The 44276-nt window shown below is 68.4% G+C and carries 43 protein-coding genes; 24 read left to right on the forward strand and 19 right to left on the reverse strand.

What is annotated here, in order from left to right; all coding sequences use genetic code 11:
• Positions 1 to 64 precede the first annotated feature (64 nt).
• Positions 65 to 1012: a LysR family transcriptional regulator gene (locus QMO14_RS21740; RefSeq protein WP_301509691.1), complete on the reverse strand. Its 948-nt coding sequence runs from the start codon at positions 1010 to 1012 to the stop codon at positions 65 to 67.
• 122 nt (positions 1013 to 1134) lie between these two features.
• Between QMO14_RS21740 and QMO14_RS21745 the strand changes: the two genes are divergently transcribed.
• On the forward strand, positions 1135 to 1926 hold the full coding sequence (locus QMO14_RS21745) for an SDR family oxidoreductase (RefSeq protein WP_301509693.1): 792 nt from the start codon (positions 1135 to 1137) through the stop codon (positions 1924 to 1926).
• A gap of 126 nt (positions 1927 to 2052) precedes the next feature.
• On the opposite strand, the gene QMO14_RS21750 is transcribed toward QMO14_RS21745, so the two are convergent.
• Genes QMO14_RS21750 through QMO14_RS21760 form a run of 3 tightly spaced genes read right to left on the reverse strand, consistent with a single transcriptional unit; the run spans position 2053 to position 4468 of the window.
• Complete coding sequence (locus tag QMO14_RS21750; RefSeq protein ID WP_301509694.1) at positions 2053 to 2478, reverse strand: MarR family winged helix-turn-helix transcriptional regulator; 426 nt, start codon at positions 2476 to 2478, stop codon at positions 2053 to 2055.
• A 14-nt stretch (positions 2479 to 2492) separates the two neighbouring features.
• A complete protein-coding gene (locus tag QMO14_RS21755) occupies positions 2493 to 3461 on the reverse strand; it encodes an alpha-ketoacid dehydrogenase subunit beta (protein ID WP_301509696.1) in 969 nt (322 codons plus the stop codon).
• Positions 3452 to 4468, reverse strand: coding sequence for a thiamine pyrophosphate-dependent dehydrogenase E1 component subunit alpha (locus tag QMO14_RS21760; protein WP_301509698.1), 1017 nt, complete (start codon positions 4466 to 4468; stop codon positions 3452 to 3454). The genes QMO14_RS21755 and QMO14_RS21760 overlap by 10 nt, the downstream gene beginning before the upstream one ends.
• Positions 4469 to 4617: 149 nt before the next feature.
• Here QMO14_RS21760 and QMO14_RS21765 point away from each other — a divergent pair, with 149 nt between their 5' ends.
• The 15 genes from QMO14_RS21765 to QMO14_RS21835 all read left to right on the forward strand — a co-directional run bounded on the left by QMO14_RS21765 (position 4618) and on the right by QMO14_RS21835 (position 19895).
• On the forward strand, positions 4618 to 4905 hold the full coding sequence (locus QMO14_RS21765) for a ParD-like family protein (RefSeq protein ID WP_301509699.1): 288 nt from the start codon (positions 4618 to 4620) through the stop codon (positions 4903 to 4905).
• On the forward strand, positions 4902 to 5699 hold the full coding sequence (map, locus tag QMO14_RS21770) for a type I methionyl aminopeptidase (protein ID WP_301509700.1): 798 nt from the start codon (positions 4902 to 4904) through the stop codon (positions 5697 to 5699). The genes QMO14_RS21765 and map overlap by 4 nt, the downstream gene beginning before the upstream one ends.
• A gap of 134 nt (positions 5700 to 5833) precedes the next feature.
• A complete protein-coding gene (locus QMO14_RS21775; RefSeq protein ID WP_301509701.1) occupies positions 5834 to 6727 on the forward strand; it encodes a helix-turn-helix domain-containing protein in 894 nt (297 codons plus the stop codon).
• A gap of 170 nt (positions 6728 to 6897) precedes the next feature.
• Positions 6898 to 8520, forward strand: a complete 1623-nt coding sequence (locus tag QMO14_RS21780; RefSeq protein WP_367618166.1) for an amidohydrolase family protein — start codon at positions 6898 to 6900, stop codon at positions 8518 to 8520.
• Positions 8517 to 9581 (forward strand): GTP-binding protein, encoded by a 1065-nt coding sequence (locus tag QMO14_RS21785; RefSeq protein ID WP_301509702.1) that lies wholly within the window; start codon positions 8517 to 8519, stop codon positions 9579 to 9581. Before QMO14_RS21780 ends, QMO14_RS21785 begins: the two co-directional genes overlap by 4 nt.
• On the forward strand, positions 9578 to 10381 hold the full coding sequence (locus QMO14_RS21790; protein WP_301509703.1) for an ABC transporter permease: 804 nt from the start codon (positions 9578 to 9580) through the stop codon (positions 10379 to 10381). The genes QMO14_RS21785 and QMO14_RS21790 overlap by 4 nt, the downstream gene beginning before the upstream one ends.
• The gene (locus QMO14_RS21795) at positions 10378 to 11457 is read left to right on the forward strand and encodes an ABC transporter ATP-binding protein (RefSeq protein WP_301509704.1); all 1080 of its coding nucleotides are present in this window, start codon (positions 10378 to 10380) and stop codon (positions 11455 to 11457) included. Before QMO14_RS21790 ends, QMO14_RS21795 begins: the two co-directional genes overlap by 4 nt.
• A gap of 43 nt (positions 11458 to 11500) precedes the next feature.
• Positions 11501 to 12538 carry an extracellular solute-binding protein gene (locus QMO14_RS21800; protein ID WP_301509706.1) on the forward strand — a complete coding sequence of 346 codons (1038 nt, stop codon included), beginning with the start codon at positions 11501 to 11503 and terminating at the stop codon, positions 12536 to 12538.
• Between the two features lie 3 nt (positions 12539 to 12541).
• Positions 12542 to 13384, forward strand: coding sequence for an ABC transporter permease (locus QMO14_RS21805; RefSeq protein WP_301509709.1), 843 nt, complete (start codon positions 12542 to 12544; stop codon positions 13382 to 13384).
• Between the two features lie 187 nt (positions 13385 to 13571).
• Positions 13572 to 14204, forward strand: a complete 633-nt coding sequence (locus tag QMO14_RS21810; protein WP_301509711.1) for a response regulator transcription factor — start codon at positions 13572 to 13574, stop codon at positions 14202 to 14204.
• 631 nt (positions 14205 to 14835) lie between these two features.
• Positions 14836 to 15339, forward strand: coding sequence for a PA2169 family four-helix-bundle protein (locus tag QMO14_RS21815; RefSeq protein WP_301509712.1), 504 nt, complete (start codon positions 14836 to 14838; stop codon positions 15337 to 15339).
• 185 nt (positions 15340 to 15524) lie between these two features.
• Entirely contained in the window at positions 15525 to 16547 is a 1023-nt protein-coding gene (gene xylF, locus QMO14_RS21820) for a D-xylose ABC transporter substrate-binding protein (RefSeq protein WP_301509714.1), read from the forward strand.
• A gap of 172 nt (positions 16548 to 16719) precedes the next feature.
• Positions 16720 to 17916 (forward strand): sugar ABC transporter permease, encoded by a 1197-nt coding sequence (locus tag QMO14_RS21825; protein ID WP_301509715.1) that lies wholly within the window; start codon positions 16720 to 16722, stop codon positions 17914 to 17916.
• A 1-nt stretch (position 17917) separates the two neighbouring features.
• Positions 17918 to 18721: an ATP-binding cassette domain-containing protein gene (locus tag QMO14_RS21830; protein ID WP_301509717.1), complete on the forward strand. Its 804-nt coding sequence runs from the start codon at positions 17918 to 17920 to the stop codon at positions 18719 to 18721.
• Positions 18722 to 18731: 10 nt separating this feature from the next.
• A complete protein-coding gene (locus QMO14_RS21835) occupies positions 18732 to 19895 on the forward strand; it encodes an ROK family transcriptional regulator (RefSeq protein WP_301509718.1) in 1164 nt (387 codons plus the stop codon).
• A gap of 4 nt (positions 19896 to 19899) precedes the next feature.
• On the opposite strand, the gene QMO14_RS21840 is transcribed toward QMO14_RS21835, so the two are convergent.
• Positions 19900 to 21162, reverse strand: a complete 1263-nt coding sequence (locus QMO14_RS21840; protein WP_301509719.1) for a helix-turn-helix domain-containing protein — start codon at positions 21160 to 21162, stop codon at positions 19900 to 19902.
• 131 nt (positions 21163 to 21293) lie between these two features.
• On the opposite strand from QMO14_RS21840, the gene QMO14_RS21845 reads away from it, so the two are divergent.
• A complete protein-coding gene (locus QMO14_RS21845; RefSeq protein WP_301509721.1) occupies positions 21294 to 23408 on the forward strand; it encodes a PQQ-dependent dehydrogenase, methanol/ethanol family in 2115 nt (704 codons plus the stop codon).
• A 170-nt stretch (positions 23409 to 23578) separates the two neighbouring features.
• Here the strand turns inward: QMO14_RS21845 and QMO14_RS21850 are convergent, their stop codons facing one another.
• Both QMO14_RS21850 and QMO14_RS21855 read right to left on the reverse strand, forming a co-directional pair.
• Positions 23579 to 24553: a tripartite tricarboxylate transporter substrate-binding protein gene (locus tag QMO14_RS21850; RefSeq protein WP_301509722.1), complete on the reverse strand. Its 975-nt coding sequence runs from the start codon at positions 24551 to 24553 to the stop codon at positions 23579 to 23581.
• 137 nt (positions 24554 to 24690) lie between these two features.
• Entirely contained in the window at positions 24691 to 25869 is a 1179-nt protein-coding gene (locus tag QMO14_RS21855; protein WP_301509723.1) for a citrate synthase, read from the reverse strand.
• Between the two features lie 82 nt (positions 25870 to 25951).
• Between QMO14_RS21855 and QMO14_RS21860 the strand changes: the two genes are divergently transcribed.
• Both QMO14_RS21860 and QMO14_RS21865 read left to right on the forward strand, forming a co-directional pair.
• Positions 25952 to 27076, forward strand: coding sequence for a citrate synthase/methylcitrate synthase (locus QMO14_RS21860; protein WP_301509725.1), 1125 nt, complete (start codon positions 25952 to 25954; stop codon positions 27074 to 27076).
• Positions 27077 to 27180: 104 nt separating this feature from the next.
• Complete coding sequence (locus tag QMO14_RS21865) at positions 27181 to 28200, forward strand: hypothetical protein (RefSeq protein WP_301509726.1); 1020 nt, start codon at positions 27181 to 27183, stop codon at positions 28198 to 28200.
• On the opposite strand, the gene QMO14_RS21870 is transcribed toward QMO14_RS21865, so the two are convergent.
• The 7 genes from QMO14_RS21870 to QMO14_RS21900 all read right to left on the reverse strand — a co-directional run bounded on the left by QMO14_RS21870 (position 28191) and on the right by QMO14_RS21900 (position 36809).
• On the reverse strand, positions 28191 to 29441 hold the full coding sequence (locus QMO14_RS21870) for a phenylacetate--CoA ligase family protein (protein ID WP_301509728.1): 1251 nt from the start codon (positions 29439 to 29441) through the stop codon (positions 28191 to 28193). The two genes, QMO14_RS21865 and QMO14_RS21870, sit on opposite strands and share 10 nt — an antisense overlap.
• 49 nt (positions 29442 to 29490) lie before the next feature.
• The gene (locus tag QMO14_RS21875) at positions 29491 to 30303 is read right to left on the reverse strand and encodes an ABC transporter ATP-binding protein (protein WP_301509729.1); all 813 of its coding nucleotides are present in this window, start codon (positions 30301 to 30303) and stop codon (positions 29491 to 29493) included.
• Positions 30304 to 30476: 173 nt separating this feature from the next.
• Positions 30477 to 31808, reverse strand: a complete 1332-nt coding sequence (locus QMO14_RS21880) for an ABC transporter substrate-binding protein (RefSeq protein WP_301509731.1) — start codon at positions 31806 to 31808, stop codon at positions 30477 to 30479.
• Positions 31809 to 31873: 65 nt separating this feature from the next.
• The gene (locus tag QMO14_RS21885) at positions 31874 to 32938 is read right to left on the reverse strand and encodes a branched-chain amino acid ABC transporter permease (RefSeq protein WP_301509732.1); all 1065 of its coding nucleotides are present in this window, start codon (positions 32936 to 32938) and stop codon (positions 31874 to 31876) included.
• A gap of 3 nt (positions 32939 to 32941) precedes the next feature.
• Positions 32942 to 33871: a branched-chain amino acid ABC transporter permease gene (locus tag QMO14_RS21890; protein WP_301509733.1), complete on the reverse strand. Its 930-nt coding sequence runs from the start codon at positions 33869 to 33871 to the stop codon at positions 32942 to 32944.
• 152 nt (positions 33872 to 34023) lie between these two features.
• Positions 34024 to 34857 carry an ABC transporter ATP-binding protein gene (locus QMO14_RS21895; RefSeq protein WP_301509735.1) on the reverse strand — a complete coding sequence of 278 codons (834 nt, stop codon included), beginning with the start codon at positions 34855 to 34857 and terminating at the stop codon, positions 34024 to 34026.
• Positions 34854 to 36809, reverse strand: coding sequence for a long-chain fatty acid--CoA ligase (locus QMO14_RS21900; RefSeq protein ID WP_301509737.1), 1956 nt, complete (start codon positions 36807 to 36809; stop codon positions 34854 to 34856). Before QMO14_RS21900 ends, QMO14_RS21895 begins: the two co-directional genes overlap by 4 nt.
• Positions 36810 to 36893: 84 nt before the next feature.
• On the opposite strand from QMO14_RS21900, the gene QMO14_RS21905 reads away from it, so the two are divergent.
• A complete protein-coding gene (locus QMO14_RS21905; protein WP_301509738.1) occupies positions 36894 to 37673 on the forward strand; it encodes a Crp/Fnr family transcriptional regulator in 780 nt (259 codons plus the stop codon).
• The gene (locus QMO14_RS21910) at positions 37670 to 38137 is read left to right on the forward strand and encodes a hypothetical protein (protein ID WP_301509739.1); all 468 of its coding nucleotides are present in this window, start codon (positions 37670 to 37672) and stop codon (positions 38135 to 38137) included. The genes QMO14_RS21905 and QMO14_RS21910 overlap by 4 nt, the downstream gene beginning before the upstream one ends.
• Before the next feature lie 47 nt (positions 38138 to 38184).
• On the opposite strand, the gene QMO14_RS21915 is transcribed toward QMO14_RS21910, so the two are convergent.
• Both QMO14_RS21915 and QMO14_RS21920 read right to left on the reverse strand, forming a co-directional pair.
• Positions 38185 to 39405 carry a type II toxin-antitoxin system HipA family toxin gene (locus QMO14_RS21915; protein WP_301509741.1) on the reverse strand — a complete coding sequence of 407 codons (1221 nt, stop codon included), beginning with the start codon at positions 39403 to 39405 and terminating at the stop codon, positions 38185 to 38187.
• Positions 39395 to 39691, reverse strand: coding sequence for a helix-turn-helix transcriptional regulator (locus QMO14_RS21920; RefSeq protein WP_301509743.1), 297 nt, complete (start codon positions 39689 to 39691; stop codon positions 39395 to 39397). The genes QMO14_RS21915 and QMO14_RS21920 overlap by 11 nt, the downstream gene beginning before the upstream one ends.
• 176 nt (positions 39692 to 39867) lie before the next feature.
• Between QMO14_RS21920 and QMO14_RS21925 the strand changes: the two genes are divergently transcribed.
• Together QMO14_RS21925 and QMO14_RS21930 are read left to right on the forward strand one after the other, a co-directional pair.
• Positions 39868 to 40632, forward strand: a complete 765-nt coding sequence (locus QMO14_RS21925; RefSeq protein WP_301509745.1) for an SDR family NAD(P)-dependent oxidoreductase — start codon at positions 39868 to 39870, stop codon at positions 40630 to 40632.
• Positions 40633 to 40651: 19 nt separating this feature from the next.
• Positions 40652 to 40909 carry a hypothetical protein gene (locus QMO14_RS21930; protein WP_301509747.1) on the forward strand — a complete coding sequence of 86 codons (258 nt, stop codon included), beginning with the start codon at positions 40652 to 40654 and terminating at the stop codon, positions 40907 to 40909.
• A 78-nt stretch (positions 40910 to 40987) separates the two neighbouring features.
• Here the strand turns inward: QMO14_RS21930 and QMO14_RS21935 are convergent, their stop codons facing one another.
• The gene (locus QMO14_RS21935) at positions 40988 to 41998 is read right to left on the reverse strand and encodes an MBL fold metallo-hydrolase (protein ID WP_301509749.1); all 1011 of its coding nucleotides are present in this window, start codon (positions 41996 to 41998) and stop codon (positions 40988 to 40990) included.
• 60 nt (positions 41999 to 42058) lie between these two features.
• Positions 42059 to 43054 carry a tripartite tricarboxylate transporter substrate binding protein gene (locus tag QMO14_RS21940; protein WP_301509751.1) on the reverse strand — a complete coding sequence of 332 codons (996 nt, stop codon included), beginning with the start codon at positions 43052 to 43054 and terminating at the stop codon, positions 42059 to 42061.
• 261 nt (positions 43055 to 43315) lie between these two features.
• On the opposite strand from QMO14_RS21940, the gene QMO14_RS21945 reads away from it, so the two are divergent.
• Complete coding sequence (locus QMO14_RS21945; protein ID WP_301509753.1) at positions 43316 to 43693, forward strand: VOC family protein; 378 nt, start codon at positions 43316 to 43318, stop codon at positions 43691 to 43693.
• 16 nt (positions 43694 to 43709) lie between these two features.
• Here the strand turns inward: QMO14_RS21945 and QMO14_RS21950 are convergent.
• Positions 43710 to 44276 (reverse strand): superoxide dismutase (locus QMO14_RS21950; protein WP_301509755.1); only part of this gene is annotated, 567 nt, incomplete at its 5' end.

Genomic DNA, 44276 nt, shown 5'->3' on the forward strand with positions numbered 1-44276 from the left:
CGGACGTCGCGGGTGAAAACCCCGTGAACCCGTGAGGTTGTCGCGGTCCGGTCGCGAAGGCGTCTCAGGCCACCTGCATCCGCCGCGCGAACCGCTCCTCTCGGAAACGCTCCAGCACGAAGTCGATGAACACCCGCGTCTTCGGCAGCAGCTTCTTGCTGGGGTAGTAGAGCCACACCGCGCCGGCCTCCTGGTACCACTCGGGCAAGAGCCGCAGCAACTCGCCGCTGCGCAGCCCGCGCTCGACGAAAGGCATGGGCAGCATCGCCACGCCCAGCCCCATCAGCGCGGCATGCGCGATCGCCTCGGGGTCGTTGAAGATGGCGCGCGGCCGCGGCAGTTCGACGCTGACCTCGCCTTCGCCTCCCCCTTCGCCGGCTCGCGCCCGCACGCGCCGCAGGGTCCAGCTGCGCACCCGGCCGGTGGGCGAGGAGCGGCGCATCAGCGTGTCGAGCGCCGCCAGATCCGACGGATGCCGCGGCGGCTTGCGCCCCTCCATGTATGCGGGCGAGGCCACCGCCACCACGTGGATGCGCGCCAGCTCCCGCGTCACCAGCCCGGCCGGCAGCTCGATGCCGCCGCCGATGGCCGCGTCGAAGCCTTCGCCCACCAGGTCGACCTGCTGGTTGTCGAAGTGCCAGTCGGGCACGATGGCCGGGTAGCGCGCGAGAAACCCGCCCATCATCGGCAGCACATGCTCGCGCCCGAAGGCCTGCCCCATGCTGACCTTCAGCGTGCCCGAGGGCTGGCCGTCGTCGGTGTCGACGCCCGCCATCGCCTCGCGCAGCGTGGCCAGCGCCCCGCCGATCTGCGCGAGGAAGCGCTCGCCGCCTTCGGTCAATTTCAGGCTGCGCGTGCTGCGCTGGAACAGCCGCAGGCCCAGCCGGGCCTCCAGCCGCGCCACGTTCTTGCTGACGGCGGCCGGCGTCAGACCCAGGCGCCGGGCGGCCTCGGAGAAGCTGCCGCCCTCTGCGCTCTGCACGAAGGATTCGAGGTGATTGAGCGGCTCCATGGCTGCATTGTGGCGCTCATCTTCAACCATCGGTTGAATCTGATTGATCGGATTGACGGCTACCGGAGAAGGAATGAAACGCCCAAACTGAGGCCTTCCTCCACCACTCCACGGAAAAAATCATGGCCTCCAATACTGTTTCCTCCTCCTCCTCCTCCTCTTCTTCTTCTTCTTCCCCCGTGCTCGCCGGCAAGGTCGCTTTCGTCACCGGCGGCTCGCGCGGCATCGGCGCGGCCATCGTGCGCCGCCTGGCGCGCGACGGCGCCGCCGTGGCCTTCAGCTACGCCGCCTCGGCCGCGCCGGCCGAGGAACTGGTGCGCAGCATCCAGTCCGAAGGCGGCCGCGCCCTCGCGCTGAAGATCGACAGCGCTGACGCCGCTGCCCTCACCTCCGGCATCGACGAAGCGGCCCGCACCTTCGGCAGGATCGACATCCTCGTGAACAACGCCGGCGTGTTCCTCGGCGGCACCCTCGACGAGTTCTCGCTCGAAGACTTCGACAAGACGCTGGCCGTCAACGTGCGCGCCGTGTTCGTCGCTGCCAAGGCCGCCTCGCGCCACATGGGCGAGGGCGGCCGCATCATCAACATCGGCAGCACGAACGCCGTGCGCATGCCCTGGCCCGGCGGCAGCGCCTACGCCATGAGCAAGTCGGCGCTGGTCGGCCTGGTGCAGGGCCTGTCGCGCGACCTCGGCCCGCGCGGCATCACGGTCAACAACGTGCAGCCCGGCCCGGTCAACACCGACATGAACCCGGTCGACGGCCCCAACGCCGCCTCGATGCACGGCCTGATGGCGCTGGCCCGCCACGCGCGTCCGGAAGAAATCGCCGGCATGGTCGGCTACTTGGCCAGCCCCGAAGCCGGCTTCGTGACCGGCGCGAGCCTGAACATCGACGGCGGCTTCGCGGCTTGACTTGGTTCGCCCCCAGGCTGCGCGCACTTCGTTTCGCTTCGCCAACCCCCTCCGGGGGCAACACCTGCGGCCCGGCAAAGCCGGTTCCGCGGTGTTTCTGGAATGGGACGTGCCTTGCTCGTGAGGTTAGAGGCCGCCGCGCTGCACGGCCTCGATGAGCTTGTCGAGCGTGGCATCGAGCCGCGCCAGCTCGCCGGCGTCGATGCCGGCGAACAGCATCACCTCGCGTTCGCGGCCGAGCGCGCCCACCGTTTCGTGCAGCGCCTTGCCTGCGGCGGTGAGGTAGAGCCGGCTGCTGCGCCCGTCGGTCGGGTCATCGTGGCGCTGTACGCGCCTGTGGCGCCGCAGGCCGGCCAGCGCGCGGCTCACCGCCATCTTGTCGAGGCCGGTCTGGTCGGCCACCTGCCGCGCGTTGAGCCCCGGCTGGGTGGCGAGCACCGCCATCGCGCGCCACTCGTTGAGCGTGAGCCGGTGCTCGCGGCCCACGCGCTCATGGAAAGGCCGCGCCGTGAGATTCACGACCCGCACCAGCTTGAAGAAGAGCGGGTCCATGGCCGGTCTTCACTTCAGCCGGCGAGCCTTTTCGCCGCGGCCACGATGGCTTCGGTGCCGACGCGCGACTGCGCCTCCAGCACCGGCGCGTAGCCGACCGGAATGCGCGGCGCGCCCAGCCGCGCCACGCGGCAGCCCGTGGCCTCCGCCGCGCTGGCCGCGATCTCCGCGCCGAAGCCCGCCGCCTGCACCGCCTCGTGCACCACCAGCAGCCGGCCGGTGCGCGCGCAGGACGACAGCACCGTCTCGCGGTCCCACGGCCACAGCGTGCGCAGGTCGATGAGGTCGACAGCGATGCCTTCGTCAGCCAGCGCATCGCAGGCCGCCGCGCAGGCCTGCATCTGCCGGCTCCAGCTCACCAGCGTGAGCGCGTTGCCCTCGCGCACCCGCGCGGCCTTGCCCAGCGGCACCGCAACGCTTTCGTCGACCTCGCCGCGCACGCCCCACAGCGTCTTGTGCTCGATGTAGACCACCGGGTCGCCGCACTGCAGCGCGGAGCGCAGCAGGCCGTGGTTGTCCTGCGGCGTCGAGGGGCACACCACCACCACGCCCGGCAGGTGCGCGAACCAGGCTTCGAGCGACTGCGAGTGCTGCGCCGCCGAGGCGTCCCAGATGCCGCCGGGCATGCGCGCCACCAGCGGCACGCGGCCCTGGCCGCCGAACATGAAGCGGTTCTTCGCGGCCTGGTTCACCAGTTCGTCCATGCCGCACAGCGCGAAGTCGACCACGCGCATCTCGACCACCGGCCGCAGCCCCGCCAGCGCCATGCCCACGCCGGCGCCCATGATCGCGGCTTCGCTGATCGGCGTGTCGATCACGCGCCCGGCGCCGAAGTGTTGCTGCAGCCCCTTGTACTGGCCGAAGATGCCGCCGCGGCCCACGTCCTCGCCGAGCACGACCACGCGCGGGTCGGCCTCCATCTCGCGCCGCAGCGCGAGCAGTGCGGCTTCGGAATAGCTCAGGTCCTGCTTCGTCAATGCCATTGGCCGGCTCCGGTGGTCTGCACGTCGGTGAAGGCGGCGCTGGCGTCGGGCCAGGGCGCGGCATCGGCGACGGCCAGCGCGGTGTCGACCTCGTCGCGCGCGGCGTTCTCGATGGCGTCCAGCGTGGCGGCGGCGACGCCCGTCGAAAGAAGATGCCCGCGCGCTCGCGCGATCGGGTCTGTTTCCAGCGCCGCAGCCAGTTCGGCCGGGTCGCGGTAGGCCGCGAGGTCGACAGATACGTGCCCCTTCACGCGGTAGGTCAGCGCATGCAGCAGGCGCGGGCCGCTGCCGGCGCGCACTTCGCTCACCAGCCGCGCGGCGGTTTCGTGCACCGCGAACACGTCGTTGCCGTCGACCTGCGTGGCGGCGATGCCGAGCGATTCGGCACGCGCCGAGGCGCCGTCGCCGGCCGTCATCGGCCCGCTCGCGGTGGTCGCGCTCCAGCGGTTGTCTTCGCAGACGAAGAGCACCGGCAGGTCGTACACGCGCGCCCAGTTCAGCGCTTCGAGAAACGGCCCGCGGTTGATGGCGCCGTCGCCGAAGAAGCAGACCGTGATGCCGTCGCCCTTGCCGAGCAGCTTCTGCGCATGCGCCGCGCCCACGGCAATCGGCAGCCCTGCCGCCACCACGCCGTTGGCGCCCAGCATGCCGACCGAGAAGTCCGCGATGTGCATCGAGCCGCCCTTGCCGCCGTTGAAGCCGGTGGCCTTGCCGAACAGTTCGCACATCATCCGCGTGAGGTCGGCGCCCTTGGCCAGCGTGTGGCCGTGGCCGCGATGGGTGGAGGTGAGGTAGTCGCTGGCGCGCAGGTGGGCGCACACGCCGGCCGGCACCGCCTCCTGGCCGGTGGAAAGGTGCAGCGGCCCGCGCACCTTGGCGGCGCCCGCGGCCTGCTGGCCGTAGGCGCTCACGCCCCCCTGGCTGGCCGCCTCGGCGGCGTTCTCGAAAGCGCGGATGCGCACCATGACGCGATACAGCGCCTGCGCATCTGATGTGCTCGGGTCCATCTTGTCTCCAACGCGCTCGAGGTGGGCGCTTCGAGAAAAATCGTATCAAACGAGATCGAATCGCTGCACCGGGCTTACCCCGCCGTCGCGTTGAAACACATCGGCTGATTTGATATGATTTATATACGTTTCGTATATTCGAGAGAGCCATGGGCATCGTCAAGATTTCAGACCTCATGCATGAGAACCTGCGCGTCGCGGGCAATGCACTGAGCCGTTCCATCAATGCACAGGCCGAGCACTGGATGCGCATCGGCATGCTGGCCGAGCTGCACCCCGAGCTCGATCACCGCGAGATCTGCCAACTCCTCATTCGCGCCGAGCAGGCCGGCGGCTTCGACCTGGCCACCGTCTCCACCCTGCTGGAACCGCCACCGCCCGCGCCCGCGCCAGCGCCTGCTCCGGCCGCCCGCAAGCCGGCCGGAGCGCGCGCATGAGGGCCACAGCCGCTCCGCTCAAGTCGCCCGACGAAATCGCGATGTCGCGCGCCGCGGGCCGGCTCGCCGCCGAGGTGCTGGCGATGATCGGCGAGCACGTGAAGCCCGGCGTCACCACCGAGGAGCTCGACCGCATCTGCCACGACCACATCGTCGATGTGCAGGGCGTGGTGCCCGCCAACGTCGGCTACCAGGGCTACACCAAGACGGTGTGCACCTCGGTCAACCATGTGGTCTGCCACGGCGTGCCGTCGGCGCAGAAGGTGCTGAAGAAGGGCGACATCATCAACATCGACGTGGCCGTCAACAAGGACGGCTGGTTCGGCGACTGCAGCCGCATGTACTTCGTCGGCGAGCCCAGCCCGCTGGCGCGGCGCCTGGTGGACACCACCTACGAGGCGATGCGCGCCGGCATCCTGCAGGTGCGCCCCGGCGCCACGCTGGGCGACGTGGGCCATGCGATCCAGAGCGTCGCGCACCGCGAGCGCTTCAGCGTCGTGCGCGAGTACTGCGGCCACGGCATCGGCCGGATCTACCACGACGATCCGCAGGTGCTGCACTACGGCCAGCCCGGCCAGGGCCTGCGGCTGGAGGCCGGCATGGTCTTCACCATCGAGCCGATGATCAACGCCGGCCGGCGCGAGACCCGCGAGCTGCCCGACGGCTGGACGGTGGTCACGCGCGACCATTCGCTGTCGGCGCAGTGGGAGCACATGGTCGCGGTCACGGAAGACGGCTTCGAGGTGCTGACGCCCTGGCCCGAAGGCACGGGGCGCTATCCGGCGATCGGCTGAGGCGGCGCATCCGGGTCGCCCGCGCTACCCTGCGGACAGGGAATTCCCGCCGCCGATGGCCTGGAAAATGCTTGAGAATTTGTGCACCTTCGAGGGACATCTCCCTCGCGCAACCCCTCCCAGGCACAAAACTCATGCAACCGCTGCGCCACCTGAACGACATGGAAGACCTGTGGGGCATGCGCAGCGCAGGCGCCCTCATCGACCTGCCGTCCACCGGCGTGTCGGTGCTGCGGTGGACGCGCACGACCGGCGGCCCCTTCGAATTCAACGTCGCCACATCGCCCGACTTCATGCTGTTCTCGATGGTGCTGCTGCCCATGGAGGCCTGCTCGCGCGTGGACGACTCCGTGATCTGGGACGGCCCCATCCGCGGCGGCAGCGTGCGGCTCATCGATTCGCGCAGCATCGAGCAAACCGGCTTCGAGTCTCCGAGCCCGTTCGACCTGCTGCACATCCATTTCTCGCTTGATGACCTGCGCCTGGCCGCGCGCCGCTTCGGCGTGGACTTCGAAGACTTCCAGCCGAACGACGGCCCGCTGTACCGCGACGACAGCATCGGCCGGCAGCTGGGCGCGCAGTTCGTCGCGGCGCTCGATGCGGATGGCCCGGCAGGCCGCATGTATGCCGACGGCATCGCGCAGTCGCTGGTGGCGCACCTGCTGCACAACTACGGCCGCGTGACGCGCCCAGTGCAGTCCGCCGGCCCCGACGGCCTGCAGGCCGCGTTCGAGCACGTGGAGCGCCACCCGCATGAAACGCTCAGCGTGGCCCGGCTCGCGCGGCTGGCCGACATGAGCGAATTCCATTTCGCGCGCCGCTTCAAGCAGCGCTACGGCCTCACGCCGCACGCGCACCTGGTGGCGGCGCGGCTGCGGCTGGCAAAGGCCGACCTGGCCTTCTCCGACAAGAACATCCTGCAGATCGCCATGGACTGCGGCTTCTCCGACTCCAGCCACCTCGCGCGCCAGTTCCGCAAGGTGGAGGGCGTGACGCCGCAGCGCTACCGGCAGGCGCTGCAGCAGTAGCCCGCAGCAGCCGCACCCGGCGGCACACCCAGCGGCACACCCAGCGGCACGCCCGGCCACACAGCAAGAACATGCTGTCCGCCGAGCAGGATTGAGCGAGACGGCATACCCCCTCGCTCGAAAGAATCGACCTCGCCATCCGGCAGTCCGGATGTTTCGAGGAGATTCGAGTGACAGCAGCAGCATCCGCGATGCGGGAACACATGCCGGCCGTCGAGGCGGGCGACGAGATCGCGGCCGCGCGCCAATTGCGCGGCGGCCGCGAGAAGCCGCGCGCCACCGGCCGCGACCGTGGCGAAGGGCCGTTCGCCCGGCTGGTGCTGCGCGGCGCCACCGTCATCGACGGCACCGGCGCGCCGCCCTGGGGGCCGGTCGACATCGTGATCGAGGGCGACCGCATCGTCGAGATGCGCGGCGTCGGCGCGCCCCGCAAGGCCATCGACCCGGCCGTGCGCCCGGCCGCCGGGCAGCACGAGATCGACTGCCACGGCAAGTTCGTCACGCCGGGTTTCGTCGATGCGCATGCGCACATCGGCTCGCCCTTCGTGGCCGGCAAGGCGCCGCCGGCCGACTACGTCTACAAGCTCTGGCTGGCCCACGGCGTGACCACCGTGCGCGAGATGGGCTGCTTCAACGGCCTGGGCTGGACGCTGGACCAGCGCGAGCGCGCTGCGGCCGGCACCATCGCCGCGCCGCGCATGCTGGCGCATGCGTACTTCCCGGCGGTCAATGACATCCTGAAGATCATTCACACGCCGGCGCAGGCACGCGACTGGCTGGGCCGGCTGAAGGCGCGCGGCGCCGACGGCGTGAAGTTCTTCGGCGCCTCGCCCGCCATCATGCAGGCCGCACTGGCCGAATGCGCCAGCCTCGGCCTGCGCAGCGGCTGCCACCACGCGCAGACCGCCGTGACCCGCATGAACGCGCTCACCACCGCGCAATGGGGCCTGACCAGCGCCGAGCACTACTACGGCCTGCCCGAGGCACTGTTCGAGCACCGCGTGGTGCAGGACTACCCGGCCGACTACAACTACGGCGACGAGTACTTCCGCTTCTCCGTCGCCGGCCAGAGCTTCGGCCAGGCCGCGCAGCCGGGCAGCGCCACATGGCGCAACGCGATGGACCGCTTTCTCGAACTCGGCTTCACCTTCGTGCCGACCTTCGGCATCTACGACGCCAACCGCGACCTCATGCGCACCCGCCGCGCCGACTGGCACGACGAATACACCTGGAAGAGCTACTGGGACGGCTTCCAGCCCTACCGCGGCGGCCACGGCTCCTACTGGTATCGCTGGTCGACAAGGAACGAGATCGAGTGGAAGGAAAACTACCGGCTCTGGATGCGCTTCGTCAACGAGTACAAGAACCGCGGCGGGCGCGTCTGCGCGGGCAGCGACTCCGGCTTCATCTTCCAGGTGTTCGGCTTCGGCTTCGTGCGCGAACTCGAGATGCTGCAGGAAGCCGGCTTCCATCCGCTGGAGGTGCTGCGCGCCGCCACGCTCGAAGGCGCGCACCTGCTTGGCATCGAGGCCGACTGCGGCAGCCTGGAGGTCGGCAAGCGCGCCGACCTGCTGGTGCACGACCAGAACCCGCTGGAAGACTTCAAGCTGCTGTACGGCACCGGCGCCATGCGGCTGAACGATGACACCCAGCGTGTCGAATGGCAGCGCGGGCTGAGCCGCACCATCGTGGGCGGCATCTGCTACGACACGGCCGAGCTGCTGGCCGACGTTCGCGCGATGGTGGCGGCCAGCCACGCCGAAGCCGCCGCGGCGGAAGCACCCGCCGCATGAGCAGCCCGGACAACGCCTCGCCGCCGATGCCGGTTCCCATCGAGCTGATCGTGCTCACCGGCTTCCTGGGCAGCGGCAAGACCACGCTGCTGTCGGCGTACCTGCGCCAGCCGCAGGCCGCCGACACCGCCGTGATCGTCAACGAGGTTGGCGAGGTCGACCTCGACGGCGCCGTCATCTCCGCCTCCGCCGACAAGGTGCCGATGGCGCTGCTGAGCAACGGCTGCGTCTGCTGCGCGATGGGCGGCGACTTGCCCGACACCATTGCGGCACTGATCGAGGCGCGCGCCGAACAGGGCCTGCCGCCGCTCGCGCGCATCGTGCTGGAGACCACCGGCCTCGCGCGCCCCGGGCCGGTGCTGCGCAGCCTCGGTCCGTTGGCCGGGCACCTGCGCGCGCATGTCGTGAGCACCTTCGACTGCGAGCGCGGCGCCGCCACGCTGGCGCTGCCCGAAGCCGCCGCGCAGATCGCCGGCGCGCAGCGCATCGTGCTGACCCGGCAGGACATCGCCCGGGCCGGTGCGGTGGACGTGGCGCGCGCGCTGCTGGCACGCGTCAATCCGCTGGCCGAACTGGTGGCCGACGCCGCGCCGGGGCCGCGCGCGCTGGCCGCGCTGGCGTCGCCGCCGGCGCGCTCATCGCTGCCGCACCTTACGCTCGCGCCGCTGGACGCCGACGCGCTGCAGCTGCCGCACAGCGACATCCGCACCGCCCTGTGCCGCTTCACCGCGCCGGTCACGCGCGACGAACTCTCCGAGTGGCTCGACAACCTCGCCGGCCTGTGCGGCGAGCGCCTGCTGCGCGTCAAGGGACTGGTCAGGGTGCAAGACGAGCGATGGCCGTTGCTGGTGCAATGCGTCGGCACGCTGTTCAGCCCCATCGTGCCGCTCGCGGCGCAGACGCCGGACTCGTTCCTCGTCCTCATCGTGCGCGGCATGCATCTGGATGAACTGCGCGACGTGCAGCCGTCCTTGCCCTTCGTGCTGAAGGCGGCCGCGCTGTCCACAAGACCGGCCATTGGCCGGCCGCTCGCCGCCGTGCTTGAGGAGGCCCGCGCGTGAGGCCCGCCACCGTCGCCCGCCGGGTCGCAGTGGCCGCGGCATACGCGGCCATGCTGCTGCCGCTCGTCACCGTGGCCTGGCTGAGCTTCTTCGAGCAGCCGATCATGAGCTTTCCGCCCGAAGGCTATTCGCTGCACTGGTACGCCAATGCATGGGGCAAGCCGCAGTTCGCGAGCAGCTTCATGCTGTCGCTGCAACTGGCCGCCGTCTCGGCGCTGCTCGGCGTGAGCACCGGCACGGTGGCCGCCTACGCCATCGAGCGCGGCGATTTTCGCGGGCGGCGCGCGCTGGCCGCGCTGCTGCTGTCGCCGCTGGCATTTCCGGGCGTGGTGCTGGGCACCGGCATCTACGTGTTCTTCGTGCAGATCGACAACACCATCGACCTGCAGATCGTTGCCACGCTGCCGGGCCTGATCGCCGCGCATGCGCTGCTGGCCATTCCGTGGACCGTGCGCCTCGTGTCGGCCAGCCTGCAGGGGCTCGGCCGCGCGCCGGAGGAAGCCGCCGCCAACCTTGGCGCGCGCCCGGTCACGGTGTTCCTGCGCGTCACGCTGCCCTCGATGCGGGCCGGCATCGTGGCCGCGGCCGTCTTCAGCTTCATCGCGAGCTTCGAGAACCTGGAGATGACCATGATGCTGACCGGCCCCGGGTACACGACGCTGCCGGTGGAAATGCTGAGCTACCTCAACTTCAACATGGACCCGACACTGGCCGCGGTCGGCACGGTGCAGACCGTGCTCATCGCCGTGCTCCTGCTGGTGGCGGATCGTTTCGTCAGTCTGTCCCGGGTGACCACGTGAGCTATTTGCGTCTCGACAATCTCCAGTGCACTTACGACCGCACGGTCGCGGTGCGCAACCTCGACCTCGGCGTGGCGCAGGGCGAACTGCTCGCGCTGCTCGGGCCCTCCGGCTGCGGCAAGAGCACCACGCTGCGCATGGTGGCCGGCTTCGTGCAGCCGAGCGCGGGCCGCATCTTCTTCGGCGAACGCGAGGTGACGCATGCGCCGCCGCATGCGCGCGACACCGGCATGGTGTTCCAGGGCTATGCGCTGTTCATGCACATGAGCGTGGCCGAGAACGTGGCCTTCGGGCTGCAGATGCGCAAGGTGCCGCGCGCCGAGCAGGCCGCGCGCGTGAAAGAAGCGCTGCGGCTGGTGCGGCTCGATCACCTGGCCGACCGCCGGCCGGCCGCGCTGTCGGGTGGCCAGCAGCAGCGCGTGGCGCTGGCGCGCGCGCTGGTGGTGCAGCCCACGGTGTTCCTGCTCGACGAGCCCATGTCCAACCTCGATGCGCGCCTGCGCACCGAGGTGCGGCTCGAGATCCGCGCGCTGCAGCAGCGCCTGGGCCTCACCACGCTGCTGGTCACGCATGACCAGGAAGAAGCCCTCACCACCGCCGACCGCCTGGCCGTGATGGACCACGGCCGCGTGCGCCAGATCGGTACGCCGCGCCAGGTGTACGAGCAGCCGGTCGACCAGTTCGTCGCCAACTTCATCGGGCGCTGCAACCTGATGCCGGGGCGGGTCGATGCGCCGGGCGTGTTCCGCGCGGGGGCGCATGCGCTGCCGTGCGCGCCGTCGGCGGTGCCTGCGTCCGCGTCCGCGCCGGACGACGTGGCGCTGATGGTGCGGCCCGACCGCATCCGCATCGCCAACGCGGGTGAGCAGGGCCTGCCCGCGCGGGTGCGGCTGAGCACCTACCTGGGCGGCACGACCGAATGGCACTTCGAGACCGACGTCGGCCCGATCTCTGTCGCGCAGCCCAGCGCCCTGGCACACGACAGCGCCGCGCGCGGGCCGGCCGAGGGCGAATGCGTGTCGCTGCAGTGGTCGCCGGAGCATGCGCTGGCGCTGCCCGCGGATGCCAGCGCCTGAACTTCGTTTCTTCCTCTCTTCCTCCGTTTCTTCAACCACCGCCATGTCCTCACATTCCACACGCCGTTCCCTGCTGCTGGCCGCCGCATCACTGCCGCTGGCAGCCTCCGCGCCCGCGTTTGCCGCCACCGGCGGGCGCGTCGTCGTCGCCACCTGGGGCGGCGACTACGGCGACCTGCTCGGCAAGAACGTCGAGCAGCCGCTGCTCAAGCCGCGCGGCATCGAAGCGGTGCAGAGCACCGACGACGGCCCGCCGCGCAAGGCCAAGCTGCTGGCCGAGCGCAACAGCCGGCGCGGCAGTCTAGACGTGGTGTCGCTGGTCGATTTCGAGGCCAGCGGGCTCGCGCAGATGGGCCTGTTCGAGACGCTGACCGACGCCAAGGTGCCGAACGCGAAGAACGCCATCGCCGCGCTGCGCCAGCCGCAGGCGCTGCCGCACATCTACTCGGGCCTGGTCATTGCCTACAACCCCGGGAAGATCAGGACGCCGCCGAAGTCGCTCAACGACCTCTGGGACCCGAAATACAAGGGCCGCGTCGGGCTGGCCGACATCCTGTTTCCGTACAACATCGCCGCCGCCTCGCTGGCGGCCGGCGGCACGCTGTCCGACCTGGCGCCGGGCATGAAGAAGCTCGGCGAGATGAAGGCGCTGTCGCCCAAGATCTTCGCCACCAACGAGGCGGTGGCGCAGGCGCTGAAGTCGGAAGACATCTGGATCACGCTGGCCTGGCGCGCCCGCGTGTACCAGTGGCGCCGCGCCGGCGTGAGCGTGGCCGCCGCGGTGCCCGCCGAAGGCATCATGCCGACCACCTTCAGCGCCGTGGTGCCGAAGAACAGCCAGCAGAAGGACAACGCCTTCGCCTATCTCGACGCCATGCTCGACGCGCGCGCCCAGGCCGCGTTCGCCGAGCGCATGGGCTACGTGCCCACCGTCACCAACGCCAGCCTGCCGCCCGGGCTGGCCGCACAGATCGCGTTCACGCCCGAGGAGCAGTCGCGCTTCAAGGTGCCCGACTTCGGCTACTTCGCACAGGCCATGCCGGCGCTGCAGCAGTACTGGTCGCGCGACTTCAAGGCCTGAGCGATGCGCCTGCTGACTCTGCCGGCCATCGCGATCGTGCTGGCGCTGATGGTGGCGCCCATGGCGATGCTGCTGCGCTACTCGCTCAACATCTACACGCCCACCGAGCTGATGGTCGAGGCCTTCACGCCGCGCAACTACGTGCAGGTGTTCGCCGACCCGTACTTCCGCGAAGTGCTGTCCGTCACCCTGCGGGTCGCCGCCATCACCACGCTGGTCGCATTGCTGGCGGGGCTGCCCGCCGGCTACACGCTGGCGCGCATGCCGCGGCGCTGGAAGATGTGGCTCACGCTCGCCACCATCCTGCCGCTGATGGTGGGCAACGTGGTGCGCTCGGCCGGCTGGCTGGCGCTGCTGGGCAACAGCGGCCTGTTCAACGCGGTGGCGCAGTGGAGCGGGCTGGTGCGCGAGCCCATGCAGCTCATGTTCAACCAGCCGGCCGTGGTGGGCGTGATGGTGACCATCGTGCTGCCGCTGATGGTGATGACGCTGGCCAGCGTCATCGAGGGCATACCGCGCAACGTCGAGGAGGCGGCCGCCAACCTGGGCGCGCCGCCCTTCACCGTGTTCCGCCGCGTGGTGCTGCCGCAGGCCATGCCGGGCGTGATCGCGGGCATGTCGCTGGTCTTCATCCTGTGCATGAACGCCTATGCCACGCCGGTGCTCATCGGCGGGCCGCGCTTCAGGATGATGACGCCCGAGATCTACCAGCAGTTCGTCGGCCTGAACAACTGGCCTTTCGGCGCGGCGCTGGCCTTCATGCTGCTGGCGGTGACGCTGGTGGTCGTGCTGGGCATCGGCGCACTGTTGCAGGGCAACTGGCGCCGCCAGGAACGGCGCGCCTGAAGCCTTGCCGCTGCGGGCCGGACGCCGCGTCGCTTCCGTCCGACGCGGACGACAGGCAATCCTGCATTGCCGTGCAGGACAACGCCGCTTCCTGCGTTTCCGGTGTTCCGGGGGCCGATGCCTGTGGCATCTTCGTTCCCCTGTCGCGCCGCCTCTGGCGCGCATCGCTTCAAGCAGGAACAACACCATGATCAAGATCGGCATCGTCGACGACCACGCCGTCGTCCGCACAGGCCTGAAGTCGTTCTTCTCCACCTTCGTCGATTTCCGCGTGGTCGGCGAGGCCGGCAGCGGCCGGGAGGCCATCGATCTCGTGCGCACGACCGATATCGACGTGCTGGTGATGGACCTTTCCATGCCTGGCCAGAGCGGCATCGACGCGCTCGCGATGGTGCGCGCCAAGGCGCCCGACCTCGGCGTGCTCATCCTCAGCGGCTATCCGGAAGAACACTATGCGGTGAACCTGATCCGCCAGGGTGCCTCGGGCTACCTCAACAAGGAATGCGACCCCGAGGAGATCGCCAGGGCCATCCGCACCATCGCGCTGGGCCGGCGCTACATCTCGCCCTCGGTGGCCGAGCTGCTCGCTGGCCAGCTGGAGCGCAAGGACAACGCTCCGCCGCACGAGCACCTGTCGGAGCGTGAGTTCCAGGTGTTCCTCAAGCTGGCCAAGGGCGAGTCGGTGGGCGCCATCGGCGAGGCGCTGTCGCTCTCGGTGAAGACAATCAGCACCTACCGCACGCGGCTGATGGAGAAGATGAACCTCTCCACCAACAGCGACCTGACCTACTACGCGATCAAGACGCAGCTGATCGACTGATCGCTTGGGCAGGCAGTCGCCGCGTTCCGAGGTGCATCGCCGAGGGGCGCTCAGGGCGGTCGTCCGGACTTTCGTCCTGACGCTGGGCGCCACGCTGCTGGTGCTCAACTTCACCAACGGCGAGAAGAAGCTCCACGAGCAGGGGTCATGGACAACCGGGTGAAGGCAAGATGCCGGGCGACATGCGGGCGCGGACGTCCAGGGGTTCGCCCTCCGGCGGCAGCGAGAGCCGTCGGGCGCATCCGCGAAGGCGGCCGGGCGCGCGGCGCACCTGCGGGACGCAGACGTGCCCATGCTCTTCGCGCACGGCCTGCGTGACACGCCTGCCGGGCCCGCGCCATTCGACGACACCGTGCAGGCGCCGGGTCCGATCGCCACCGTGCTGGAGATCTAAGGCGCCGACCACTCGTTCCACGTGCTCAGGCGCACCGGCCGCACCGACGAAGAGGCGCTGGGCGAACTGCTCGACGGCATCGCCGTGTGGATGCAGGCCTGGCGCATCGGCTGAAGCCGGGCCGCGCGGGTCGTTCTTCGCCTACGCCGTGTCGCCGGAAGGGACGACGCGGCGCAGCCGCGGATTTTTGAACGATGGGTCTTCGACAGACAGCAATTCAACCCAAAGGACCCCGACATGGCATACACCGACTCATCCCTCGACACCCTCCAGGCTGCCGGCCCCGTGCTCGCCAACGACGAAGTGGTGGACGTGCTCAACGACCTGCTCGAGAACTCGCGCGACGGCGAATACGGCTTTCGCGCCTGCGCCGACGAAGTGGAGAGCCCCGCGGCGAAGCAACTGTTCGCCAATCGCGCCGAAGAGTGCCGCAAGGCCGGCAGCGAACTGATGGCGCTCATCGCGGCCTACGGCGGCAAGCCGGCAGAGGGCGGCACTGCCAGCGGCGCGCTGCATCGCGGCTGGGTGCACGTGAAGGGCTCGCTCGGCGCGAACAGCGAACTCTCCATCCTCGAATCGTGCGAGCGCGGCGAAGACACCGGTGTCGCGCGCTATCGCAAGGCCCTGAAGCAGAACCTGCCCGCCGACGTGCGCAGCGTGGTCGCCGCCCAGGCCGAAGGCGCGCAGCGCAACCACGACCAGATCCGCGACCTGCGCAACGCTGCGCGCGTCCGAGACTGATCACCATCCGTCGCTTCAGCGCACGAAGGCCGGCCCTGCCCGGCCTTTTTCATGGGCGCCGCACGCTTGGGGAATTCCCCGATGCCCATGATCCCGCCTCGATGGGATAGTTAGTTCGGCCTTCAAACTAACTAATTTCTTACTTGGCTGGCGCCTGCGGGCGAATCAATTCAGGAGAGACATCGATGCAACTGAAACACACCCTGGCCGCCATGGCCTTCGGTCTCACGGCCGTCGGCGCGATGGCGCAGACCGTGGTCGGCGTGAGCTGGTCCAACTTCCAGGAAGAGCGCTGGAAGACCGACGAGGCCGCCATCAAGGCCGAACTCGAGAAGCTCGGCGCCAAGTACATCAGTGCCGATGCGGGCGGCTCGCCCGAGAAGCAGCTGGGCGACATCGAGGGCCTGATGTCGAAGGGCGCGAAGGCGCTCATCGTGCTGGCGATGGACAAGGACGCCATCCTGCCGGCAGTCACCAAGGCCACGCGCCAGAAGGTGCCCGTGATCGCCTACGACCGGCTGATCGAAGCGCCCGGCGTCTTCTACATCACCTTCGACAACGTCGAGGTCGGCCGCATGGAGGCGCGCGAGGTCTTCAAGGTCAAGCCCAAGGGCAACTACGTGATCATCAAGGGCTCGCCCAGCGACCCGAACGCCGACTTCCTGCGCGCGGGCCAGCAGGAGGTGCTCGATGCCGCCATCAAGAAGGGCGACATCAAGATCGTCGGCGACGAGTACACCGAAGGCTGGAAGCCCGAGGTCGCGCAGAAGAACATGGAGCAGATCCTCACCAAGAACGGCAACAAGGTCGACGCGGTGGTCGCCGCCAACGACGGCACGGCCGGCGGCGCGGTGGCAGCGCTCACGGCCAAGGGCATCCGCGGCATTCCGGTGTCGGGCCAGGACGCCGACTTCGCGGCGCTCAACCGCATCGCGCTGGGCACGCAGACCGCCACCATCTGGAAGGACTCGCGCGAACTCGGCCGCGAAGCCGCCCTCGCGGCCGTTGCGCTGGCTGCCGGCAAACCGGTCGACAAGGCCGCGCCGTGGGCCGGCGGCGCCAAGAAGATCTCGCTGTCCTCGCGGCTGCTGACGCCGGTGCCGATCACGCGCGACAACCTCGACGTGGTGGTCAAGGCCGGCTGGATCAAGAAGGACGAGCTCTGCAAGGGCGTGTCGGGCGCCAGCGCGCCCGCGGCCTGCAAGTAACGACGCAACGCAACGCGCCGGCGCCATTCTCGGAAAGCGCGCCGGCCCTTCTTCTCTCTCCCATGCAATGCATCCGACTGCCGGCCCTCGCGGGCCCGGCCGGCGGGCGCCTGCGCACCCACGCAGTCCCACGTACTCCAAGTACTCCAAGTACTCCCAAAGGGTCCGAAACATGAGCAACCCATCACCAACACCGGGCTGGTGGCGCCGCACCGGCGTCGACCTGCGGCTCATCCTGATGTGCGTGCTGCTGGTCGTCATGGCCGTGGCGTTCAGCGTCATGTCGGGGGGCGTGTTCCTCTCGCCCGAGAACCTCTACAACGTCGCGCAGCAGACGGCGGTGGTGGGCATCGTGTCCACCGTGATGGTGCTCATCATCGTGGCGCGGCACATCGACCTGTCGGTGGGCTCGGTGATGGGCTTCGTGGGCGTGCTCATCGCCTACCTGCAGTACACCTCCGGCTGGTCGTGGCCCACGGCCTGCCTCGCGGGGCTCGCGGTGGCGCTGCTGGTGTCCATCTACCAGGGCTGGCTCACGGCGGTGCTGGGCGTGCCTTCGTTCGTGGTCACGCTGGGCGGCCTCATGTCCTTCCGGGGCGCGGCCTTCCTGGTGGCCGACGGCAAGACGCAGCCGGTGAACGACGAATTCTTCCAGCGCCTGGGCGGCGGCTACGACGGCGGCATCGGCGTCACCGCGAGCTGGGTGCTCGCCGCGCTGGTGGCGCTGGTGCTGTTCGGCCGCATGGTGCAGAAGCGCCGCGCGCGCCAGCGCTACGACATGCCCACCGAGGCGCTGTGGCTGGACGTGCTCATCACGGCGGTGCCGGTGGCGGTGGTGTTCGGCTTCGCGTGGGTCATGAACAGCTACCAGATCTCGTCCAAGAACGAGCCTCAGGGCATTCCGATCCCGGTGCTGATCTGGGCCGTGGTGGCCGTCGTGCTGTCGTTCATCGTGCACCGCACGCGCTTCGGGCGCTACGTGTTCGCGATGGGCGGCAATCCCGACGCCGCGGCGCTGGTGGGCATTCCGGTCAAGCGCGTCACCCTGATGCTGTTCGCGCTGCTGGCGGTGCTGGTCACCATCGCGGCCATCGTGTCGATCGCGCGCCTGAACGCCGGCACCAACTCGCTGGGCACCGGCATGGAGCTCTACGTGATCGCCGCGGCCGTCATCGGCGGTACGGCGCTGGCGGGCGGCAGCGGCTCGATCTTCGGCTCGGTGCTGGGCGCGCTGATCATGCAGTCGCTCGACAGCGGCATGCTGCTGCTCGACGTGCCCATCGGCAAGCGCATGGTCATCATCGGCCAGGTGCTGATCGTGGCGGTGGTCTTCGACGTGCTCTATCGCCGCAAGTTCGGAGAAAGCTGACATGGACACCAACATCGACACCTCCAAACCTCTCGTCGAACTGCGCGAGATCCGCAAGGCCTTCGGCGGCGTGAAGGCCGTGGACGGCGTGAGCGTGAATCTCTATCCCGGCGAAGTGGTCGCGCTGCTGGGCCACAACGGCGCGGGCAAGTCCACGCTGATGAAGATGCTCGCGGGCGCCTACCCCATCGACTCGGGCGACACGCTGATCGCGGGCGAGAAGGTCAGCATCCGCACGCCCGCCGAGGCGCAGGCGCAGGGCATCGAGACCATCTACCAGACGCTCGCGCTGGCCGACAATCTCGACTCGGTGGCCAACCTCTTCCTCGGTCGCGAGAAGATGACCGCGTGGAACACGCTGGACGACCACTTCATGGAAGTGCAGGCGCGCAAGGTGTTCCAGCGCCTGAACAGGAACTTCACCAACATCCGCGTACCGGTGCGACGCCTCTCGGGCGGGCAGCGGCAGGTGGTGGCCATCTCTCGCGCGCTGTACTTCAACGCGCGCATCCTCATCATGGACGAGCCCTGCGCCGCGCTCGGCCCCGAAGAGACCGCGATGGTCGGCGGCCTGGTGAAGCAGCTCAAGGCCGACGGTGTGGGCATCTTCCTCATCACGCACGACATGCCCGACGTGTTCTCGCTGAGCGACCGCCTCGCGGTGATGAAGAACGGCAAGCTCGTGGGCACCTACCGCACCGCCGACGTGACCGAGGACGAAGTGCTCGGAATGATCATTGCCGGCAAGCGGCCCGAGGGCAAGGAGCAGGCCCACCACGCCGACACCGCCGCGGCACCTGCCTGACAGAGCCGACGTGACCACCACGGCCGACCTGCAACTGGTGAAGCGCATGAACCGCAGCGTGCTGCTGCGGCTGCTGCGCGCGCAGCCGGGCCTCTCGCGCGCGCGGCTGGCCGGCGAGAGCGGCCTCACCAAGTCGACCGTGAGCCTGCTGGTGCGCGAGCTGATCGACGAAGGCTGGCTCAGCGAGGCCGGCGCGACCGTGGCCGACGGCCTCGGCCGGCCCTCCACGCCGCTGCGGATCAATGTGGGCGTGCGCGCGCTGATGGGTGTGGAGATCGCGGTGGAAACCGTGCGCCTGGTGTGCATGTCGCTGCAGGGCGAGGTGCTGCATTCGCAGAGCCACGACCTGACCGATGGCTCGCCAGCCGGCGTTTGCACGCAGGTCGCGCGCATGGCCGCCGCCGGGCATGCGAAGCTGCGGCAGCTCGGCCTGCAGCTCTCGGGCATCGGCGTGTGCGTGCCCGGCGCCGTGGACGACTGCACCGGCGTGGTCCGCTTCGCGCCCAACCTCGGCTGGCGCAACGTGAGCCTGCTGCCTGCGCTCGAGGAAGCCTTCACGGCCGCCGGCCTGCCCGGCGTCACCGTGCAGCTGCAGAACGACGGCGACGCCGCAGCGCTCGGCGAGTACGAGTTCGCCTCCAGCGTGGGCCAGGAGGGTGAAGACCCGCTGATCTTCGTCAACTGCGACGTGGGCGTGGGCGCGGGCGTGGTGCTCAACGACAGGCTCTTCACCGGCGCGCAGGGCATGGCCGGCGAGATCGGCCACACCATCCTCCATTTCGAAGGACCGCTGTGCTCGTGCGGCCGGCGCGGCTGCGCGGAGGCCTTCTTCGGCTCGCGCGTGCTGGAGCGCGAAGGCGCCGACCTGAAGCGCGCCGCGGCCCTCTTCGGCGTGCTGCTGCAGAACCTGTGGGTCACCTTCGACCCGCGCGCCATCGTGCTCGGCGGCAAGGCCTGCGCCGACAACCAGGGCTTCGCGCAGGCGGCCTTCGAATGCGTGAAGCGCCATGCGGACGATGCCGGCTTGCCGGCGCCCGAGCTGCGCACCGCACGCTATGCGGAGCTCGCGCCCGCCGTGGGCGCCGCCGCGCTCGCGCTGCACGAATACCTGCGGCCGCTGCAGCCCGATGCGAAGGCGCGGCGCGCGCGTGCGCTGGCCCGCGCGGCTGCCTGATCAGTCAGTCCGTCGCGGCGTCTTCGCGCCAGCCCCGCAGCCGCCGGTAGAGCGTGCCGCGCGAAACGCGCAGCTGCCGCGCCGCCTGCGACACGTTGCCGCCATGTGCGGCCAGCGTTTCCTCGATCAGCTTGCGGCTGTGCTCGCGCAGCGTTTCGGCGTGTGGCGCAGCCTCTTCGCCGGCTGCGTGTTCGCTGGCTTGCGTGACCGGCATCGCATCGTGCCGCTCGATGGCCAATGGCGGCGTCTCACCCGGCATCGCCACCGCATGCCGGAAATCCGCGCCATCCGCGCCGCCCTTCAGCTGCGCCTGCACCCACACGCCGAGGCCGCTCGCCAGCCGCAAAGGCTGCGCCGCCTCGCGCCGCCCGAGCCGCAGCAGGCTCGCAAGATCGTGCCCCAGCAGGAACTCGACATCGCGCTCGTCCGCCGCTTCCGGCAGCCGCCCCAGCAGCCGCGCGCCGGCGTTGTTGAGCCAGGCGATGGTGCCGTCGGGCGAGATGCCGGCCAGCGCCTCGAGCGGCGTGCCCAGCAGCGTCGGGCTGGCCTGGAAGCGCAGGATCAGGTGGTCGCGCGACTGCGCCTGCAGCAGCCTGTTCTCGATGGTGGTGGCGTACAGCGACACCATCGACGCCGCGTCGAAGCCGAAGCGACGTGCCTCCACCGTGAGGTCGAGCACGCCCGCGAGCTGCCCCGTCACGTCGCGGATCGGCGCGGCCGCGCACTGCATGTGGCACAGCACGTCGAAATAGTGCTCGGCGCCGTCGACCGTGCAGGCCTGCCCGGTGCTCGCCACGATGCCCGGCGCGGTGGTGCCGACCACGCGCTCCGCGATGTTCACGCCCACGCGCGCCGTCTTGCGCAGCACCGGCTGGTGCGCGGCGGCGGGATGCTGCGTGACGTGCACCACCACGCCCTCGCGGTCGGTGAGGATCACGCGGCAGTCGGTGCCCGCGAGCGAGTGCTCCATCTGCCCCAGCTCCTGCCGCGCCACGTCGAGCAGCTGGCGGTTGCGCGCGAGCGTGGCGTGCAGCCGGCTGGGCGTGACCGGGTCGAATGGAACGATGCGCTGGCGGTCGGTGTGGGTGCGGCTGCAGCGCATCCACGACTGGATCACCGCCTCGCCCACCAGCCCCGAGGGGCGCACGCCTTCCTCGAAGAACTGCTGCCGCGCGAGCGCCACGCGCTGCGCGGGCGTGCTTGCGAAGAGCTGGCGCGGGGCATCGGGTGTACCGATTCTTCCGACAAGGCTTCTGTCGAGGGCCATGGGTGAGCTGCCTCCCGTTTCAGGACCAGTGTCGAATGTGTTCCGCAATGGAACAGCCCCGGACTGGGGAAATCCCGAAGATGAACGCGCGGCCTGTCCCGACGATTCTTGGCGCACAAAGGAGACCTGCGATGAAAAAAACACACTCCGGGCTGCTCGTGCTCGCCGGCGCATTGCTGTGCCTGGGCATCAATACTGCAGCCACGGCCCAGAACGCACTGGACCGCGCGGCGGCCGCCACCAAGCGCGTGGACGGCAGTTTCATCCGCGCCAATGCCGCGCAGAAGAAGACGCCCGACTGGCCCAGCGTGGGCCTGGACTATTCGGAATCGCGCTTCAGCCGGCTCGACCAGGTGAACGCGGGCAACGTGAAGGACCTGGGGCTGGTCTGGTCGTACAACCTCGAATCCACGCGCGGCGTGGAAGCCACGCCGCTGGTGGTGGACGGCATCATGTACATCACCGCCTCCTGGAGCGTGGTGCATGCCATCGACACGCGCACCGGCCAGCGGCTGTGGACCTTCGATCCGCAGGTGGACAAGTCCAAGGGTTTCAAAGGCTGCTGCGACGTGGTGAACAGGGGCGTCGCGATCTACGAGGGCAAGGTCTACGTCGCGGCCTACGACGGCCGCCTCATCGCGCTCGATGCCGCCACCGGCCAGAAGGTCTGGGAGAAGAACACCATCGAGGGCCAGAAGGGCAGCTACACCATCACCGGCGCGCCGCGCGTGTTCAAGGGCAAGGTCATCATCGGCAACGGCGGCGCCGAGTACGGCGTGCGCGGCTTCGTCACCGCCTACGACGCGAAGACCGGCGACCAGAAGTGGCGCTGGTTCGTGGTGCCGGGCGACCCTAGCAAGCCCTTCGAGGACGAGTCGATGGCGCGCGCCGCCAAGACCTGGGACCCGAGCGGCAAGTACTGGGAGGCCGGCGGAGGCGGCACCGCCTGGGACAGCTTCGCCTTCGACCCCGAACTGAACCTGATGTACGTGGGCACCGGCAACGGCTCGCCCTGGTCGCACAAGGCGCGCAGCCCCAAGGGCGGCGACAACCTCTACCTGGGCTCGGTGGTGGCGCTCGACCCCGACACCGGCAAGTACGTCTGGCACTACCAGGAGACGCCAGGCGACAACTGGGACTACACCTCCACGCAGTCGATGATCCTGGCCAACGTGAAGATCGGCGGCAAGCAGCGCAAGGTGCTGCTGCATGCACCGAAGAACGGCTTCTTCTTCGTCATCGATCGCACCAACGGCCGGTTCATCTCGGCGAAGAACTTCGTCGAGGTCAACTGGGCCACGGGCTACGACAAGAACGGCCGTCCCATCGAGATCGCCGCCGCGCGTGACGGCGCCAAGCCCTACGACGCCATTCCCGGCCCCTTCGGCGCGCACAACTGGCACCCGATGTCGTTCAACCCTCAGACCGGCTTCGCCTACCTGCCCGCGCAGCACGTGCCGATCAACCTCATGGACGACAAGGACTGGAAGTTCAACGAGGACGTACCGGGCCGCCCGCACGCGGGGCTGGGCTGGAATCTCGCCAAGTTCGCCAATGCCGAGCCGCCCAAGAGCAAGCCCTTCGGCCGCCTGGTGGCCTGGGACCCGGTGGCGCAGAAGGAAGCCTGGGGTGTGGACTACGCATCGCCCTGGAACGGCGGCACCCTCACCACCGCCGGCAACCTCGTGTTCCAGGGCACGGCCGACGGCCGCCTGCTGGCCTACAACGCCAAGACCGGCGAGAAGCTCTGGGAAACGCCCACCGGCACCGGCGTGGTGGCGGCACCGTCGACCTACATGGTCGACGGCAAGCAGTACGTGTCGGTCGCGGTGGGCTGGGGCGGCGTCTACGGCCTCGCGCAGCGCGCCACCGAGCGGCAGGGCCCGGGCACCGTCTACACCTTCGCGGTGGGCGGCACCGCCAAAATGCCCGAGTTCGTGCAGTACCGCATGGACAAGCTGGTGCAGGGCGTGAAGTACGACCCCGCCAAGGTCCAGGCCGGCACCATGCTCTACGTGAGCAACTGCGTCTTCTGCCACGGCGTGCCGGGCGTGGACCGGGGCGGCAACATTCCCAACCTCGGCTACATGGACGCGGCCTACATCGAGAACCTCGACAAGTTCGTGCTCAAGGGGCCGGCCATGTCGCGCGGCATGCCCGACTTCACGGGCAAGCTCTCGAACGACGACATCGAGAGCATCAAGGCCTTCATCCAGGGAACCGCCGACGCCATCCGCCCGAAGTAGAGGACGCAGCAGCACCAACAAAAAAGAAAGCCGCCGTCCCAAAGGACAGCGGCTTCAATTTGTCAATTCCAGGAACACCGAGGAACCGGCTTCGCCGGGCCTCAGGTGTTGCCCCCGGAAGGGGGTTGGCGAAGCGACACGAAGTGCGCGCAGCCTGGGGGCGAACTCAGTCAATCGGCGTACACGCCGGCCGCCTTGATGATCGGGCCCCACTTCGCGATTTCGGCCGAGACGAACTTCTTGTGTTCCGCCGGCTCGGTGCGCTTGTCGGTGGTGATCACCGCGCCCAGCGCTTCTTCACGCTTGATGAAGCCCGGGTCCTTCAGCGCAGCCTTGATGGCTTCGTTGAGCTTCTTCAGCACCGGCGCGGGCGTGCCCTTGGGCGCGTACACGCCGTGCCAGATCGCCACTTCGAAGCCCTTCAGGCCCGACTCGTCGAGCGTCGGCAGGTCTTTCAGCGCCGGAGTGGTCAGGCGCTTGGCCGTGGTCACGGCGTAGGCCTTGACCTTCTTGGCCTCGATCTGCGACGTGGTGTTGGTGGTCTGGTCGCACAGCAGGTCGATCTGGCCGCCCAGCAGGTCGGCGATGGCCGGGGCCGTGCCCTTGTAAGGCACAGGCGTCATCTCGACCTTGATCGCGCTCTGGAACAGCAGGCCGCACAGGTGCGAGGCGGCGCCCAGCCCGGCGTTGCCGAGGTTGATCTTGCCCTTGTTGGCCGCGATCCAGGTCGTCAGTTCCTTGTAGTTGTTGGCCGGCAGGCTGGGCTTGCCGATCAGCGTCATCGGCACTTCGTTGATCATGCCCAGGTATTCGAAGTCGGTCTCGACGTTGAAGGGCAGCTTGCGGTAGAGCGCCGGCATCGTCGACATGCCGATGTGGTTCAGCAGCAGGGTGTAGCCGTCGGGATTGGCGCGCGCCACCTTGGCGGTGCCGATGGAACTGCCCGCGCCGGCGGTGTTGTCAACCACGATGGTGGTGCCCAGCGTCTTCTGCATGGCTTCGGCCAGGTCGCGCGCGACACGGTCGGTGGGGCCGCCGGCGGCGAATGGCACCACCAGCGTCACGGTCTTGCCCGCGGGAAAGTCCTGGGCGTGTGCACCGACGGCCGCGGCGGCAATCGCCGCGAGGGCGAACAGTTTCTTCATGTCGTCTCCGGAAAGGGGGGGATAAAAACGCCGCGATCTTAAGGGCTGACCGAGGCCTGACCTATAGCGAATAGCCCTTAGCTTCGCGTCGTCATGCGCACCTCGGCGGGGCGTGCCGAGGGGTCTTTTCAGGTTCGTCAGGCCGGCTGCTGTGGCCCGGCGGGCCCGGTGTAGCGCGCACGCGGGCGGATCAGCTGGCCCGTGGCCTGCTGCTCCAGCACATGCGCCGTCCACCCGACGGTGCGCGCGAGCGCGAACAGCGTGAGCGGTGCGCCCGGCGGCAGCTTGTGCACGGCAGCGAGGGCGGCCAGCGCGAAGTCGATGTTCGCGGCCTCGCCGAGCAGCTTCTCCCCGATGCCGCGCAATTCCTCGAAGGCGGGCGGCAGTTCGATGTTCGCCAGCAGGGCGACGCAGCGTGCGTCGCCGCCCGGGTATAGCGGATGCCCGAAAGCCGCCAGCGGCCGGTCGTGCGCGAGCCATTCGCGTACCGCGGCCTCGGCGCCGACGTCCGCCGCATGGCGCATCAGCGCCTGCACCGCGGCCGATGCGCCGCCATGCAGCGGCCCGGTCAATGTGCAAAGGCCTGTGAGCAGGCAAGCGGCCACCGATGCGCCGGTCGAGGCCGTCACGCGCGCGGCGAAGGTCGATGCGTTGAGCTCGTGGTCGGCCAGCAGCACCAATGCGCGGCGCAAATCGTCGGCGGCGCGCGGCCGGCGCCACGCCGAGGCCAGCCGCATGTGCAGCGGCATCTCGCGCGCGGCGGGCGTGGTGCCCAGCATCGCGTCGGCCAGCGCGCCGATCGCGCTCGCGGCCTCGGCCTGAAGCACGCTGCGCGAGCGGCCGCGCGATGGCAGGTCGGTGGCGGCGCGGGCCGCGAGCGCGAGCAGGCCAGCCTGCAGCGGTGCGTTGCCTGAAGCAGCGGACGCAGCCGAAGCAGGAAGGCGCGGCGGTGCGCTTTCCCACAGCAGCCCCGCCACATCCTCCAGCGTGGACTGCTCCGCCAGCACGCAGGCGTCCTGACCCCGATAAAGCAGCCGCCCGTCGGCCACTGTCGATACGGCAGAGGACAGCACCGGCTCGCCCCACTGGATCGCCTCGCTCGCCACCGTCTCGACACTGCGCCGGCCCCGCGCGCGTGCCGCGACGCGCTGCACGTCGTCGCGGTGATAGAGGCTGCGGCGCGGGTCCGCCGCGTCGGGCTTGGCGCGGATGCGGCCGCGGCTCACGCTCGCGTAGAGCGTCTGCGGGCGCACCTGCATCAGCTCCAGGGCCTCCGCGGCCGGCAGCCACAGGGGCGTGCTTCTCTTCATGGTCATGTTGACAGAATAGATCAAGATTGACGTCAATATCCAGCTGGCCAGAATCAATGTCATCGTGACAACCCAGGAGCAAATAGCGATGAACAACGATGACGACGGCAGCCTCGAAGGCGTGGTGGCCGCGCATACCGTGCTGTCCGGGGTGGACGGCGAGGCCGGGCGGCTGGTGATCCGCGGCCACGAGCTCGACGAGATCGCGCAGCGCTGGCGCTATGAAGACGTGGTGGGCCTGCTGTTCGAAGGCTTCTTCGACACGCTGCCCACCGCCTCGGCCCTGCGCCGCGCCATCGGCCGCGCGCGCCGCGAGGCCTTCGAGCTGCTGCAGCCGAACGATGACGCGCTGCTGCGCCGCATGCCGCCCATCGAGGCCGTGCGCGCGCTGATGGCGCGGCTTCCCGATGGCGATGACCTGCCGACCGCGCTGCGTCTCGTGGCCGCGCCGGCCGTCTACACCGCCGCGGTGATGCGCTGGCGCCTGGGCGTTCCGGCGCTCGCGCCCGACGAGGCACTCCCGCACGCCGCCGACATGCTTCGCATGCTGAATGGCCGTGCACCCACGCCGGCGCAGAGCGCCGCGCTCGACACCTACCTCGTCACCGTGTGCGACCACGGCCTCAACGCATCGACCTTCGCGGCTCGCGTGGTCGCATCGACCGGTGCGGGGCTCGCATCGGCCGTGCTCGCGGGCATCAGTGCGCTCAAGGGGCCGCTGCACGGCGGTGCGCCCGGCCCGGTGCTGGATGCGCTCGATGCCATCGGCACCGCAGCCAACGCCCGTGCCTGGCTGGAGCAGGCCGTGGCCGATGGCCAGCGCCTGATGGGCTTCGGCCATCGCATCTACCGCGTGCGCGATCCGCGCGCCGATGCGCTCAAGGGCGCACTCGGCCGGCTCGGCGAGGAGGGCAGCGTGAACGCCGCGCGCTTCGCGCTGGCCGAAGCCGCCGAGCAGGCCGCGCTCGCCATCCTGCGCGAGAAGAAGCCGGGCCGCGCGCTGGAGACCAACGTCGAGTTCTACACCGCGCTGCTGCTCGAAGCGCTGGGCTTCGGCCGCGAGAGCTTCACCTGCGTGTTCGCGGCGGGCCGCGTGAGCGGCTGGGTGGCGCATGCGCGCGAGCAGGTGAAGAAGGGGCGACTGATCCGTCCACAGTCGGTCTACATCGGGCCTGCACCGGAGGAATCGGGCGAGGCCGCACTCGCGCACTGAACCTACAGGGCGCACCCGCCGTCATCCGATACGCTCGTCTTTTTCCGCATGATGTGGCCGCGCCGGCCATGCCATGCGTCGTGAAAGGCGAAAGTATTTCCTCCATGACGGCTACCTCTCCCTACACGCAAGCATTGCAGGCACTGCGCCTGCCGCGCGATCTCGCGCTCATCACCGTGGCCATCGATGCCGTGCTGGTGCTTCTCAACACAACCATGCAGCTGTGGCCCGACTCGCCCAATGCCGAGCAGCTGCGCAGCGCCTATGCACTGCCGGGCGTGTGGATACCTATGGTGTTCAGCATCGGTATGGCCTGGGTGCTCGCTGCCGCGCTGGCCTGGAGCCACGGGCGCAATGCGCTGGAGAAGCGCGGCGTGGAAAGCTTGGCGCGGCTGCCCCAGCCGCGCATCCGCTACGGCGCGGCATACGTCGTGGTGCTGCTGCTGAACTTCCACGCGCTGAGCCCGCTGCTCTACGACCTGCAACTGCTCTTCATGCCGGGCGGGCGCCTGCATGAATCGCTCGGCGACACCTCGATGCGCGCGGCGATGCCGGTGTTCATGTTCCTGCAGTCCGTAGCCCAGCTGATCGTGCTGGTGCTCGGCGTGTGGCTTGCGGCATGGGTCGCGCTGAGGGCCGGCCGTGCCGATGCCTCGGACGCGCAGGGCGATGAAGTACCTGCGGGCTCCTCGCCGCGCCGCGCGGTGGCGCTTGTGGGCGCATCGGTGTTCGCGTCGCTGCAGATGTGGAGCGGCGCGGCCGTGAGCCGGTGGAGCTCCATGTCGCAAGGCCTGGACGGCGCCGGGCTGCTGGTGGCTTGGGTGGTGCCCCCGCTGGCAGCCTTCGCGCTGGCCTTCTGGGGCGGCTGGCTGGGCGCGACGGCAGGGCTTTCGAGGATGCGGCCTTTCAGGGCCGTGGCGGCGTCGGTGCTGGCTTTCGCGCTGGTGCAGATCGGCTGCATCGCCATCGCGCTGGCCTGGCTGGCGCTGGCGGTCTGGCTGCACGGCTTCAACAGCGCGGGCAGCCTCGTCGGCTTCGCGCTGGCGCTCGTGCTGGTCTACACCCTGCTCACGGTGTTGCTTACCCGCGCCACCACGCGCAGGCTGTATCGCCGCTACTTGTAGCTGCGCGCGTCCTCGATCACCTTGCCGTCGTTGGGCAGCGAGCCCGCGCCCAACACGACGACCTCGCCGCGCAGCTTGGTCACTTCGCGGATCACGGCGCTCACGCGCGCTTCCAGCCCTTCGGGCGCAGTGCCCGCGCATTCGAGCTGCAGCGTCATCCTGTCGTCGCCCATTTCGCCCGATACGACGAGGCGCGCGCGCTGCACTTCGGGAAAGCGCCGCGCGATCTCCGCCACCTGCGACGGGTGCACGAACATGCCGCGCACCTTGGTGGTCTGGTCGGCGCGGCCCATCCAGCCCTTGATGCGCTTGTTGGTGCGGCCCGTTGGGCAGGTGCCTGCGAGCACCGCAGAAAGGTCGCCGGTGCCGAAGCGCACCAGCGGGTAGTCGGGGTTGAAGGTGGTGACGACGATCTCGCCGACTTCGCCGTCGGGCACCGGGTCGCCGGTGCCGGGGCGCACGATTTCCACAAGCACTCCCTCGTCGAGCACCAGGCCTTCGCGCACGCTGGTCTCGTAGGCGATGAGGCCCAGGTCGGCGGTGGCATAGCACTGCGTGCCCTTCACGCCGCGCGCGGCGATCCAGTCGTGCAGGCTCGGCGGAAAGGCCTCGCCGGAGACGAGGGCCTTGGTCAGCGAGGGCAGCTTGAGTTTCTTCTCCTCGGCCTTTTCCAGCAGGATCTTGAGGAAGCTCGGCGTGCCCGCGTAGCCCTCCGGCTTGAGGTCCGCCATGGCCTCCAGCTGTTGCTCGGTCTGGCCGGTGCCGCCCGCGAACACGGTGCAGCCCATGGCGTGCGCGCCGCTTTCCATGATCGAGCCAGCGGGCGTCATGTGGTAGCTGAAGCTGTTGTGGATGAGCTCGCCGCCGCGAAAACCCGCCGCGTGCAACGCGCGCGCGGTGCGCCAGTAGTCGCGCGCCTCGCCCTCGGGCTCGTAGATGGTGCCGGGGCTCGCGAACACGCGCGGCATGCGCGGCCCGCGCACGATCGTCGAGAAGCCGCCGAAGGGGTCGTCCGCGCGGCGTGCCTTCTGCAGCTCGAGCAGTTCCGATTTGCGCGTGACCGGCAGTTTCGCGAGCGCTTCGCGCGTGGTGACGTCGGCGGGCTTCACGCCGTCGAGGATCTTCGCGAAGGCGGGGGCCGCTGTCTGCGCCTGCGCGATCTGCTTCGGCAGCGCGGCCAGCAGGTCGCGTTCGCGTTCGGCGGGGTCTCGGATCTCGAGCTTGTCGTAGTGGTCGGTCATGTCCGTACCCTTCATCTTTCGGTTCTGTTCAGCCTCCGGCGAGGGAGAGTCAAGCCAACCAGCGCTTGCGCCGCTTGTAGCTCTTCACGTCGCGGAAGCTCTTGCGGTCCGCGCCACCGACTCCGAGGTAGAACTCCTTCACGTCTTCGTTCTCGCGCAGGCTCTTGGCCTCGCCGTCCATCACGATGCGGCCGTTCTCCAGGATGTAGCCGTAGTCGGCGTAGCGCAACGCCATGTTGGTGTTCTGCTCGGCCAGCAGGAAGGTCACGCGCTCCTTGGCGTTGAGGTCCTTCACGATCTCGAACACTTCCTCCACGATCTGCGGCGCCAGGCCCATCGAGGGTTCGTCCAGCAGCACCATGGTCGGGTTGGCCATCAGCGCGCGGCCGATGGCGCACATCTGCTGCTCGCCGCCGGATGTGTAGGCGGCCTGCGAGCCGCGCCGGGTCTTCAGGCGCGGGAAGTACGCGTAGACCTTCTCCAGCGTCTGCTGCACCGCGGCCTTGCCGTCGGTGCGTGTGTAGGCGCCGGTCATCAGGTTCTCCTCGATGGTCAGGTGGGCGAAGCAGTGGCGGCCTTCCATCACCTGGATCAGCCCGCGCTTGACCAGCTCGGCCGGCGACAGCGCCTCGATGCGCTCGCCGCGCAGCTCGATGGTGCCCTTGGTCACCGCGCCGCGCTCGCCCGCCAGCAGGTTGCTCACCGCGCGCAGCGTGGTCGTCTTGCCCGCGCCGTTGCCGCCGAGCAGCGCTACGATGCCGCCGTCGGGCACGGTGAGCGACACGCCCTTGAGCACCAGGATCACGTGGTTGTAGATGACCTCGATGCCGTTGACGTTGAGGAGGATGTTGGATTCGCTCATGGTGTGGTCCGAAGCATTCGAAAGAACCGGCGCGACGCCGTTCTTTCGGATGCCCGCTCGGCCCACCGCCCTTGCGGGAAACACCGCGGAACCGGCTTTGCCGGGCCGCGGGTGTTGCCCCCTGCAAGGGGGTTGGCGAAGCGACACGAAGTGCGCGAAGACTGGGGGTCAGCTCAAGATTGGCAATCCGCCGCGTCGCGACGCGTGAGCTTCTTCTCGCTCGCGTATTTGTCCGCGGCGGCCTTCACCATCGGCTTGATGATCTGCTCGTCGGCCTGGTACCAGTCGGACATGTCGCCCCACTTCGCGCCGTCCCAGGTGTGCACGCGCGCCCAAGTCGAGCCCATGTGGTCCTGGCAGGAGGTGCTCAGCGGGCGCATCACGCCCGAGAAGCCCAGCGCGTCCAGCTTCTTCTGGTCGAGCGCGAGGTTCTCCATGCCCCAGCGCACCTGCTCGCCGGTCATGACCTTGCCTTTGCCGAAGCGCTCCTGCGCGCGCTTCACGGCCTCGATGGTCAGCATCTGGATGATCACGCCGCGCGTGTAGAGCACCGAACCCACTTCTTCCTTCGGACCGGTGCCCTGGCCCTTGTCGTGCACCTGCTTGAGGATGTCCTGGATCACCTTGGGCTGCGTGCCCGAGGTGTTCAGCGCCAGCGCGTGATAGCCCTTGGCGTTGGCGCCCACGTCCTTCACGTCGGGCTCGGCGCCGGCCCACCACACACCGTACATCTTGTCGCGCGGGTAGCCCGTGGCCACGGCCTCCTTCAGGGCGGTGGAGTTCATCACGCCCCAGCCCCACAGCAGCACGAAGTCGGGGCGCTGCTGGCGCACCTGCAGCCAGGCCGACTTCTGCTCCACGCCGGGCGCGGTCACCGGGATCAGCGAGAGTTCGAAGCCGTTCTGCTTGGCGCGCTCCTGCAGCAGCGGGATCGGTTCCTTGCCGAAGGGCGAGTCGTGGTAGACGAGGGCGATCTTCTTGCCCTTGAGCTTGTCCATGCCGCCTTCCTTCTTCCCGATGTGCTGGATCAGGATGTCGGCCGCGGTCCAGTAGGAGCCCATCAGCGGGAAGTTCCACTTGAAGACGCCGCCGTCCTGCGAGGCCGCGAGGCCATAGCCCAGCGTGATCAGCGGAATCTTGTCGGTGGGCACCTTGTCGGTCAGCGCGAAGGTGATGCCGGTGGCTTGCGGGTCGAAGAGCGCCACGCCGGGGCGGCCCTTCAGGCGCTCGTAGCACTCCACGCCCTTGTCGGTGGCGTAGCCGGTCTCGCACTCTTCGTACGAGATCTTCACGCCGTTGATGCCGCCGGTGGCGTTGACCAGCTTGATGTAGTCCTGCTTGCCGTTGGCCCAGGGCGTGCCGTTGGGGGCATAGGGCCCGGTGCGGTACACCAGCAGCGGAAAGAACTGCTCCTTGGCCTGCGCGTTGGCCATCGATGGCGCAAGCGCGGCGCCGAGGGTGCCGGCCACCAGGGCGGCGGTCAGAGCGAGCGATTTCAGTTTCATGCCTGTCTCCTTTGTGGGCACCTCGGTGCCGGGTTTTGACTAACGGGAACCTGTCTCTTTCAATGTCAGTGCGGGAAGGGCCACAGCCGCAGCTTCTCTTTTGCCGTGGACCACAGCCGCGCGAGGCCGTGCGGCTCGACGATCAGGAAGAACACGATCAGCGCGCCGAAGATCATGGTCTCCAGGTGCGAGGCCAGCGCGGTAGAAATCGAGAAGCCCAGCCAGCCCGGCAGCTGGTTGAGCAGCAGCGGCAGCAGCACGATGAAGGCGGCGCCGAAGAAGCTGCCCATGATCGAGCCCAGCCCGCCGATGATCACCATGAACAGCAGCTGGAACGAGCGGTCGATGCTGAAGGCGGCCGGCTCCCACGCGCCCAGGTGCACGAAGCCCCACAGCGCGCCGGCCACGCCGACGATGAAGCTGCTCACCGCGAAGGCCGTGAGCTTGGCGTACACCGGGCGGATGCCGATCACCGCGGCCGCCACGTCCATGTCGCGCATCGCCATCCACTCGCGGCCGATGGCGCTGCGCACCAGGTTCTTTGCCAGCAGCGCGAACACCACCACGAAGAGCAGGCAGAACAGGTACTTCTGCACCGGCGATTCGATCGGCACGCCGAACACGTTGAGCCCCGCCACGCTCACCGAGCCCGACGAAGAATTGTTGGTGAACCACTGGATGCGCAGGAAGGCCCAGTCGGTGAAGAACTGCGCCGCCAGCGTGGCCACGGCCAGGTACAGACCCTTGATGCGCAGGCTCGGAATGCCGAACAGCACGCCGATCACCGTCGCGCACAGGCCGCCCAGCAGCAGCGATGCGATCAGCGGCATGCCGTCGATGCGCACCTGGAAGTTGTAGGCCGCATAGGCGCCCACCGCCATGAAGGCGCCGGTGCCCAGCGAGATCTGGCCGCAATAGCCAACCAGGATGTTGAGGCCCAGCGCCGCGAGCGACAGGATGAGGAAGGGCGTGAGGATGGCGCGCATCCAGTAGTCGGACACGCCCAGCGGCACCACGACGAACGCCACGAGCAGCAGCACCAGCATCGCGATGCGGTCCTGCGCAATCGGAAAGATCTGCTGGTCGGCCCTGTAGCTCGACTTGAACTGGCCGTTTTCTCTGTAGAACATTGCTCAGACCCGATCGATGATTTTTTCGCCGAACAGGCCTTGCGGGCGAACCAGCAGGAAGACCAGTGCGAGCACATAGGCAAACCAGATCTCGATGCCGCCACCGAGCATGGGGCCGAGATAGATTTCGGACAGCTTCTCGCCCACGCCGATCAGCAGGCCGCCGATGATGGCGCCCGGAATCGATGTGAGCCCGCCCAGGATCACCACCGGCAGCGCCTTCAGCGCCACCAGAGAGAGCGAGAACTGCACGCCCAGCTTCGATCCCCAGATGATCCCGGCCACCAGCGCCGAGAAGCCGGCCACCGACCACACGATCACCCAGATGCGCTTGAGCGGAATGCCGATGGATTGCGCGGCCTGGTGGTCGTCGGCCACCGCGCGCAGCGCTCGGCCCGTGGCCGTCTTCTGGAAGAAGATGGCCAGCACCACCACGAGGCCGGCCGCCACCAGCGCGGCGATCAGGTCTTCCTGGCTCAGCAGCAGCCCGCCCTGGAAGGTGCCTTCGAGCACCATCAGCGGTTCCTTGGGCATGCCCACGTCGATCTTGTAGATGTCGTTGCCGAAGATCGTCTGGCCCACGCCGTCGAGAAAGTAGGCGATGCCCAGCGTGGCCATCAGCAGTGTGATGCCTTCCTGGTTCACCAGCTTGCTGAGTGCGAGCCGCTCGATCAGCCAGGCCACCACCACCATCACCGCCATGGCCGCAATGAAGGCCAGGATGTTCGCGAGGATCTGGCTTTCGAAGCCGAACCACAGCGGAAACCACTCCGAGAAGCGCGCCATCGCCAGCGCCGCGAAGAGCACCATCGCGCCCTGCGCGAAGTTGAAGACACCCGAGGCCTTGTAGATCAGCACGAAGCCGATGGCGATCAGCGAATAGAGCATGCCGACCATGAGGCCGCCGAAGAGGGTTTCGAGGAAAAAGCCCATGTCAGTGTCTTTCTTGTTTTTCTCCCTCCCCCGCTGGGGGAGGGTTGGGGTGGGGGCAGGCGGCGTATCCACTGGGCGCTCTGCGTGCCCCCATCCCAGCCTTCCCCCAGAGGGGGAAGGAGCAATGCTTCATGGCGAGGGTTGGCATGGCTTCAGTGCTCCACACCCAGATAAGCCCGGATCACGTCCTCATTGCTGCGTACCTCGTCAGGCGTCCCATCCCCGATCTTCTTGCCGTAGTCCAGCACCACCACGCGGTCGGAGATGTCCATCACCACGCCCATGTCGTGCTCGATCAGCACGATGGTCGCGCCGAACTCGTCGTTCACGTCGAGGATGAAGCGGCTCATGTCCTGCTTCTCCTCCACGTTCATGCCGGCCATGGGCTCGTCCAGCAGCAGCACCTGCGGCTCCATCGCAAGCGCGCGGCCCAGGTCGACGCGCTTTTGCAGGCCGTAGGGCAGGCGGCCCACCGGCGTCTTGCGGTGCGCCTGGATTTCCAGGAAGTCGATGATGTGCTCGACGAACTCGCGGTGCTCGAGCTCTTCGCGCTCGGCCGGTCCCCAGCGCAGTGCCTGCGCGAGCAGGCCGCTCTTCATCTTGAGGTTGCGGCCCGTCATGATGTTGTCGAGCACGCTCATGCCCTTGAAGAGGGCCAGGTTCTGGAAGGTGCGCGCCACGCCCATCTCGGCCACCTGGCGCGAGTTCATGTGCTTGAAGGTCTGGCCCCGGAAGGTGATGGAGCCCTGCTGCGGCCAGTACACGCCGTTGATGCAGTTCAGCATCGAGCTCTTGCCCGCGCCGTTCGGCCCGATGATGGCCCGCACCTCGTGCTCGCGCACGTTGAAGCTGATGTCCGTCAGCGCCTTCACGCCGCCGAAGCTCAGGGAGATGTTCTGCACGTCGAGGATGACCTCGCCGTCCTTGCGGCCGCCTCGGGTCGTTGTTGCAAGCATGGAGGCCTCGGTGTGGTTGTGCGCGTTCATGCGGCCGCCTTGACCAGTGGAAAGCGCTTCGCGTCGACGATCTTCAGCGTGGCACTCACCGAGCCCGTGCGTCCGTCCTCGAACTTGACCTGGGTCTCGATGAACTGCTCGGCCTTGCCGCCGTAGAGCGCGTCGACCAGCACCGCGTACTTGTCGGCGATGAAGCCGCGGCGCACCTTGCGCGTGCGGGTGAGCTCGTCGTCGTCGGGGTCGAGTTCCTTGTGCAGCACCAGGAAGCGCGCGATCTGCGTCTCGCCCATGCCGTCCTCGGCCGCGAGGTCGGCGTTCACCTTGGCGATGCACTCGGCCACCAGCGCCAGCACGTCGGGCTTGCCGGCCAGGTCGACGTAGCCGCCGTAGGCGAGCCCGCGCCGCTCGGCCCAGTTGCCCACGGCCTCGTAGTCGATGTTGATGGCCGCGCAGACCTCGTCGCGGCCGTTGCCGAAGCACACGGCTTCCTTGATCTGCGGGAAGAACTTGAGCTTGTTCTCGATGTAGTTGGGCGCGAAGATCGCGCCGCCCACGAGGCGGCCCACGTCCTTGGCGCGATCGATGATGCGCAGGTGGCCCTCGCTGTCGAGCACGCCCGCGTCGCCGGTATGGAAGTAGCCGTTGGCGTCGAGCACCTCGGCGGTGGCGTCGGGGCGCTTGTAGTACTCCTTGAGCACCGACACGCCGCGCACCAGCACCTCGCCGTCTTCCGCGATCTTCAGCTCGATGCCCGGCGCGGCCGTGCCCACGGTCTGCAGCTTGACCTTGCCGTCCTGCTGCAGGCACACGTAGGCGCAGGTCTCGGTCTGGCCGTAGAACTGCTTCAGGTTCACGCCGATGGAGCGGTAGAAACGGAACAGGTCCGGACCGATGGCCGCGCCCGCCGTGTAGGCCACGCGGATGCGGCTCATGCCCAGCACGTTGCGCAGCGGGCCGTAGATCAGCAGGTTGCCCAGGGCGTACATCAGCCGGTCGCCGGCGCCCACGGGCGCGCCGTTGAGGATGTCCGCGCCCACGCGCTGCGCCAGGGCCATGAACTTCGCATACATCCAGCGCTTGGGCGCGGCCGCGTCTTCCATGCGGATCGACACGGCCGTGAGCAGGCCTTCGAAGGTGCGCGGCGGGCCGAAGTAATAGCTCGGGCCGATCTCGCGCATGTCGTTCATCACCGTTTCGCTCGACTCGGGGCAGTTGAGCGTGAAGCCGCCCACCAGCCACTGCGCGACCGAGAACAGATGGTCGCCCACCCATGCCATCGGCAGGTAGCTCATGATGTTGTCGCCGGGGCCGAGCCTGTCGGTCTGCACGCCGCCGCGGCCCGCCGCGATGAAGCTCGCATGCGTCTGGCACACGCCCTTGGGGCGGCCGGTGGTGCCGGAGGTGTAGAGGATCACGCCCACGTCGGTGGCCTCGCCGCTGGCGACCGCGCGGTCGTAGTAGCCGACGTTGGCCTTGTCGAACTCGCGGCCCAGCGCGCGCAGCTGCTCGTAGCTCATGAGCCCGGGCTGGTCGTAGTGGCGCAGGCCCTTGGGGTCGTCGTAGATGATGTGGCGGATGGCCGGCAGCTTGCCCTGCTGGATGTCGCGGCACTCCAGCAGCTTGTCGACCTGCTCCTGGTCTTCGACGATCACGAACTCGACGCTCGCGTCCTGCAGCATGAAGACCATCTCGCTGGCCACCGCGTCCTGGTAAAGCGGCACGGGCACGCCGCGCAGGCTCTGCGCGGCGATCACCGCCATGTACAGGTGCGGCCGATTGGCGCCGACGATGGCCAGGTTGTCGAAGGGCCTGAAGCCCAGGCTCGCGAGGCCGCAGGCGATCTCGCGCACTTCCTGCGCCACGGCGCTCCAGCTCCAGGTTTGCCAGATGCCGAGGTCCTTCTCGCGCATGGCGGGAGCTTCGGGCCGGGCCTCGGCGTGCGCGAGCAGCAGACGGGGAAAGGTGGGGGCGGGTGTTTGCACAGTGGGCGGATCGTAGGACTCACTTTGACGTCCGCTTGTCGTTCCAACGACAATCCTAGGGACACTACTCCCCGGAGTTTCCCGATGCCTCACGGCCATCCCACACACAGCACGCTCGGCGCTTCGTCCATCAGGGACCGGGTGCGCGCAGCCAATGCGCAGGAACTGGAAGGCATTCCGTGGCTGCCCACGCTCACGCCCGCCGAGCGGCGCCGCGCCGAAGCCGCCCTGGTGGTCGGCGAGGCCGAGCCCGGCGATCTGGTGTGCCGTGTCGGGCGCTCGCCCACCTACTGGTTCGGCGTGGTCGAGGGGCTCTTGAAGATGAGCAACGACAACGCCGACGGCGGCTCCGTCACCTACACCGGCGTGCCGCCGGGCGGCTGGTTCGGCGAAGGTACGGTGATGAAGCGCGAGCCCTACCGCTACAACATCCAGGCGCTGCGGCGCAGCCTGATCGCGGGCCTGCCGATCGAGAGCTTCCACTGGCTGCTCGACCACTCCATCGGCTTCAACCGCTTCGTGATGAACCAGCTCAACGAACGGCTGGGGCAGTTCATCGCCGCGCTGGAGATCGACCGGCTCAACAACCCCGACGCGCGCGTGGCGCGCAATCTGGTCTCCTTGTTCAACCCGGTGCTGTATCCGGGCGTGGGCGAAGTCCTGCGAATCACGCAGCAGGAGCTGGCCTACCTCGTCGGCCTTTCGCGCCAGCGCGTGAACGAGGCGTTGAACGGCCTGTCCGCGCAGGGGCTGATCCGCGTGGAGTACGGTGGGCTGCGCGTGCTCGACTTGCCGGGCCTGCGTGCGACCGCGATGTCGAGCAAGAAGAACCAGCCGGCGCCAACCCAGGCGGAAAAATCATGACCAATCTCTCCGACAAGCTCCAGATCGTGCCCGCGAACGCCGAGGCCGCATTCATCCCGCCTCCGGAGCCGCCCAAGGCCAAGCCCGAAAGCACAGGCCCCACGCTGGAGGAAGCCATCGAACGCAACGAGGCGCTCACCGAGAAGATCGAGGCACTCGACGCGGTGCTGGCCAAGCCGCTCGTCGAGATCCTGGCCGACCGCGAGAAGGCCGAGGAAGCCGCGCTTGCCTGGGACCGCTTCGGCGCGATGTGGATGCTCTCGCAGCGCGCGATGCGCCGCGTGGCGCTCGACCTCGCGGCGCAGCTCGGCGTGAGCGAGGAAGAAGTCGTGGCGCGCGCCATGGCCAATGCCAATGCGGTGCTCAACGGCGCGGATGAAGTGGATCTGGGCGGCACCATCGCGCCGGCTCAGATGCAGCACATTGCGCGGCATCGCAACTTCCTGAGGAAGCAGTTCCGCTAGGAGCCGGCGCCTTCGGCGAGAGCGGGTGGGCTCGGCTTGTCCGAAAGCTACCGTGCCCTGGCGTAGATCATCCCGTCGGTCCACGTGTCTCGCATCTTCAGCAGCAGGTCTTTGGGAATTCGCTGGTCGCCTCGCGCCTGGTCCAGCGTCTTTCGCATTCCCTCGGCGATTCGCTCGAGAACGAGTGCGGGCTTGGCGACCCCGCACACCTTGCTGCCGAACAGCAGCAGCTCCTCGGTCGTCGGATAGGCCCTGGTGTGGCCTTTGCCTGCGAAGAGCTTGAGCGCCAGCGTGCGGTCTTCCAGCTCGGGCCCGCCCTCATAGCGCGTGTACCTGTAGATCGCGGTGGTCACCACGTCGAACATCGGCGCGAGGCGGCAGTCCGCGGTCGAGGTGTAGAGCAAACCGTAGTTCTTGAGGTGGCCGTCGCCGTTGCGCACCATGATGCTGAAGGCCACCTGCTCGAAGAAGCGCGCGAGGTTCCCGCTGGGCAGCTGGAGGTACTGCATCAGCTCGGCGATGCGCTGGTAGCTCCCGTGGTACTTGCGGTCCGATTGGATGTCGCGCACCCGCAGGTTCATCAACGCCGCGATGTCCTCGAAACCGATGCGCGACCCGTCGGCCGCGATGTCGAACCGGTCGACCAGGAGCAATTGCCCGTCGTCCGAGAGGTCGAACGTGGGTGTCTCGATGCCGGCGTGGCAGGCGGCCGTCAGGCACATGAACTCGTTGGCCGACAGGCCCGGGTAGGAAGGCGCGGCGGCCTTCACGATGATGGTGGGCACCGGAAGGGTGACGCGATCCGGCACCATGATCTTCGGCTGCATGCCGGCAATGCCTGCGCCCGTGCTCAGGTACGCCCGTACCAGGTCGTCGAACACCTCGGGCGTGTAGCGGGTCTGCAGCAAGGTCTTGCGGTCGATGATCCGTGGCGCCGCAAGTGGCTCGGCCCCCGGCAGCCGGAAGCCCAGCCGTCCGATGCCGTTGGAGCCGACCACCGCGAGCAGGTGCATCGGGGTGAGCTGCTGCTTGGGAAACATCGCCCGCAGGCGCAGGTACAGGTCGCCCTCCGGCAGGTTCTGGTCCATGACTGCGAACAGGTCGCCGTCCTGATATGTAGGCCGGGTCGGCGGCATGAGGAGCGCGACCGCGGGCTGATCCGCGCGGCCATCGAGATACCGGAACTCGTAGACCGAGTGCCTGAGCAACTGCCCGGCGGGCGCGCCGGCGATCTCGACGTCGAGTTGCCTGATCCTTTCAGGAAGCATCGCCCTCGTCCTCGTCCTCGTCCTCGTCTTCGTCCTGCCCGAAGCGCTTGGTGACTTCCTCCAGCGTCGGCATGCCCAGGCGCTCCAGGCGGATCGTGAGATCCATGGCGCGCAGGATGTCGAAGAGCGAGGCCAGGGTGACGTCTTCCCCGCGCTCCAGGCGGTAGAGAACGTTGCGCGCGCGGCCTGACCGCGCAGCGATGTCGGTCGCCTTCAGGCGGCCCTCCTTCCGCGCGCGCTTGATGGCCTGTCCAAGCTCGATGGGTAGCCTGATTTTGTCCTGCATACGCCACATTTTGAGAAAATGAAGGGGATTTGTCCATTAAAAAGGACATTTCTGCCGGTCGCGTTGGCTGCTGCCGTGGGCTCCGGTATGGCAGGGGGCGGTTCAACCGCAAGTCCCACCGAACTTCTTCGCATCGCCTAAGCTCACGGGTTTCTTTCCCGTCTCACCCAATCTCCATGTCCACCTCCCATCTCACTCTCATCACCGGCGCCTCGCGCGGCCTGGGCCAGGCCATGGCCGAACAACTGCTGCAGGCCGGTCACACGGTGATCGGCATTTCGCGCAAGCAGTCGCCCGCGCTGGCCGAGGCGGCCAAGGCCGCCGGCGCCGAGCTCACGCAATGGGAGCAGGACCTGTCCGACCCGGTGGCCGCGGCCGAGCGCCTTTCGGCCTGGCTCAAGACCGTCGACGCGCAGCGCTTCGACAGCGTCACGCTCATCAACAACGCCGGCACCGTGGGCAACCCCGCGCCGCTGTCGCGCGCCGTGGAGTCCGAGCTGTCGCTGGCCCTGCGCATCGGCCTGGAAGCGCCGATGCTGCTGACGGCGGCGTTCCTCGGCGCCACGCGCGAATGGCGCGGCGCGCGCAAGGTGCTCAACATTTCCTCGGGCCTGGGCCGCAACGCCATGGGCAGCCAGGCGCCCTACTGCGCGTCGAAGGCCGGCATGGACCACTTCTCGCGCGCCGTGGCGCTGGAGGAGGCGAATGCGCCGAACGGCGCGCGCATCGTCTCGCTGGCGCCGGGCGTGATCGACACCGACATGCAGGTGCAGCTGCGCGGCGCCTCGGCCGAGAAGTTTCCGGACCGCACGCGCTTCGAGAAGATGAAGAACGAAGGCATGCTCGACAGCCCCGCCTCGGCGGCCGCCAAGGTGCTGAAGTACCTGGCGCGCGCGGACTTCGGCGCGAAGCCCGTGGCCGACGTGCGCGACGCCGACTGAACGGAAAGCGAGCGACCCCATGGCAACGGCCAAGGCCATCGACACCGGCGAGTACAAGCTCTTTCCCTCGCCGCAAAATGTGCACCGCATCGTGTTCGAGCACCAGGTGTTCGTGCCGCACCCCTATGCGCTGATCGTGATGAACGAGTTTGGCTTCAAGGGGCGCTACAGCCTGTTCTCGGCCTGCCGCATGAGCGATGGGAAGATGGGGCAGGTAGTGACGTTCGAGGATGCGGCGGACGTGGAGATATTCAACAGGAAGTTCGTGCCGGACTGAAGCTCGGGCGTTGTTCCCTCTCCCCTTGGGGAGAGGGAGTGAAACCATCGGGGCGGCACATGCTCAGGATGCTGTTTGCTACTGCATCGCGAACCTGTCGCGCTGCGCCTGCGCGCATTCCCCCATCACATTCAGCGCACGCTCCACCGTCGGTACGCCCATCACGAACGGATTCGCCGCGCCCGCGGGCCGCTGGCGCAGCGCGGCCATCTTGGCCTGCGAGCTGTCGACGTTCGAGTGGTTCGACAGCATCACGTCGATGTTCTGCGCCTTCACGATCGAGTCCATGCGCTTCGTGGATGCGATGTAGTGGTCCAGCCGCGGCACGTCCTTGCCGAAGTTGAATCCCGTGCCGCCCCAGAGCATGGCGCGGTGCCTGCGGCCGTTCTCGCTCACGTCGAACACCGGCGAGAGCGTGCCCATGGTGTGGCCCGGCGTGAGGTAGAGCGTGACGGTGGTGTCGCCCAGCGTGACGCGGTCGCCGTCCTTCACCGAGATGTCCCGCTTCGGAGGCGCGCCCCAGATGGGCGTGGCGAATTCGAGCTTCGTCTCGGTCATCGTCCAGTCGGGCTCGCTCATCACCACGCGCGCGCGGTACTTCTGCGCGAGGTACGGCGCACCGCCGTAATGGTCGCCGTGGCCGTGCGTGACGATCACGTATTTGATCTGTGCCGGGTCCAGGCCCAGCTTGCGCATGCCGCCCTCGATCAGCGTGGCGGCTTCCACCTGGTTGTTGAGCGCATCGATGAGGATGATGCCTTCCGAGGTCTTGATGGCCCAGGCACTGACCCAGTCGGCGCCCACGAAGTAGAGGTTGTCGAAGGCCTTGGCGGGCGGCGGTGCCGGCCTGTTGATGAGCAGGGGCAGGCCCTTGTCGAGCTCTTCCTGCGGCGGCCGCGTGGCGGGGGCGGGCTTGCACAGCGAGAGCAGCGGCCCGAGGTCGGTGCCCGCGGCCTTGGTGGCTGCCGCGACGTGTGCGGCGACGGTGGCATCTGAAGGCTTCTGCGCGGCAGGTGTCTGCGCGCAGCCTTGGGCAAGGGCGACAACGGCCGCGAGGGCGGCCGTCTTCAGGGGACGCGAAGGAACCATCGGTGTCTCCATGCCGTCGGTGCGGCTTGTTCTGGAGACACCATTCTGCGGCGCACCGGCTTATTCGATTGTCGCGCCCGAGGCTTGCACGATGCCCTTCCACTTCTCGTAGTCGGTCTTCAGCAGCGCGCCGAACTGTTCGGGCGTCATGCTCTGCGGCTCGGCACCCTGCGCGATGATGGCCGCCTTCATGTCGGGCGTGGCCAGCAGCTTGTTGATCTCGGCATTCAGCGTGGTCACCACGTCCTTCGGCGTGCCGGCCGGCACGAAGATGCCGTACCAGGTGCTCACGTCGAAGTCCTTGTAGCCGAGTTCGGCCACGGTGGGCGTCTCGGGCAGCGAGGTGCTGCGCCTGGCCGAGGTGACCGCCAGCGGCCGCAGCTTGCCGGCCTTGATCTGCGCCATGGCCGAGGGCACCGACGACACCATCAGGTCGACGTTGCCCGCGAGCACGTCCATCATGGCCGCGTTGGAGCCCTTGTAAGGCACGTGGCGCATCTTGATCTTCGCGGCGCCGTTGAAGATCTCGCCGGCCAGGTGGATGGTGGTGCCGTTGCCGGGCGAGCCGTAAGTGACGGTGTCGGGCGCGGCGCGCGCGGCCTTCACCACGTCGTCGAGCGTCTTGAACTTCGAGTTGGCCTGCGTGACGATCACCACCGGCGTGTAGGCCACGTGGGCCACGGCGGTGAGGTCCTTCACCGGGTTGTAGCTCAGGTTCTTGTAGAGCCAGGGTGCCACGACCATGTTGTCCTTCTGGCCCATCACGATGTCGTAGCCCGTGGGCGCTGCACGCGCGGCCTCGGCGATGCCGATGGTGCCGCCGGCGCCCGCGCGGTTGTCGGGCACCACGGTCCAGTGCCTGGCTTCGGTGAGCTTCTGGGCCACCAGGCGGGCCAGGATGTCGGTGCCGCCGCCGGGCGGGAAGGGCACGATCAGGCGCACCGGCTTGGCGGGATAGGCGGTGGTCTGTGCGTGGGCGGTGGCCGTCAAGGCCATCGGAAGTGCGAGCGAAAGGGCCATCGAGGCGGCCAGCTTGCCGAGGTGTCTGCGGATCATGGGTTGTCTCTTCGTCGGAATAAATCGGGGGTGCAGCCGTTGCCTGCAGTCACTGCACCGGGGGTGCAGTGTGCCGGAAGCCCCGTAAGAAGGATTTCTTCATTCGCGATGGGGCACGTATCGACTTGCGGGGGGCCATTTTCCGATGCCTTGACAGGGCTGCGTCCGGCGCAAATACTGCACCGCATGGTTGAGTATTTTTGGCAAGCCCGGCGCCCTTCTTCCTTTTTGATGGCACGCCGGGCCTGGAAGGAGACTCGCATGCTCGGAAACATCAACGCAGTGGCGAACCTCGCGGTGAAGGATCTCGCCGTGGCCCGCCGCTTCTATGAAGACACGCTGGGCCTGTCCCAGGTCGATGCGGAAGGCGACGAAGTGATCGTCTATCGCAGCGGCAACACCCGCATCAACGTGTACCGCTCGCAGTTCGCGGGCACCAACCAGGCGACGGCCGTGACCTGGGCCGTCGACGGCGACATCGAACGCGTCGTGGACGCGCTGAAGTCGCGGGGCGTGCGCTTCGAACACTACGACATGCCCGACACGCAACTGGTCGGCGACCTCCATGTCATGGGCGACATGAAGGTCGCGTGGTTCAAGGACCCGGACGGGAACATCCTGAACCTCATCAACGGCTGATCGACCGGACGATCGATCAGCCGAAGTTCTTCGCGACGAAGTCCCAGTTGACCAGCTTGGCCAGGAAGGTCTCGACGAACTTCGGGCGCAGGTTGCGGTAGTCGATGTAGTAGGCGTGCTCCCACACGTCCACCGTCAGCAGCGCGGTGTCGGCGGTGGTCAGCGGCGTGCCGGCTGCACCGGTGTTCACGATGTCCACCGAGCCGTCGGCCTTCTTCACCAGCCAGGTCCAGCCCGAGCCGAAGTTGCCCACGGCCGATTTCACGAAGGCTTCCTTGAAGGCGTCGTAGCTGCCCCACTTGGCCTCGATGGCCTTGGCCAGCGCGCCGGTGGGCGTACCGCCGCCTTGCGGCTTCATGCAGTTCCAGAAGAAGGTGTGGTTCCAGATCTGCGCGGCGTTGTTGTAGATGCCGCCGCTGGACTTCTTGACGATCTCTTCGAGCGTCATCGACTCGAACTCGGTGCCCTTTTGCAGGTTGTTGAGGTTCACCACGTAGGCGTTGTGGTGCTTGCCGTAGTGGTACTCGAGGGTTTCCTTCGAATACTCGGGCGCCAGTGCGTCGAGTGCGTACGGCAGGGGTGG

It is taken from the genome of Variovorax sp. CAN15 (assembly GCF_030462475.1).
Taxonomy (GTDB): Bacteria; Pseudomonadota; Gammaproteobacteria; order Burkholderiales; family Burkholderiaceae_C; genus Variovorax.

Coding starts and splice junctions, on each gene's coding strand:
- QMO14_RS21740 (WP_301509691.1), bottom strand. CDS start 1,012: ATGGAGCCGCTCAATCACCTCGAATCCTTCGTGCAGAGCGCAGAGGGC.
- QMO14_RS21745 (WP_301509693.1), top strand. CDS start 1,135: ATGGCCTCCAATACTGTTTCCTCCTCCTCCTCCTCCTCTTCTTCTTCT.
- QMO14_RS21750 (WP_301509694.1), bottom strand. CDS start 2,478: ATGGACCCGCTCTTCTTCAAGCTGGTGCGGGTCGTGAATCTCACGGCG.
- QMO14_RS21755 (WP_301509696.1), bottom strand. CDS start 3,461: ATGGCATTGACGAAGCAGGACCTGAGCTATTCCGAAGCCGCACTGCTC.
- QMO14_RS21760 (WP_301509698.1), bottom strand. CDS start 4,468: ATGGACCCGAGCACATCAGATGCGCAGGCGCTGTATCGCGTCATGGTG.
- QMO14_RS21765 (WP_301509699.1), top strand. CDS start 4,618: ATGGGCATCGTCAAGATTTCAGACCTCATGCATGAGAACCTGCGCGTC.
- map (WP_301509700.1), top strand. CDS start 4,902: ATGAGGGCCACAGCCGCTCCGCTCAAGTCGCCCGACGAAATCGCGATG.
- QMO14_RS21775 (WP_301509701.1), top strand. CDS start 5,834: ATGCAACCGCTGCGCCACCTGAACGACATGGAAGACCTGTGGGGCATG.
- QMO14_RS21785 (WP_301509702.1), top strand. CDS start 8,517: ATGAGCAGCCCGGACAACGCCTCGCCGCCGATGCCGGTTCCCATCGAG.
- QMO14_RS21800 (WP_301509706.1), top strand. CDS start 11,501: ATGTCCTCACATTCCACACGCCGTTCCCTGCTGCTGGCCGCCGCATCA.
- QMO14_RS21805 (WP_301509709.1), top strand. CDS start 12,542: ATGCGCCTGCTGACTCTGCCGGCCATCGCGATCGTGCTGGCGCTGATG.
- QMO14_RS21810 (WP_301509711.1), top strand. CDS start 13,572: ATGATCAAGATCGGCATCGTCGACGACCACGCCGTCGTCCGCACAGGC.
- QMO14_RS21815 (WP_301509712.1), top strand. CDS start 14,836: ATGGCATACACCGACTCATCCCTCGACACCCTCCAGGCTGCCGGCCCC.
- xylF (WP_301509714.1), top strand. CDS start 15,525: ATGCAACTGAAACACACCCTGGCCGCCATGGCCTTCGGTCTCACGGCC.
- QMO14_RS21825 (WP_301509715.1), top strand. CDS start 16,720: ATGAGCAACCCATCACCAACACCGGGCTGGTGGCGCCGCACCGGCGTC.
- QMO14_RS21830 (WP_301509717.1), top strand. CDS start 17,918: ATGGACACCAACATCGACACCTCCAAACCTCTCGTCGAACTGCGCGAG.
- QMO14_RS21840 (WP_301509719.1), bottom strand. CDS start 21,162: ATGGCCCTCGACAGAAGCCTTGTCGGAAGAATCGGTACACCCGATGCC.
- QMO14_RS21845 (WP_301509721.1), top strand. CDS start 21,294: ATGAAAAAAACACACTCCGGGCTGCTCGTGCTCGCCGGCGCATTGCTG.
- QMO14_RS21850 (WP_301509722.1), bottom strand. CDS start 24,553: ATGAAGAAACTGTTCGCCCTCGCGGCGATTGCCGCCGCGGCCGTCGGT.
- QMO14_RS21855 (WP_301509723.1), bottom strand. CDS start 25,869: ATGACCATGAAGAGAAGCACGCCCCTGTGGCTGCCGGCCGCGGAGGCC.
- QMO14_RS21860 (WP_301509725.1), top strand. CDS start 25,952: ATGAACAACGATGACGACGGCAGCCTCGAAGGCGTGGTGGCCGCGCAT.
- QMO14_RS21865 (WP_301509726.1), top strand. CDS start 27,181: ATGACGGCTACCTCTCCCTACACGCAAGCATTGCAGGCACTGCGCCTG.
- QMO14_RS21870 (WP_301509728.1), bottom strand. CDS start 29,441: ATGACCGACCACTACGACAAGCTCGAGATCCGAGACCCCGCCGAACGC.
- QMO14_RS21875 (WP_301509729.1), bottom strand. CDS start 30,303: ATGAGCGAATCCAACATCCTCCTCAACGTCAACGGCATCGAGGTCATC.
- QMO14_RS21880 (WP_301509731.1), bottom strand. CDS start 31,808: ATGAAACTGAAATCGCTCGCTCTGACCGCCGCCCTGGTGGCCGGCACC.
- QMO14_RS21885 (WP_301509732.1), bottom strand. CDS start 32,938: ATGTTCTACAGAGAAAACGGCCAGTTCAAGTCGAGCTACAGGGCCGAC.
- QMO14_RS21890 (WP_301509733.1), bottom strand. CDS start 33,871: ATGGGCTTTTTCCTCGAAACCCTCTTCGGCGGCCTCATGGTCGGCATG.
- QMO14_RS21895 (WP_301509735.1), bottom strand. CDS start 34,857: ATGAACGCGCACAACCACACCGAGGCCTCCATGCTTGCAACAACGACC.
- QMO14_RS21905 (WP_301509738.1), top strand. CDS start 36,894: ATGCCTCACGGCCATCCCACACACAGCACGCTCGGCGCTTCGTCCATC.
- QMO14_RS21910 (WP_301509739.1), top strand. CDS start 37,670: ATGACCAATCTCTCCGACAAGCTCCAGATCGTGCCCGCGAACGCCGAG.
- QMO14_RS21915 (WP_301509741.1), bottom strand. CDS start 39,405: ATGCTTCCTGAAAGGATCAGGCAACTCGACGTCGAGATCGCCGGCGCG.
- QMO14_RS21920 (WP_301509743.1), bottom strand. CDS start 39,691: ATGCAGGACAAAATCAGGCTACCCATCGAGCTTGGACAGGCCATCAAG.
- QMO14_RS21925 (WP_301509745.1), top strand. CDS start 39,868: ATGTCCACCTCCCATCTCACTCTCATCACCGGCGCCTCGCGCGGCCTG.
- QMO14_RS21930 (WP_301509747.1), top strand. CDS start 40,652: ATGGCAACGGCCAAGGCCATCGACACCGGCGAGTACAAGCTCTTTCCC.
- QMO14_RS21935 (WP_301509749.1), bottom strand. CDS start 41,998: ATGGTTCCTTCGCGTCCCCTGAAGACGGCCGCCCTCGCGGCCGTTGTC.
- QMO14_RS21940 (WP_301509751.1), bottom strand. CDS start 43,054: ATGATCCGCAGACACCTCGGCAAGCTGGCCGCCTCGATGGCCCTTTCG.
- QMO14_RS21945 (WP_301509753.1), top strand. CDS start 43,316: ATGCTCGGAAACATCAACGCAGTGGCGAACCTCGCGGTGAAGGATCTC.